Origin of the sequence: Aequorivita sp. 609, assembly GCF_014212065.1 — a bacterium.
GTDB lineage: Bacteria > Bacteroidota > Bacteroidia > Flavobacteriales > Flavobacteriaceae > Aequorivita > Aequorivita sinensis.
This window is the reverse complement of sequence record NZ_JACJVM010000215.1, coordinates 57,672-104,777: the sequence shown is the minus strand read 5'-3', so window position 1 is coordinate 104,777 and position 47,106 is coordinate 57,672. Positions and strand designations below refer to the sequence as shown.

The 47,106-nt window shown below is 34.9% G+C and carries 39 protein-coding genes; 28 read left to right on the top strand and 11 right to left on the bottom strand.

The annotated features are described in order from the left end of the window. The 7 genes from H4O20_RS14955 to H4O20_RS14925 all read left to right on the top strand — a co-directional run. Positions 1-2,573, top strand: a 2,573-nt coding sequence (locus H4O20_RS14955) for a gliding motility-associated C-terminal domain-containing protein (RefSeq protein WP_185099818.1), incomplete at its 5' end; no start/stop codon positions are given. A 52-nt stretch (positions 2,574-2,625) separates the two neighbouring features. Further along, complete coding sequence (locus tag H4O20_RS14950) at positions 2,626-3,573, top strand: type IX secretion system membrane protein PorP/SprF (protein ID WP_185099817.1); 948 nt, start codon at positions 2,626-2,628, stop codon at positions 3,571-3,573. Between the two features lie 12 nt (positions 3,574-3,585). Next, the gene (locus H4O20_RS14945; RefSeq protein ID WP_185099816.1) at positions 3,586-5,526 is read left to right on the top strand and encodes an OmpA family protein; all 1,941 of its coding nucleotides are present in this window, start codon (positions 3,586-3,588) and stop codon (positions 5,524-5,526) included. Positions 5,527-5,633: 107 nt separating this feature from the next. Next, positions 5,634-6,152 carry an isopentenyl-diphosphate Delta-isomerase gene (gene idi, locus H4O20_RS14940; RefSeq protein WP_185099815.1) on the top strand — a complete coding sequence of 173 codons (519 nt, stop codon included), beginning with the start codon at positions 5,634-5,636 and terminating at the stop codon, positions 6,150-6,152. Beyond that, positions 6,149-6,559, top strand: a complete 411-nt coding sequence (locus tag H4O20_RS14935; RefSeq protein WP_139856130.1) for a 6-carboxytetrahydropterin synthase — start codon at positions 6,149-6,151, stop codon at positions 6,557-6,559. Before idi ends, H4O20_RS14935 begins: the two co-directional genes overlap by 4 nt. Beyond that, complete coding sequence (locus H4O20_RS14930; protein WP_185099814.1) at positions 6,559-7,536, top strand: type I phosphomannose isomerase catalytic subunit; 978 nt, start codon at positions 6,559-6,561, stop codon at positions 7,534-7,536. The genes H4O20_RS14935 and H4O20_RS14930 overlap by 1 nt, the downstream gene beginning before the upstream one ends. Positions 7,537-7,601: 65 nt before the next feature. Continuing rightward, positions 7,602-7,868 (top strand): hypothetical protein, encoded by a 267-nt coding sequence (locus H4O20_RS14925; RefSeq protein ID WP_139856126.1) that lies wholly within the window; start codon positions 7,602-7,604, stop codon positions 7,866-7,868. Here the strand turns inward: H4O20_RS14925 and H4O20_RS14920 are convergent. The 3 genes from H4O20_RS14920 to H4O20_RS14910 form a co-directional block, all read right to left on the bottom strand. After that, positions 7,863-8,582: a DUF4369 domain-containing protein gene (locus H4O20_RS14920; RefSeq protein WP_185099813.1), complete on the bottom strand. Its 720-nt coding sequence runs from the start codon at positions 8,580-8,582 to the stop codon at positions 7,863-7,865. The genes H4O20_RS14925 and H4O20_RS14920 overlap by 6 nt on opposite strands. A gap of 189 nt (positions 8,583-8,771) precedes the next feature. Beyond that, a complete protein-coding gene (locus H4O20_RS14915; RefSeq protein WP_185099812.1) occupies positions 8,772-10,109 on the bottom strand; it encodes a DUF819 domain-containing protein in 1,338 nt (445 codons plus the stop codon). A 107-nt stretch (positions 10,110-10,216) separates the two neighbouring features. Beyond that, a complete protein-coding gene (locus H4O20_RS14910) occupies positions 10,217-11,143 on the bottom strand; it encodes an alpha/beta hydrolase (RefSeq protein ID WP_185099811.1) in 927 nt (308 codons plus the stop codon). A gap of 187 nt (positions 11,144-11,330) precedes the next feature. Between H4O20_RS14910 and H4O20_RS14905 the strand changes: the two genes are divergently transcribed. Continuing rightward, entirely contained in the window at positions 11,331-12,110 is a 780-nt protein-coding gene (locus H4O20_RS14905) for a S1/P1 nuclease (protein WP_185099810.1), read from the top strand. 125 nt (positions 12,111-12,235) lie between these two features. Here the strand turns inward: H4O20_RS14905 and H4O20_RS14900 are convergent, their stop codons facing one another. Continuing rightward, positions 12,236-12,586: a MauE/DoxX family redox-associated membrane protein gene (locus tag H4O20_RS14900; RefSeq protein WP_139856116.1), complete on the bottom strand. Its 351-nt coding sequence runs from the start codon at positions 12,584-12,586 to the stop codon at positions 12,236-12,238. A 140-nt stretch (positions 12,587-12,726) separates the two neighbouring features. Further along, positions 12,727-14,619, bottom strand: coding sequence for a molecular chaperone HtpG (htpG, locus tag H4O20_RS14895; protein ID WP_185099809.1), 1,893 nt, complete (start codon positions 14,617-14,619; stop codon positions 12,727-12,729). 217 nt (positions 14,620-14,836) lie between these two features. Between htpG and H4O20_RS14890 the strand changes: the two genes are divergently transcribed. Beyond that, positions 14,837-15,526, top strand: a complete 690-nt coding sequence (locus H4O20_RS14890) for a TetR family transcriptional regulator C-terminal domain-containing protein (protein WP_185099808.1) — start codon at positions 14,837-14,839, stop codon at positions 15,524-15,526. Beyond that, entirely contained in the window at positions 15,526-16,833 is a 1,308-nt protein-coding gene (locus H4O20_RS14885; RefSeq protein WP_185099807.1) for an AarF/ABC1/UbiB kinase family protein, read from the top strand. Before H4O20_RS14890 ends, H4O20_RS14885 begins: the two co-directional genes overlap by 1 nt. Positions 16,834-17,024: 191 nt before the next feature. Here the strand turns inward: H4O20_RS14885 and H4O20_RS14880 are convergent, their stop codons facing one another. Then, positions 17,025-19,454 (bottom strand): S9 family peptidase, encoded by a 2,430-nt coding sequence (locus H4O20_RS14880; protein WP_185099806.1) that lies wholly within the window; start codon positions 19,452-19,454, stop codon positions 17,025-17,027. Positions 19,455-19,658: 204 nt separating this feature from the next. On the opposite strand from H4O20_RS14880, the gene H4O20_RS14875 reads away from it, so the two are divergent. Both H4O20_RS14875 and H4O20_RS14870 read left to right on the top strand, forming a co-directional pair. Beyond that, complete coding sequence (locus H4O20_RS14875) at positions 19,659-20,666, top strand: 3-oxoacyl-ACP synthase III family protein (RefSeq protein WP_139856106.1); 1,008 nt, start codon at positions 19,659-19,661, stop codon at positions 20,664-20,666. Positions 20,667-21,134: 468 nt separating this feature from the next. After that, positions 21,135-21,494, top strand: coding sequence for a CoA-binding protein (locus H4O20_RS14870; protein ID WP_139856104.1), 360 nt, complete (start codon positions 21,135-21,137; stop codon positions 21,492-21,494). On the opposite strand, the gene H4O20_RS14865 is transcribed toward H4O20_RS14870, so the two are convergent. After that, the gene (locus tag H4O20_RS14865) at positions 21,465-22,913 is read right to left on the bottom strand and encodes a sodium:solute symporter (RefSeq protein WP_185099805.1); all 1,449 of its coding nucleotides are present in this window, start codon (positions 22,911-22,913) and stop codon (positions 21,465-21,467) included. The two genes, H4O20_RS14870 and H4O20_RS14865, sit on opposite strands and share 30 nt — an antisense overlap. 132 nt (positions 22,914-23,045) lie before the next feature. Here H4O20_RS14865 and H4O20_RS14860 point away from each other — a divergent pair, with 132 nt between their 5' ends. The 11 genes from H4O20_RS14860 (at position 23,046) to ftsY (ending at position 33,515) form a co-directional block, all read left to right on the top strand. Further along, positions 23,046-25,535, top strand: a complete 2,490-nt coding sequence (locus H4O20_RS14860; RefSeq protein WP_185099804.1) for a T9SS type A sorting domain-containing protein — start codon at positions 23,046-23,048, stop codon at positions 25,533-25,535. Positions 25,536-25,621: 86 nt separating this feature from the next. Then, on the top strand, positions 25,622-26,242 hold the full coding sequence (recR, locus tag H4O20_RS14855; RefSeq protein ID WP_139856098.1) for a recombination mediator RecR: 621 nt from the start codon (positions 25,622-25,624) through the stop codon (positions 26,240-26,242). Between the two features lie 68 nt (positions 26,243-26,310). After that, positions 26,311-27,432 (top strand): glycosyltransferase family 2 protein, encoded by a 1,122-nt coding sequence (locus tag H4O20_RS14850; protein ID WP_185099803.1) that lies wholly within the window; start codon positions 26,311-26,313, stop codon positions 27,430-27,432. Positions 27,433-27,527: 95 nt separating this feature from the next. Next, positions 27,528-28,862, top strand: coding sequence for a dihydrolipoamide acetyltransferase family protein (locus H4O20_RS14845; RefSeq protein ID WP_185099802.1), 1,335 nt, complete (start codon positions 27,528-27,530; stop codon positions 28,860-28,862). A 114-nt stretch (positions 28,863-28,976) separates the two neighbouring features. Further along, a complete protein-coding gene (locus H4O20_RS14840; RefSeq protein WP_185099801.1) occupies positions 28,977-29,750 on the top strand; it encodes a 3'-5' exonuclease in 774 nt (257 codons plus the stop codon). 60 nt (positions 29,751-29,810) lie between these two features. Next, on the top strand, positions 29,811-30,422 hold the full coding sequence (locus H4O20_RS14835; protein ID WP_185099800.1) for a fumarylacetoacetate hydrolase family protein: 612 nt from the start codon (positions 29,811-29,813) through the stop codon (positions 30,420-30,422). Positions 30,423-30,490: 68 nt separating this feature from the next. Continuing rightward, on the top strand, positions 30,491-31,738 hold the full coding sequence (locus H4O20_RS14830; RefSeq protein ID WP_139856088.1) for a competence/damage-inducible protein A: 1,248 nt from the start codon (positions 30,491-30,493) through the stop codon (positions 31,736-31,738). Positions 31,739-31,814: 76 nt separating this feature from the next. Beyond that, positions 31,815-32,054, top strand: coding sequence for a 50S ribosomal protein L28 (rpmB, locus tag H4O20_RS14825; protein ID WP_014782807.1), 240 nt, complete (start codon positions 31,815-31,817; stop codon positions 32,052-32,054). A 27-nt stretch (positions 32,055-32,081) separates the two neighbouring features. Beyond that, positions 32,082-32,264 carry a 50S ribosomal protein L33 gene (gene rpmG, locus H4O20_RS14820; RefSeq protein WP_045081706.1) on the top strand — a complete coding sequence of 61 codons (183 nt, stop codon included), beginning with the start codon at positions 32,082-32,084 and terminating at the stop codon, positions 32,262-32,264. An 8-nt stretch (positions 32,265-32,272) separates the two neighbouring features. After that, positions 32,273-32,425, top strand: coding sequence for a DUF4295 domain-containing protein (locus tag H4O20_RS14815; protein ID WP_139856086.1), 153 nt, complete (start codon positions 32,273-32,275; stop codon positions 32,423-32,425). A gap of 136 nt (positions 32,426-32,561) precedes the next feature. Continuing rightward, positions 32,562-33,515, top strand: a complete 954-nt coding sequence (ftsY, locus tag H4O20_RS14810; RefSeq protein WP_185099799.1) for a signal recognition particle-docking protein FtsY — start codon at positions 32,562-32,564, stop codon at positions 33,513-33,515. 81 nt (positions 33,516-33,596) lie between these two features. On the opposite strand, the gene bshC is transcribed toward ftsY, so the two are convergent. Further along, complete coding sequence (gene bshC, locus H4O20_RS14805; RefSeq protein WP_185099798.1) at positions 33,597-35,213, bottom strand: bacillithiol biosynthesis cysteine-adding enzyme BshC; 1,617 nt, start codon at positions 35,211-35,213, stop codon at positions 33,597-33,599. A gap of 206 nt (positions 35,214-35,419) precedes the next feature. Here bshC and mnmA point away from each other — a divergent pair, with 206 nt between their 5' ends. Genes mnmA through H4O20_RS14790 form a run of 3 tightly spaced genes read left to right on the top strand, consistent with a single transcriptional unit; the run spans position 35,420 to position 39,237 of the window. Further along, positions 35,420-36,622 (top strand): tRNA 2-thiouridine(34) synthase MnmA, encoded by a 1,203-nt coding sequence (gene mnmA, locus H4O20_RS14800; RefSeq protein WP_185099797.1) that lies wholly within the window; start codon positions 35,420-35,422, stop codon positions 36,620-36,622. A 9-nt stretch (positions 36,623-36,631) separates the two neighbouring features. Beyond that, positions 36,632-38,296 (top strand): S8 family peptidase, encoded by a 1,665-nt coding sequence (locus H4O20_RS14795; RefSeq protein ID WP_185099796.1) that lies wholly within the window; start codon positions 36,632-36,634, stop codon positions 38,294-38,296. Then, positions 38,296-39,237, top strand: coding sequence for a nitronate monooxygenase family protein (locus tag H4O20_RS14790; RefSeq protein ID WP_282033094.1), 942 nt, complete (start codon positions 38,296-38,298; stop codon positions 39,235-39,237). The genes H4O20_RS14795 and H4O20_RS14790 overlap by 1 nt, the downstream gene beginning before the upstream one ends. A gap of 80 nt (positions 39,238-39,317) precedes the next feature. Here the strand turns inward: H4O20_RS14790 and H4O20_RS14785 are convergent, their stop codons facing one another. Then, on the bottom strand, positions 39,318-43,226 hold the full coding sequence (locus tag H4O20_RS14785; RefSeq protein ID WP_185099795.1) for a M36 family metallopeptidase: 3,909 nt from the start codon (positions 43,224-43,226) through the stop codon (positions 39,318-39,320). A gap of 159 nt (positions 43,227-43,385) precedes the next feature. Further along, complete coding sequence (locus H4O20_RS14780; RefSeq protein WP_139856072.1) at positions 43,386-43,577, bottom strand: cold-shock protein; 192 nt, start codon at positions 43,575-43,577, stop codon at positions 43,386-43,388. Between the two features lie 345 nt (positions 43,578-43,922). On the opposite strand from H4O20_RS14780, the gene sucC reads away from it, so the two are divergent. Further along, positions 43,923-45,113, top strand: a complete 1,191-nt coding sequence (sucC, locus tag H4O20_RS14775) for an ADP-forming succinate--CoA ligase subunit beta (protein WP_139856070.1) — start codon at positions 43,923-43,925, stop codon at positions 45,111-45,113. 59 nt (positions 45,114-45,172) lie between these two features. Here the strand turns inward: sucC and H4O20_RS14770 are convergent, their stop codons facing one another. Next, a complete protein-coding gene (locus H4O20_RS14770) occupies positions 45,173-46,465 on the bottom strand; it encodes a DUF2254 domain-containing protein (RefSeq protein ID WP_139856068.1) in 1,293 nt (430 codons plus the stop codon). Positions 46,466-46,596: 131 nt separating this feature from the next. Here H4O20_RS14770 and H4O20_RS14765 point away from each other — a divergent pair, with 131 nt between their 5' ends. Next, entirely contained in the window at positions 46,597-47,040 is a 444-nt protein-coding gene (locus H4O20_RS14765) for an Hsp20/alpha crystallin family protein (RefSeq protein ID WP_185099794.1), read from the top strand. The last annotated feature ends 66 nt before the right edge of the window (positions 47,041-47,106 follow it).

Genomic DNA, 47,106 nt, shown 5'->3' with positions numbered 1-47,106 from the left:
AAACAGGAATCTTTAATGACGAGAACGGTGACGATTGTTCAGATGTTGACGAGACTATCACATACACTTTCACAGTAACTAACCAAGGAAATGTAAGTCTGTCTAACATCATAGTAGACGACCCATTATTAGGAGGTCCATTAGCCGGTCCAATAAGTGGAGACACTGATGGTGATGGAGAACTTGATGTAACTGAAACTTGGATATATGAAGCCAGCTACGCAATCACCCAGGCAGATATTGATGCTGGGGAAGTAGTGAACCAAGCGACAGCTACAGGAACAGCTCCAGACCAAAGTACAGTATCTGATTTATCAGGATTGACAATTGGAAACGACGAACCGACAGTTATCGAACTTTGTCAAAACCCTGCAATTGCAATTGTAAAAACAGGAATCTTTAATGACGAGAACGGTGACGCTTGTTCAAATGTTGATGAGACTATCACATACACATTCACAGTAACTAACCAAGGAAATGTAAGTCTGTCTAACATCATAGTAGACGACCCATTATTAGGAGGTCCATTAGCCGGTCCATTAAGTGGAGACACTGATGGGGATGGAGAGCTTGATGTAACAGAAACTTGGATATATGAAGCCAGCTACGCAATCACCCAGGCAGATATTGATGCTGGGGAAGTAGTGAACCAAGCGACAGCTACTGGAACAGCTCCAGACCAAAGTACAGTATCTGATTTATCAGGATCGACAATTGATGATGATGAACCAACAATAATCGACTTATGTCAGAAGCCTGAACTTGTTATAGTGAAAACAGGAGTCTTTAATGATGAGAACGGCGATGCTTGTTCAAATGTTGATGAGACTATTACATACACATTCACAGTAATTAACCAAGGAAATGTAAGTCTGTCTAACATCATAGTAGACGATCCATTATTAGGAGGTCCAATAGCTGGTCCATTAAGTGGAGACACTGATGGGGATGGAGAGCTTGATGTAACAGAAACTTGGATATATGAAGCCAGCTACGCAATCACCCAAGCAGACATTGATGCTGGGGAAGTAGTGAACCAAGCGACAGCAACTGGAACGGCTCCAGATCAGACTGTAGTAAGTGATGATTCAGGAACAGAAATTAATAATGATGATCCAACGATAATCGACTTATGTCAGAAGCCTGAAATTGTGATTGTAAAAGCAGGAGTCTTTAATGACGAGAACGGCGATGGTTGTTCAGATGTTGACGAGACTATTACATACACATTCACAGTAACTAACCAAGGAAATGTAAGTCTGTCTAACATCATAGTAGACGACCCATTATTAGGAGGTCCAATAGCCGGTCCAATAAGTGGAGACACTGATGGGGATGGAGAGCTTGATGTAACAGAAACTTGGATATATGAAGCGAGTTACGCAATCACCCAAGCAGATATTGATGCTGGGGAAGTAGTGAATCAAGCGACAGCTACTGGAACAGCTCCAGATCAGACTATAGTAAGTGATGATTCAGGAACAGCTATTGATAATGACGATCCAATAATCATTACACTTTGTCAGAATGCTTCAATTGCTGTAATTAAAGTTGGTACTCCAGTAGATGAGAACAATGATGGATGTGCAGGAGTAGATGAAACGATTATATATACATTTAGTGTTAAAAACACTGGTAATGTATCGTTAACCAATGTAATTATAACAGATCCATTGGTAACTGTAACTGGTGGTCCGATTGATTTAGCGGCAGGTGAAGAAGATGTGACTACTTTTACTGCAACCTATATTATATCGCAAACTGATGTTGATGCTGGATTTATTGAAAACCAAGCTTTAGCAGAAGGTATTGCGCCAGCAGGAAACATTGTTTCAGACCTTTCAGATCATACTAGCTATTTAGAAGATAATCCTACAATAACTTCACTATGTAATAATCCATCGATTTCATTAGAGAAATCAGGAGTATTTAATGATGAAAACGGAGATGGTGCGTCTGATGTTGGAGAAACCATTAGCTACACATTCGTAGTAACTAACACAGGAGATGTTACACTTTATAACATCACCATATCAGATCCGCTACCAGGAATTGTAATGTCTGGTGGTCCAATAGAGGTATTACAACCAGGTGAAGTGGATAGCACTACATTTACTGCTACATATTCAATAACGCAACAAGATATTGATAATGGAGAGGTTGTAAACCTAGCTACCGTAACTGGTGAAGATAATACGGGAGCCACTGTAGAGGATGAAGCTGAAGCAGTTGTTGTTCTTCCAGATGTATTAGGCGTTGTCTTTGAGATATTCAATGGTATTACACCAAATGGAGATGGTATGAACGACTTCTTCTGGATAAGAGGAATTAACAATTACCCAAATAATAATGTTAAGATATTCAACAGATGGGGTGTATTGGTTTACGAAACAGACGGTTATGGACAGGGAGAAGACGATAGCATAAATACTTTTAGAGGTATTTCAGAAGGTCGAGTTACTGTTCAAAAAGATAAGGAGTTACCAACCGGAACTTACTTCTATATTCTTACTTTCCAAGGAGAGAACCCTGGTAAGGATACTTATACTGGATACTTATATATAAATAGATAGAAAAATCAAATATTCCTGGGAGTATATCTCCCAGGATTAAAAATACATAACTATGAAACACAGTTATCTAACACTAATAATTTTGATTTTACTTGGCACGTTTTCAAGTAATGCTCAGCAGGACCCCCAATACACGCAGTATATGTATAATACGCAGGTGGTTAACCCTGCCTACGCAGGAAATCGTGAAGCTCTAAGTTTTGGTCTTCTGTATAGGACTCAATGGGTTAATTTCGGTGATGGTGCGCCTAATACAGGTACATTTACTGTAAATTCTCCAATGGGTGAAAATATGGGAATAGGACTTTCAGTGGTTAATGATAGAATTGGTCCCGCTGTTGAAACGAATTTCAATATCGACTATTCTTATTCGATTAATACTTCGGAGAGCGCTAAGTTATCATTCGGTCTTAAAGCAGGTTTAGACATTTTAGATGTAGATTTTTCTAAATTGAATTTACCACGCGATGTATATTCTGATCCTTATTTTGAACAAAATAATATAGACAATAAGCTTCAACCACAAATTGGTGCAGGTGTATATTATAATACTGATAAGTTTTATGTAGGATTATCGGTTCCAAACTTTTTAACTACTAAACATTTTGATAAGGGTAACCTAGCAAATACTACAGTTGAAACAACCGCTTCCGAGCGTATGCATTATTTTTTAATTGCGGGTTATGTATTTGATATTAGTGATAATTTAAAGTTTAAACCAGCAACCTTATTTAAGATGGTAAATGGATCGCCTTTACAAGCAGATGTTTCTGCCAACTTCTTATTGTATGACAAGCTTACACTTGGTGCGGCTTATCGATGGAGTGCTGCTATGAGCGCAATGGTAGGTTTTCAAGCTTCAGATGCAATTTTTATAGGCTTTGGATATGATTATCAAACAACAGATATTGAAACATATAGTGATGGTTCCTATGAAGTTATGCTTCGTTTCGATATATTTAATAGACCAGAAAGAGTGTTAACCCCAAGATTCTTCTAAAAAATACTGACTATGAATACAATATTACGTAACATATTTATTTTAGCCTTTATAGTTCTCTCAACGGGAAGCACTTTTGGGCAGGTAAAAGATGTAAAAAGGGCAAATAAAGAATTTGACAAGTATGCTTATATCGATGCGCGACAAATCTATCTTAAAGTAGTTGAAGATGGATACGAATCTGCTCAGATATATGAAAACTTAGGAGACACCTATTATTTTAATGGAGATTATACCAACGCAGCAAAATGGTACGAAAAATTAGTAACTACGTTTCCAGATGACACTGAACCTAAATACTATTATAGAGCTGCCCAATCCTTAAAGAGTCTTGGTAAACACGATAAGAGCCGTGAGCTATTAGAAGCTTATACTGCAAAAGGAGGAACTGGTTTTGTGATAAAAACCTACGATGAGGACATAGACTATTTAAAGAGTACTGTTTTTAAATCACGACAGTTTGTAATTGAGATGTCTCCAATTAGTTCAGGAACTTCAGACTTTGGACCTGCTTTTTATATGAAGGATAAATTGGTTTATGCATCTGCAGCCAATGCAACGGGATTAAATGTAGATCAATGGACTCAAGAGCCTTATTTAGATTTGTTTATTGCTAATAGAGATGAAGAAGGATTGTTAAGTAATCCAAAGCCTTTAGGAGGCGATGTAAATACTCAATATCACGAATCTACTGCAGTTTTTACCAAAGATGGTAAAACCATTTATTTTACTCGAAATAGCTATATAGATGGACAAAAAGAACTGGATAAATCTAAAAAACATAAAACCCTTAGACTAAGCCTTTTTAAAGCTGAGAAGACGGGTGAGAATACTTGGTCTAATGTGGAGGAATTACCATTTAACAACAAGGCCTATTCAGTCGCGCATCCTGCTTTAAGTCCGGATGGCAAAAGATTGTATTTTTCATCTGATATGCCAGGTACTTTAGGTATGTCTGACCTTTGGTATGTAGACATTTTAGAAAATGGTACCTATGGTACACCAATTAACTTAGGCCCTGAAATAAATACAGAAGGAAGAGAATCTTTTCCTTTTGTAAGCGATAAAAACAACCTTTATTTCTCTAGTGATGGTCGGTCGGGTTTAGGAGGTTATGATGTTTTTGTTTCATCAATAGATGAAGAAGGAAAACTAGGAAGTCCAACAAATTTAGGAGCACCTACTAATAGTGCAAAAGACGACTTCGGGTTTATTATAGATGAAGAATCTAGAATAGGATATCTATCTTCTAATAGAGATGGAGATCGCGGAAGTGTTGATGATAATATCTACCTAGTACGGGAAAGTTGTACTATTTTAATAGAAGGAACAGTGTTCGATGCTGAAACAAAAGAGATGTTGGCTGGTGCAAGTGTTTCCTTATTAGATGAGAATAATAAGCTTATAACTCAAACAACTGCTGATGAGAATGGTGTTTATAGTTTTGATGCAGATTGTGGGAAGCAGTTTACAGTTAGAGGAACCATGGAAGGATATAATCCACACGAAGAAATTGTTGAAACTCCTGAACTTACAGGAACTATCAATGTGCCACTTCCATTATTTAGCAAAGGTCCTTGTGCGCCGAATGATTTAGGATGTAGATTAAACTTACAACCAATTTATTTTGACTTTGATAAGTCGTATATACGTCCAGATGCAGAAATAGAGCTAGCTAAAATTCTTGCTGCCTTACGAGAGTATCCAGAGATCGTTATCCATATAGAATCTCATACAGATTCACGAGGAAGTGATGCGTATAACGAAGCCTTATCTGAACGTCGTGCTCAATCTACCCTTAACTGGTTGATTTCAAAAGGAATCGATAGAAGTAGGTTAACAGCCAAAGGCTATGGTGAATCGCAATTGGTTAATGAATGTGAGAATGGAGTACCTTGTAGTGCTGAAAAACATCAATTAAATAGAAGGTCTATGTTTATCATAAAGAATTAACTCGACTAAATTAAATTTCATAAAAGCGTTTAATACTTTGTATTGAACGCTTTTTGCTTTTTATACAGCTACTGTTTTCGTATTTTTGAGCCAAAACTAAGTTTTTAATGGAAGAAGAAAAAGTAATACTTGTCGATGAGAACGATCAGAAGATTGGTTTAATGCCAAAAATGGAAGCCCATGAAAAGGGTTTGCTTCATAGAGCTTTTTCAGTTTTTGTATTTAATTCAAAAAATGAATTAATGCTTCAACAACGTGCATTGCATAAATACCATACCCCTGGACTTTGGGCAAATACTTGCTGTAGTCATCAACGAGACGGGGAATCTTCTATAGATGCTGGAAAAAGAAGACTTTCAGAAGAGATGGGTTTTACCACAGACTTAAAGGAAACCACAACATTTATATATAAAGCTCCTTTTGATAATGGTCTAACCGAACACGAACTTGACCATATTCTAATAGGAAAGTATGAAGGAGAACCCAACATAAATCCTGATGAAGTAGCTGACTGGAAATGGATGAGTTTAGAAGAAGTTAAAAATGATATTCAAGCGAATCCAGATATTTATACAGCTTGGTTTATAATTATTTTCGATAAATTTTATCAACATCTAGTTGTATGAGTTTAACTGTATTTAGAAAAGCACATTTCAATGCTGCTCATCGTCTATTTAAAAAAGAATGGGACGATGCAAAAAACTTTCAGGTTTTTGGAAAATGTAGCAACCCAAACTATCATGGGCATAACTATGAATTGGAGGTTGGCCTAACAGGTGAAATAGATCCTGAAACTGGATTTTTAATAGATCTTAATATTTTGAGAGATCTAATTAAAGAAGAAGTTGAAGACGCTTTAGACCATAAAAATCTAAATTTAGAAGTTCCTGAATTTAAAGATCTTAATCCTACTGTAGAAAATATAGCTATTGTAATTTGGAATAAATTAAGAAAACGTCTAGATTCTAAATTCGATATTACAATAAAATTATACGAAACCCCACGCAACTTTGTTGTTTACAACGGACATTAATGATTACAATTTCTCACCTTTATCCTTTAAAATTTGAACCTATACTTAAAGAAAAAGTATGGGGTGGCAATAAGTTGAAGGAAATATTTAATAAAGATGCCGATGAATATATAGGTGAAAGTTGGGAGATTTCTGGGGTAGAAGAAAGTGTTTCTAAAGTTGTTAATGGAAGTTTAAAAGGAAAAAACTTAAACTGGTTATTAGAGGTTTATAAAGAAAAGTTAGTTGGAGCAAAAGTTTATAAAAACTACCAAAACACTTTCCCTTTATTGTTTAAGTTTATTGATGCTCGTGAAGATCTTTCAGTACAGGTTCATCCAGACGATATACTTGCCAAGGAAAGGCACAATTCATTAGGGAAAACCGAAATGTGGTATATTTTGGATGTTGAGGAAGATTCAAGATTGATTATAGGTTTTAATGGTGAAATTAATGAAGAAAAATATTTAAAAGCCCTTTCAGAAAAGAAAATCACCGAAGTATTAAAAACCGAATCTGTAAAAAAAGGAGATGCTTTTATTTTAAAACCAGGAACTGTTCACGCTATAGGCGCTGGAATACTTTTGGCTGAAATTCAGCAAACCTCAGATAACACTTATAGAATATACGATTGGGATAGGCCGGACATTAACGGAGAAATGCGTGAATTGCATACCGACCTAGCGATAGATGCAATTGACTTTTCATCGGAAGAATCAAAACAGACTTATAAAACCAAGAAAAACACTCCTTCACAAATTGGTGTTACTGAGTTTTTTACTGTTAATAAATTAGATCTATCCAAAAATTACCTTCGAGATTTAAAAAGTATCCCATCTTTCACTGTTTATATGTGTTTAGAAGGTGAAGCCACAATAGAAACTAATGGTTATACTGAAACAATTAGTAAGGGAGAAACCGTCTTAATACCTGCTCAATTACCTGAAATAAAATTTATTACAAATTCAGTAAGCTTTTTAGAAGTGTACATAGCTTAATTGTTCGTATCTTTGCACCCAATTATTTAGAATACAACAAAAACAATTAAAGTAAGAACAATTCAATGGCAAACGTTAGAGATTTAAAAAAAGACATAAACTACGTATTAGGTGATATTATTGGTGCAGTTAGCATTTGGGAATTAACCAATGCAGAGAAAGACAACAAAAAATCACAAGGTATTATAGACGAAGCTATCACAACTTTTGACGAGTTAATCGCGAAAGTAAATCAAAAAGATGTTGACAATAAAAAACAACATTTTACTGCTGTAAAAGCTGAGCTAGAAGAAAGAGGTAGAAAATTAATCGACCAAATTAACGCGCTATAATATAGTATCTGTTTTTTTACGATTTACAATAAATGACTCCAATTCTTTACCGTATTTGGAGTCTTTTACTTTTGGGGTAAGCGCATTGTAAACGGTGTCTAAATACTTGATGTTTGCATCGTAGACTTCACTTAATACAAGATAAGGAGCGAGTTCATATTCCTTATGGTTTAAAGCAAAATTTATAGTTGCGAAATATTTGCTAGAATGCAAAGCTCGCTGTTTATCTTCAATTTTTGCTAAAGACGCTTCACTTGCGTTGTTTTTCAACTTTAATCTTTCTTCGATTAAACTTAAGTTTTTAATTACGTATCTATTTTTCAGTTTTAGATAATCTCTATACGCCTTATCATTTTCTGAACCTGTAACAACTGCAGCACTTCCAAAGTTCTTTAAGTTAGTAGTGATATTAATATCGCTGTTTTCAGCAAAAAAAGTGATACGGTCATCTTTTAATGTTCCGTCTTTAAGTCTAACATATAAATAGTAAACCTCTGGACTCTCAACCTTATCTGAAAACTTAAAGTTAGAATTACCATCTACAATCACCGAATCTATTGTAATTAGAACTGTGTCTTCAAATTTCTGAAACAATATTGTTCCTTTTTTAAGACCTTTTACAGTACCAGTAATATTCATAACTTCTGTATCCTTGGTTTCATTACAGCTAACCAGTGATACAAGTACAATTACAATTAATAGAAAATAGCGCATTTTAATTATTTAAAGATGATATTATGTTAAAGTAGCTTTGTTTTACGAGCCTGCAAATATGACTATTTTTTTTCAAAAATAATCGTTGAAAATAATGGATTCGGTGTTTCTTTATTCACAATTTATTCTTCAATAGATATCCAAAGAATTGTTTACTTCAAAAGAAAAACACAACTTTATGAAATGTATTTAAACAGCTGAAGCTAATTGCATAAGTACAGTACATAAAATTGCGGCTACCGTTCCCACAGCGTATCCAAATACTGCTAATAGAACTCCAACAGTTGCCAGTGAAGGGTGAAAAGCCGAAGCAACAATAGGAGCAGATGCAGCACCTCCAACATTTGCCTGACTACCTACAGCCAGGAAGAAGTAAGGAGCGCGAATTAATTTTGCTGTCAGAATCATTAGTCCCGCGTGTACAGCCATCCAAACTAAGCCGATAACAATTAACCATAAATTATCGAAGATGAGGGTTAAGTCCATTTTCATACCAATACTGGCAACTAATATGTAGATAAATACACTTCCAAATTTACTAGCGCCTGCACCTTCATAAGTTCTGGCTTTTGTAAATGATAGCAGTACACCAATAATAGTAGTTATGGTTATCATCCAAAAGAAACTGGAATCTAAGAAAGTGAAAATGTTTCTTGTTATCCCTTTTGGCATTTCACTCACAACAGAAGTAAAAAATCCACTTAGGAAGTTAGCTCCAAAATGTGCCACACTAACAGTTCCAAATGCGATTGCTGCAAGAACCATTAAATCTGTAAGTGAAGGGTTGCGATCAACTTTTTTAGCGTAATCGGTAACCTTTTCTTTTAAACTTTCAATGGCTGAAGTATCTGCTTTTAACCATTTGTCAATTTTGGCAGATTTTCCAATTCCAAAGAGGATTATTGCCATCCAAATGTTAGCGACTACGATATCAACGAATACCATTCCGCCGTAAAGCTTTTGGTTGTAACCATAAATTTCTAGCATGGCAGTTTGGTTTGCACCACCCCCAATCCAGCTTCCTGCCAGTGTTGAAAGTCCACGCCATACTGCGTCTGCACCTTCGCCACCCACAGCTTCAGGATGAATAGACCCTACAATTAGCACGGCTAAAGGCCCACCAATAACAATTCCGATGGTTCCCGCAAAGAACATAATTAAAGCTTTTGGACCTAAATTAAGAACTCCTTTCAAGTCAATACTTAATGTCATTAATACTAAGGCTGCAGGTAATAAATACCTACTAGACATATAATATAAACTTGATTTTCCGGTAGTAGTTTCTCCGGTTTCAGAAATTGTTGTCCACTCTGGTGATATTACACCTGATGTTGTTAATAAAGCTGGAAGGAAATACGCCATAAAAAGCGCGGGAACTACACCATAGAATTTTTTCCAAAAACCATCTTCGCGTGAAGAAGTATAAAAAATGAAGCCTAGGGCTATCATCAAAATTCCAAAAACGATTGTATCGTTGGTAAAAAAGGGAGTAGTGTCCTTAATAATTTCGGTAGCTGTATCTTGCATTATGGGTAGTTTTGGCGCAAAATACATATTTAATTTAAATTTTTAGAACTCTAATTTCAGAATTATGAGGTGTATGAATCTTATAACAACTTAATTTTTTTAATATTCTACTTATTGATAAATCCACTTATCGTTTCCACCAATTCTGGCATAATAGGCAGGTTATGAATGTTATAGGTTTTGCTGTTTTCCAAATCATTACCTTCAACTTCTTTAAGGATATGATTCATTTTTTCAATAATCTTATATTCAGCGTCCGGTTTTGCTTCTTTGAGCAATTCTGCTTCCGAAACTAATACTTGAATATCTTTTGTTCCGTTAATGATTAATACTGGAATATCTAGTTTTGCAATTTCTTCTTTTGGATCGAAAGGCATCCAACTCCCAATAAATGGCTGAATTTCTTTTCTAAAAATTGAAGCTAATCCTGGGTTGTAATTGTTAGCAACACCATTTACGCGAAGATCATCGAAAGCATTACGAGCACTATCTGCCAATCCTGGAGCTTGTTTGGTTAGTTGAGAAACAATCACATCGTCTATAGGTTGTCCAGCTCCTGCAACAGAAATAAAGCCATCCGCACCATTTTGCGCTGTAACCATTCCCACTAAGGAACCTTGGCTATGGCCAATGATATAAATTTTTGAAAATTCATTTTTGTTTCTAAAATAATTCAGAATAGCATCAGCATCCTTTATAAAATCGCTGAACCGAATGTTTTTTTCATCGATATTGCGCATTTTCATTTGCTTTACAATTCGTTTATCGTATCGAAAAGTAGCAATATCTTGGTCGTAAAGCGCCTCAGCTAGGAATTTCAATGAATTGTTCACCATCATTTGCTGGTTTCCATTTCTATCTGTTGGACCACTTCCTGCAATTATAATTGCCAATGGAATTTTTTCTTCCGAAGCTGGAGTTAATAAAGTGCCATCTATAAGTGGAGTAATCCGTAAATCTTCAGCGTTAAATTTTTTAGTTTGGGCAGAAATCACACTACTAAAAAGCAGGAAAGCAATAAATATATTTTTCATTTTATCTAAAATTATAACGTTGAAATTTAACCTTGCTAAGATAACACAAATTGAATTCTCTTATTCTTTTAACAAGCCGTTTATTGAAATATTGTATAAGCACATTCGCGATTCTGAAACATTTAATAAGTTTTAAGATTATAATTATTTAAGATGCTATCTTTGCATTCCTAAATTTTAAAATATCATGAATAAGCTTATCTTAATTCTTACTTTCTTTTTGTTTTGTTTGTCAACAGTTTTTGCATCTGAAGACTTCGGAAAAACGGGTCATAGAGCAGTAGGTGAAATTGCTCAAAAACATTTGAGTGAAACAGCTAAAAAACAAATTTTTGAGTTGTTAAAAGGTCAATCCTTAGCTTTAGTTTCTAATCATGGTGATGATATTAAAAGCGATAGAGCTTATGATTCTTATGGTCCTTGGCATTATGTAAGCTTTCCATTTGGTGAAAAATATGATGAACACCCAAAAAGCGAAAGCGGGGATTTAATTCAGGCTATTGAAACATGTATCGCTGTATTGAAGAACGACGAAAGCACTAAAGAAGATAAAGTTTTTCATTTAAAATTACTGGTTCATTTTATAGGTGATTTACACCAACCGCTACATATAGGTTTAGCTGAGGATAAGGGAGGAAATGACTTCCAAGTACTTTGGTTTAAAAATGGAACTAACCTACATAAGGTATGGGATAGCAAAATGATAGATTCGTACAAGATGTCTTATACTGAGCTAGCTTCAAATATTGACGTTCTTAGTGAAGAAGAAATTGAAGCAATTAAAAGTGGTTCGGTAAGAGATTGGATGTACGAAAGCCGTGAGCTTTGTGAGGATATCTATGCCAATACTGAAGTTGGACAAAAGCTGAGCTATGGGTATATGTATAAATATATGGAAACTGTACGCTTCCAACTTCAAAAAGGAGGAGTCCGATTAGCTGGATTATTGAATGAGATTTTTGGCTAGTTGAAAGTGTTTTAGTGGTGAGAGGTGAATAGGGAAGGTCGTTGCTTCTCTGTATTTTGGCTTTCTAAAGCGAAACGGATTAGCTCTCTGTTCCCTAATGCATAATGATCTAAAGTTAGTATTAATTAAGTATATAAGTACGCCCAGTAAATCAAGCCTAATTGCAAGGGAATTCTAACAATTAGAGCCCATTTTGGTAGCTTCATAGAAGCTTTTTTATCCTGCAACATATAAATATGTACTGGTATAAATGCAATTAATAATGCTATTATACCCCAGGCCGCCATTTCTTGACTGTTTTTGTTCATTAGCATAAATCCTAAAACCATTTCGGCTACTCCGCTAAGCATAACCATAGTGCTATGTGCAGGAATATATGGTGGCATAATGCGCTCATACAACTTAGGTTTTCTAAAGTGGTTCATTCCAGCGAGTACAAGCAGTACTCCCATTAAATATTGATGCCAAGGTAACATAGTTGTTTTTTTTTAAGTTTTTAAATGTAGGTCTTTTTTAGATTTACAACAATAACGAATTGTTTAAAAAGACAAAAGCCTTTCTAATTTATGTTTAGAAAGGCTTTTAAAATATTTAATCTATTTGTATTGCTTAAATACTATTTAATCATTTCGTAGCTACGCTTTATAAAAGCAGTAAGCTCTTCACCTTTTAGTAAGTTTTTACTCAATCTCGCTAAGTCTAAAGCTTGATTAACTAAACGCTCCTTTTTCTTATCGGTTTTAGTATTTAGTATTTCACTTACCAATTCGTGGTTTGTGTTTACAATTAGATTGTACATTTCTGGGAATCCACCCATTCCAAACATACCACCGCCTCCGGTTTTCTGCATATCTTTCATTCTACGCATAAATTCTGGCTCGGTAATAATAAATGGATTTGCATTGCTATCCATTGCCTCTAATTGAACAGTGAATTTTTCTTTTGGTATAACCCCGTCTAAGAAAGTTTTTAGCGTTTCCTTTTCTTCATTAGAAAGTTTAGAAATCTGCTCGTCGTCTTTCTTAATAAGGTTTTCAACGTGATCACTATCTACTCGTACAAAAGAAACTTTTTCTTCGCTGCCTTCAATTTTTTGAAGTAGATGAGTAACAATAGGAGAATCTAATAGTAAAACTTCGTATCCTTTGTCTTTTGCAGCCTGAATATAACTGTGTTGTTCTTCTTTGTTTGAAGCATAAAGAATTACAAGCTTGTCATCCTTATCAGTCTGTGCGTCTTTTATTTTGTCTTTTAATTCAGAGAACGTATAGAAAGCGTTATCTACAGTTGGGTAAAGAGCAAAGTCTTTTGCTTTATCGAAGAATTTATCTTCAGTAAGCATACCGTATTCAATAACGATTTTAATATCGTTCCATTTCTTCTCAAAACCTTCACGGTCGTTGTTAAATAAGCTCTTAAGCTTGTCTGCAACTTTTCTTGTGATGTAGCTAGATATCTTTTTAACTGCTCCATCTGCTTGTAAGTAGCTTCTAGATACGTTAAGTGGAATATCTGGACTATCAATCACTCCGCGTAACATTGTTAGGAATTCAGGAACAATTCCCTCTACATTATCAGTCACGAAAACCTGATTTTGGTAAAGTTGAATTTTATCCTTCTGAATGCTCATATCATTCGTCATCTTAGGGAAGTAAAGAATTCCTGTAAGATTAAACGGATAGTCTACATTTAGGTGAATATGGAAAAGAGGTTCCTCGAATTGCATTGGGTACATTTCGCGATAGAACTCATTATAATCTTTATCCTCAAGTTCAGTAGGTGCTTTTGTCCAAGCTGGATTAGGATTGTTGATTATATTATCAACTTCCTGAGTTGGAGCTGGATCGTCTTCTTTTGCGTCTTCTGGCTTCGGAAGTGTTTCAGTACGAGTTCCAAATTTAATTGGAATAGGCATAAACTTGTTATACTTCACCAATAGTTCACTGATACGTGACTCCTCTAAAAACTCTGTAGAGTCTTCAGCAATATGAAGAATAATCTCTGTTCCTCTATCTTTTTTATCGGCTTTTTCTAAAGTGAATTCTGGCGAACCGTCGCAAGTCCAATGTACGGCAGGTTCATCTTTAAAACTTTTGGTAATAATCTCAACTTTTTCGGCAACCATAAAAGCTGAATAAAAACCAAGTCCGAAATGCCCGATAATTCCAGCATCCTTCCCATCTTTGTCTTTGTACTTCTCAATAAATTCCTCAGCTCCAGAAAATGCAATTTGGTTGATGTATTTTTCAACTTCTTCCGCAGTCATTCCAATACCTTGGTCTATAATGCGTAGTTGTTTTTTTTCTTTATCAAGCTTTACTTCAATTATTGGATTACCGTATTCAACTCCGTCAGCCTCTCCTATATTAGTAAGGTGTTTGAGTTTTAAAGTTGCATCTGTCGCGTTCGAAATTAATTCACGAAGAAATATCTCGTGGTCGCTGTATAAAAACTTCTTAATTAGCGGAAAAATATTATCCACTGATACATTAATAGTTCCTTTGCTCATTTTTTTATATTTTATATATTTTGTAATTGTATTCAGTATCATTTCATAGTCAAAAAAAATACCAAGGGTTACAATGCTGACACCTTGTCATTCTATTGAAGGAATAAACTTTAACACAATATTTTGTTTAACAGTTAGCTTAAAATGTTAAACAGTAGCTATCTTTGCTTACCTAGGTAGATTTACACCTTTTTCAATATTAAATACGAGACGTACTATGGCGACTGCAAAAACGAATTCCCCTGCTTCAAAAAAATCAAATTCGAATACTAAAATGAGTAAGGAGAAAATTATTTCCTTGTATATGGAATCAGTTCTTACAAATGAAAAAGTTCCGAAAAGCGTTTTTAAATTTTGTAAGGAAAACAATTTTGAAGAAACTCAATTTTACGAGCACTTTGGTTCTTTTGAAGGTTTACAAATGGAAATTTGGAGTTCATTTTATGAACAAACAATTTCATTAGCAAATAATGACGAAGCATTTCAAGGTTACTCAAATCAAGATAAAATGCTAACCTTCTTCTTTACCTTCTTTGAGTTACTTACACTCAATAGGAGTTACGTTCTTTTCTCGCTAAAGGAACATCAAAGTATGTTGAAAAATTTGAGTCAGTTAAAGGGACTTCGAAAAGATGTAAAACACTTTGCGGCCGAATTAATTCGAGATAATAATGAAGACAAAAAGCTAAAAGTTTTAAAACAATCTGTCACAATTTTTTCTGAAGGCGCTTGGTTACAAACCTTGTTTCTGTTGAAATATTGGATGGAGGACAATTCTGCTGGGTTTGAAAATACAGATGTTGCAATTGAAAAGTCGGTAAGAGCCATTTTTGATGTATTCGATACACAGCCGTTAGAAAGTGTTTTAGATTTTGGAAAATTTTTGTGGAAAGAAAAGATGGTATAATGAAGACAATAGATAAAATTCCAACAAACAAAATTCAACGTGCTTCCAAGTTAATGACTACTGGTGCAAAAGTCGGCGGAAATTATTTAAAATATTACAGTAAAAAACTCGTGAACCCACAACATTCAAAAGATGAGTTAAATGAAAGCAATGCTGAAGATATTTATGACAGCCTAAAAAACCTAAAAGGAAGTGCTTTAAAAGTCGCCCAAATGCTGAGTATGGAAAAAAACATTATGCCAAAGGCATATGTTGAAAAATTTTCATTGGCTCAGTTTCAAGTACCTCCAATTTCTGCACCTTTAGTGCGTAAGACTTTTAAAAAGTATTTTGGCGATACTCCAGAGAATATTTACGATTCATTTGATGCCGAATCTGTGGCGGCTGCGAGTATCGGACAAGTCCATAAAGCAACTAAAGATGGAAAAAATTTAGCTGTAAAGATTCAGTATCCTGGAATTGCCGAAAGCATAAGTAGCGATTTAGCAATGGTAAAGCCAGTTGCTATGAAGATGTTTAATATAAAAGGCAAGGACAGCGACAAATACTTTCAAGAAGTGGAAGGGAAGCTTTTGGAAGAAACCAATTATATTTTCGAAGTCGTTCAAAGTAAAGAAATTACACAGGCGTGTAGCAAAATTCCGAATCTGAGGTTTCCAAAATATTATGAAGAGCTTTCTAACGAGCGAATTATAACTATGGATTGGATGGAAGGGCAGCATTTGTCTGAGTTTGTAAAAACAAATTTAAACCCTGAATACTCCAACCAAGTGGGGCAGACGTTGTGGGATTTTTATATGTTCCAAATGCATCAATTAAAACGAGTTCACGCCGATCCCCACCCCGGGAATTTTATGGTAGATTCTGATGCAAATCTAATAGCAATAGATTTTGGTTGTGTCAAAACCGTGCCAGAGGAGTTTTATGCTCCTTACTTTGAGTTGGCTCAACCTGAGAATATCAACAATCCTAGAGTGTTTTCAGAAAAAATGTATGCTTTAGAAATTTTGAAAAAAGAAGATACCCCAGAAGAAACTCGATTCTTTTCAGAACTATTTCACGAGATGCTTAGTTTGTTTACAAAACCATTCCACAGTGAAACTTTCGACTTTTCAGATGAAGAGTTTTTTGGGAAAATCGCCGAGTTAAGTAATAAATACTCTAAAGATACCGAACTAAGAAAGATGAATGGAAATAGAGGTTCCAAACACTTCTTATATATAAACAGAACCTTTTTTGGACTTTATAATTTGATGAATGACTTAGGGGCAGAGGTTCAAATTAACAATTACAAGAAATACGTTTAAACTTTAACAAAACTTTGTTTAATCCTTTAACAATTTCACTAAACAAAGAATGGTATATTTACCATTAAATAATTGGATATAAAATTGCTATGAAAAAGTAAAATGTCAATTATTTAATTGGTTAGGTTGTTTAAAAAGGGCGCATTGTTAATGCGCCCTTTTTTGTTACAATAAATTGTTTTTTGAAGTGATTATTTACCGCTATTCTTTCTGTTTTTTACATATTTTTCAAGCCACTCGTGTTGTTCCCATAAAACGTGAAGAACACTTTCTTTTGCGCTGTAACCGTGGCTTTCCTTTGGAAGCATAACAAGTCGAGCAGTTGCACCTAAACCTTTTAACGCATTGAAGTATCGCTCACTTTGTAGGGGGTATGTTCCTGAGTTATTATCCGCCTCTCCATGGATTAATAACAACGGAGATTTCATTTTATCGGCATTCATAAAAGGAGACATAGTGTTATAGGTTTCAGGAGAATCCCAATAGCTTCTTTCTTCACTTTGAAATCCGAAAGGAGTAAGGGTTCTGTTATAGGCACCACTTCTAGCAATACCTGCAGCAAATAAATTTGAATGACTTAATAAATTTGCTGTCATAAATGCACCATAAGAGTGTCCTCCAACACCAACTCTGTTTCTGTCTATGTATCCCATTTCATCAACTGCATCTATTGCGGCTTTTGCATTTCCAACTAACTGAGCAACAAAAGAGTCGTTAGGCTCTTCATCACCTTCACCAACAATTGGGAATGCTGCATTATCTAAAACTACATACCCTTGAGTAACCCAGTAAATTGGTGATCCGTAATACGGATATATAAACTCGTTAGGGTTTGTTGTGCTTTGTGCAGCACTGCTTTTGTCTTTGTATTCACGCGGATAAGCCCAAAGAATCATCGGCATTTTTTCTTTGCTATTTACATCATATCCGATAGGTAAATACAAGGTGCCTTCAAGCTCTAAACCATCATCGCGTTTGTAACTGATAACTTCTTTATGAACATCTTGGATGCTTTTAAACGGATTTTCAAATGAAGTAACTGCAGTCAAATCATTCTTCTTTTTGATGTTTCTGAAGTAATAATTAGGGTATTCATTCTGTGATTCTATTCGCACTAAAATCTTCCCATTCTTCATATCAATAGCAGAGTTTAAATTTTCTAACTTATCGGTATAAGTAGATTCATAAACACGCTTAGTTTTTTGAGTTTTCAAATCGTATTCATCAATAAAAGGAAATTGTCCTTTTTCTGAAAAACCGTCACCCATTAGATAAGCTGTACCATTGTTGATTTCTAAAACTCTTTCGTCATAATTGTTTCTTGTAGTTACAAAATTTCCCGGATCGCTATATCTATCTTGATAACTTCTATCGAAAATCACTTTTGGTGCTTGTGAAGCATTTGAAGGATTGAAAATATAACTCTTTGTGTTACGGTCGTTCCACCAGTAATCACTTGCAATTGCTAGGTTATCATTCCCCCAAGTAATTCCAGAAAAGCGATTGATGGTTTTAAGAAGCAGTTTCTCTTTCCCATTAAAAGGAGCGGCTAATTCATAAACTGCATCTCTGTGATTTACTTTTACTTCTGGATCACCTTTGTCTTGCGCTTCAGCCCAATATAAGGTAGCTGGTTTGTCTGCGCGCCATCTCATGCTTCTTTTGCCTTCTCTAGTAGCCATAAATCCTTTTGGCTGTACTTCATTTAATGGTACATCGTTTACTTTTTGAATCAGTTTCCCGTTCTTGTCATAAATATTTGTTTCAAATGGAAATCTGTAATAAGGAACTATGTATGAAAATGGTTTTTTTATGATATTCACCATTACATAACTTCCGTCTGGAGAGAAATCGATGTCGTCATACATTGCAGTAGGTAGAAAATCTGAAACTTCTCCGTTAAGTGTAATCTTTTTTATCGTTGAAAGCGCCAATTGCTCAAAATTATATTCGTCATTAGGGCTACTTAATAAATCTTGATAGGTTCTGTTTTGAGCTTTTTCTCCGTCACTTACTGAAATTGTAGGCCCTTCAGGTACAGCTTCTGAAGTGTTTATTAATTCTTTTCTGTTGTTAGGAATAGCATTTACTAACAGTGCACTACTGTCTTTAAACCAATTGATGGGATTCCCCATATTTGCATTTAATTTAAGTGTACTTAGTTTCTTTGCACTACCTTTTTCAATATCTGCAATCCATAATTGAACTCCATCGTCTGAGGTATTTAAGAAAGCAACCATCTTTTCGTTTGGAGAGATAGAGAAATTAGAAATTCTTGCATTCTCAGGTAATCCAGTGATTTGCTTTGCATCCTTTGCTGTAGCTTCTTTTACTTTTATATTGTTGAAATACCTTGTTCTACTTCCGATATTAGTTTTAGGGTTTATACGTAAACCTCCCAAACGAAGTTCGGTTTCAGAAAGTTCGGCGATAGATTTATATGCATCGCGGTAAAATAGCAGAACGTTTTCCCCTTTACTGTCAATCCAAACTGAAGGAGCTAAAGGAGCATCAACAAGTTCTAAAATTTCTTTCGGTGGTTTTTGATACTTTAATTTTTCTTGTCCTAAAAAAGTTGTCGTTACAAATAAAAATGCAACAAATGCAATAATGTTTTTCATATTAAAATTTTTAAAAGCCTAAAGATATTCAAAATAATTATCCTAGGCGTTTTATAAAATAAGGAGTACAGAGAATGTTTTAAAATGTGAGAATTTATTAGTTTCGTCTTTATAATCTATTATGCATGCATACTTTATTACGTCTAAATTACTTCCATAAAAAAAGTATATGTGTATCTTTCACGATTATTTAAAACGCAAAAAATGTATACTTCAAAAATTACTGGTCTTGGATATTATGTTCCTGAAAATGTTGTGACCAATGACGATTTGTCGAAATTAATGGACACCAATGATGCTTGGATTCAGGAGCGCACAGGTATTAAAGAACGAAGACATATTAAAAAGGGCGATGGGAATTCTACTTCTGTTATGGGAGTTAAAGCCGCTACTATAGCGTTAGACCGCGCTAAACTGCTTCCTAACGATATAGATATGATTGTTTTTGCTACGCTTAGTCCAGATATGTATTTCCCTGGAGGTGGAGTAGAAGTACAAGAAATGATGGGTATGAGAACGATTCCAGCACTAGATGTACGAAACCAATGTAGTGGTTTTATCTATGGACTTTCTGTTGCCGATCAGTTTATTAAGACGGGTATGTATAAAAACGTTTTAGTAATCGGTAGTGAAAACCACAGTGGGGGATTAGATTTTACAACTCGTGGAAGAAACGTTTCAGTAATTTTTGGGGATGGTGCAGGAGCTGCTGTATTATCTAGAAATGAGGAGGGTTCCAATGGAATTTTATCTACGCATCTCCATAGTGAAGGGGCACACAAAAATGAACTTGCATTACAAGGGCCTAGCACAGCTCATTGGGTTCCCGAAATTATAGCTGAAAACCCTCAAGAAAATATTCCGTATTATCCTGTGATGAATGGACAATTTGTGTTTAAACACGCTATAGTTCGTTTTGCAGAGGTAATTCAGGAAGGTTTGGATGCAAATAATCTTGAGGTGAAAGATATTGATATGTTAATTCCTCACCAAGCTAATTTACGTATATCGCAATTTATTCAACACAAATTGAAACTAACAGACGATCAAGTTTTTAATAATATTCAGAAATATGGAAATACAACAGCTGCCTCAATTCCAATTGCGCTTACTGAAGCTTGGGAACAAGGTAAAATTAAAGAAGGAGATGTTGTAGTGTTAGCAGCTTTCGGAAGTGGATTTACTTGGGGAAGTGCAATTATAAGATGGTAAATTGATTTTTTAAAATAAAGATGTGATAGCGAAACAAACTATTTTAAAGTTTTGTTTACTCATAGAATAAAATAGCCTTTCAGTATTTCTGAAAGGCTATTTCAATTTCCTAAAATAAGGAATAATTCGTTGAAGGCTAATTCAAATAAATTATAAAAATGAAACTTAGGATTATATGTGTTAGACGAAAAACCATCTTAATTGTTTCATTGTAAAACCTTATTTAACAATACAATAACATTTGAGTTTTAAAACAAACAAACCCGAAGTTTTTGCTTCGGGTTTGAAATATTACTGCAATTATTAACACTAACCATCAACGTAAAACTATTGCAGTAAAATAATATCTTTCTTCTACTTTAATAAAGACGTTCAAAAAGTAATTATGTTTCATTGCTACCTTCTTTTTAACTAACATTTATGATATTTTAAAGCGTTGTATTGTATTTTTCCTAAAAACTAAATCAAATGAAAAAAACATTAGTGCTAGGCGCAAGTTTAAAACCGAACCGATATTCTAATTTGGCAATAAATAGATTAGTGAATCACAATCACATTGTTGAAGCCGTAGGTTTAAAAGAAGGTGAGGTTGCTGGCGTAAATATTGTTACAGAAAAGAAAGATTTTAAAGATATTGATACAGTAACTTTATATCTAAATCCAAAACGACAAGAAGAATACTACAACTATATTATTTCGCTAAAACCACAGCGAGTGATCTTCAATCCAGGTACTGAAAACCCTGAATTCTACACACTTCTTAAAGAAAATAATATTGAAGCTGAGGTTGCTTGTACCTTAGTTCTTTTGGGTACGAATCAGTATTAGACCTAAGAATGTAAGTACTCCATTTAAGATTAATATAAAAAATCCGAATTCAAAGTTTAGGTACAATGAGCTTAGATGGCTTATACCATACCCTATGAATGGAGTTGCAATTGCAACTAATGGAACAAGTTTGTCTTTTACATTCCATTTTGTAAAGAGACCGTAAGCATACAAGCCTAACAGAGGACCGTAGGTATAACCTGCAAAAACAAAGAGTTTGGATATTACAGAATCATCTGCAATAACATATTTAAAGATGATAATTACGAGTATTAATAATAGTGAAAATAAAATGTGAATGAGCTTTCGCATTTTAATTTGTTTCTTTTCATCATATCTCTTTTCAATATCCAGTATATCGATACTAAAGGAGGTGGTTAATGCCGTTAATGCGCTATCTGCACTACTATAAGCTGCAGCTATTAGGCCTAAGATAAACAGTACGGCTACACCCATACCAAATACGCTTTCTTGCGCAGCAAGGGTTGAGAAAAGTTGATCTTTGTGAGCATCTATTCCATTTTGTTCAGCGTAAACAGTAAGTAATAACCCTAAAGTTAAGAACACAAAATTTACAATTGTAAGTACAATAGTAAACCAAAACATATTTTTTTGAGCGTCTTCTAAGTTCCGACAAGTAAGGTTTTTTTGCATCATATCCTGGTCTAGGCCTGTCATTACAATTGCAATAAAAGCACCACTTATAAACTGCTTTACAAAATGATCTCCTGATCTCCAATCGTCAAAAAAGAATATCTGGCTCATTTCACTTTCAGCTACAAATGTAAAAAGACTGCTTCCAGAAAGTCCTAAATCTGTGGCTACATAATAGACAGCAACTCCCACTGCAATTAACATAAATAAGGTTTGAAGAGTATCTGTCCAAACAATGGTTTTTATTCCACTTTTAAAAGTATAGAGCCAAATCAATAAAATTGTAATAGTTACTGTTACCCAAAAAGGAATATTCAAATCGTCAAAGATTAAACTTTGCAACACTACAGCTACTAAATAGAGGCGGAAACTAGCCCCAACAACCCTTGATAATAGAAAAAATGAAGCCCCCGTTTTATAAGAAGCGTTTCCAAACCTTCCTTCTAAGTATGTATAAATTGAAGTGAGGTTTAAACGATAGTAGAGTGGAAGTAAAACGGTTCCAATTACTGCATAACCTACTATATAACCTAAAACAACCTGAAAATAGCTGAATTTCGAAGCTTCAACCCAACCGGGAACTGATATAAAAGTTACTCCGCTTAACGAAGCGCCAATCATACCAAACGCAACCAAGTACCAAGGCGATTGTTTTCCGGCCTTAAAAAAATCAGCATTACTTCCCCCCTTATTAGTTAAGTAGGAAATAAAAATTAAAGCTAAAAAATATCCAATGATTAATAAAAGTATGTGTAAGGGTTGCATATTATATTAGACTATAATAATTAGGAATTCGTCTGCGTAAAAATACAAAGTTTGGTTTCCCTACCCATTTTATTTTTAATACATTTGATGGCTTTACTCAAATTAACTTATAACTACCTAAAAACTAAAAAGATGCGTTTTAAATTACTACTGCTTTTTACCCTTTTATTTAGTTCTTTAGCCATTCAGGCTCAAGAATATTTACGAATGATTGATGCTGGCACCTATAAAGTGCAAGATATTATAGATAGTGCCGAAGCCCATTTCGAAGGAAAGGATAAAGGCCGTGGCACCGGATATAAACAATATAAGAGATGGGAGTATAACGCTCTTAGAATGGTTCAAGACGACGGGTATTTGGCTTCTAATGCTGATCGTTTAAGAGAACTAGAAAATTGGAACGCATATGTAAACAGTACTGCTGAAAATAGAATGGTTCTTCCAGATAGCTGGCAAGAAATGGGACCAGATAATTGGAACGCAACTTCAGGATGGAATCCCGGGGTAGGTAGAATTACTTCGGTAGCGATAGAAGAAGGGAACGAAAACCATATTATTGTTGGTGCTAACACCGGAGGTGTTTGGAAAACTACTGATGGAGCTCAAACTTGGACTCCTTTAAATGACTACTTTTCAAACATGAAGGTTTATGCTGTTGCTATGGATCCAACCGATGCTAACACTTACTTCTTTGGAGCAACTAACGGAGATATTTTTAAATCAACAGATGCTGGAGCAACTTGGAGTTTATTAGCTACAATAGGAAATAGTGTTGTAAATAGAATCTTAATCCACCCAACCAATAGCGATATAATGTTTGCAACTGCCGAAAATGTCGGAATTTATGCTACTATAGATGGGGGAACAACCTGGACAACTGCAGTTTCAGACTCAAGAGGGTACGACTTAGAATTTAAACCAGGAGACCCTTCAGTAGTTTATGCTTCAGGAACTGGATTTCATAAATCAACAGATGGAGGAGCAACCTTTACAACCATCGGCGGATTTAATACGGGCCCAAAAATGATAGGTGTTTCGGCAGCAAATCCAGAGGCAGTTTATGTGGTAGAAGCGTTTCAAAATAGATTTGGTGGATTTTATTCATCTGTAGATGGAGGTAATACATTTACAAAGCTTAATCACGGTAACAAAAACTATTTTGGTTATAGTACAACTGGAAATGACAATAACGGACAAGCTCCTAGAGATATGGCGATTGCTGTAAATCCATCAAATGCTAATGAAGTGCATATTGCAGGTATTCTTTCTTGGAGATCTATGGATGCAGGAGTGACTTTTGAAATTACTTCAGATTGGATTCCTGCAAATGCTGCTACACAAAACATCGGCTACTGTCACGCCGATATTGATGATATGCTATTCCACGGAACTACACTTTATGCGGTTACTGATGGAGGAATTTTTAAAGCTGAAAACACGGCTACAATAAACGCTTCATATTTTGAAGATCTTACAGAAGGGCTAGGGATTCGTCAATTTTATAAAATTGGTATTTCACAAACAGAAGATGTAGTTGTATCTGGTGGGTCGCAGGATAATGGTACTTCTTTCTACACTTCTTCAACTGGATGGAGGGATTGGATTGGTGCTGACGGAATGGAAACTTTTATAGACAAGGACAATACAAACTTTATGTATGGTACTAGTCAATTTGGTCAATTATACCGAACTCAGAATGGAGGAAATAGTCTTATTCAAATTAATGAGCCAGGAACGGGTTCAGGGAATTGGGTAACACCTTTTGAGCAAGATCCAATAGTTCAAAATTCTATATATGTTGGGTACAATCGAGTTTATAAATCAGCTAACTTAGGTGCTTCGTGGACTCCAGTTTCTCAAAATTTTGGAGGTAACTTAAACAATTTAAAAATTTACGAAAGGAACAATCAAATCATGTATGCATCAAGAGGTGCATTAATGTACAGAACTACCGATGGTGGTGCTACAGATTGGGAGCAAGTTGGAATTCCAGGAGGACTAATTAATTCAATTGCAATTCACCCTGTAGATCCTAATAAAATTGCAGTAGCTACCACAAGTGCAAATAAAGTGATGGTATCTGAAGATGGAGGGGATACGTGGAGTAGTTACAATTTAAATCTTCCAAACTTTTCCGCTTTAGCAGTTGTTTGGCAAAACAACAGTAAGGATGGTCTTTATTTAGGTATGGATTATGGTATTTATTATATAGATAACACTTTTACCGAATGGCAACCTTTTAGTAATCTACTACCAAATGTTCAAATTAATGAGCTGGAGATTAACTATGAAAACGGAATGATTTACGCAGGTTCGTATGGTAGAGGTCTTTGGGTTTCTCCAGTAGTTGAAGGTACAATGGGAGTTAATAAAAACACTTTTGAATCTACTGTAAGTGTGTACCCAAACCCAGCGGATTCTCAAATTACTATTGGATTACAAAATCCAATAAATGCAGAAATTAGAATTTTTGATATTTCAGGAAAACTATTAATGTATCAAGCTGATGCATTTATCGCAAACAAATACACTATGGATGTTTCATCATTGAATTCAGGTGTTTACTTTGTGCGTTTAAATACAACTGCAGGTACAGCAATTAAAAAGCTTGTAATTAATTAATACAAATTTAATCCAAGTTAGGAATGCTTCAGGAAAATCATTTTTTTCTGAAGCATTTTTTTTAACTTGTCGGCAGGATTTTAGCTATGGAATTTTCTTCAAAATTACTTGAGAACGCGGTAAACGAAATGTCCCAACTCCCTGGGATTGGAAAACGTACAGCCTTGCGTTTAGTACTTCATTTATTAAAACAACCAAAAGAGCAAACCCAGAAATTAGCTGCTAGTTTGGTAAAAATGCGGGAAGAGATAAACTTTTGCTCAAATTGTCACAATATTAGTGATTCAAAACTATGTGAGATTTGTGCCAACCCTAACCGAAACGAAAAAATTGTTTGTGTGGTAGAAGACATTCGCGATGTAATGGCAATTGAAAATACAAGTCAGTATCGCGGACATTACCACGTTTTAGGAGGTAAAATATCACCTATGGATGGAATTGGTCCTGGTGATCTAACGGTTCCATCACTTGTTGAAAAAGTGAAATCTGGAAATATTACCGAGCTTATTTTTGCTTTAAGTTCTACTATGGAAGGGGATACTACTAACTTTTATATCTTTAAACAAATTGAACCTTATAACATTATTACAACTACTATCGCTCGTGGTATTTCTGTAGGTGATGAGTTGGAATATGCAGATGAGGTAACTTTAGGGCGAAGTATACTTCATCGTATCCCATTTGAATCGTCCTTAAAAAACAATTAGATTTGAATCAATTCCTTCAAAATAATAAAACCATCTTAGCCTTTAATTTTTCAAAATAATCTGTACTGATGAAATTATCTGTAGTTATACTTAATTATAATGTGCGGTACTTTTTAGAGCAGTGCATACTGTCTGTTGAAAAAGCTATTGAGAATATTGAAGCTGAAATTATCGTGATAGATAATGATTCTAAGGACGATAGTTGTGAGATGGTAAAAACTCAGTTTCCAAACGTAATTCTTATTCAAAATAAGGAAAATGTAGGATTCAGTAAAGCAAATAATCAAGCAGTATCCGTAGCAAAAGGGGAGTATGTGTGTATATTAAATCCAGATACTGTTGTAGCTGAAGACGCACTTGTAAATGCAATTAAATATTCTGAAAATGTAAAAAATATTGGCGCTTTAGGTGTTTATTTAATGGACGGTACAGGTAATTTTTTGCCTGAAAGTAAACGAAATTTACCAACACCAAAAGTATCTATGCTTAAGTTGTTAGGTTTTACAAAAAAGTATTATACCTCTCATTTGACAGAAAACTCTAGTGGTGAAGTTGAAATATTGGTTGGTGCATTTATGCTTGTAAAACGAAGTATTTACAATGAAGTTGGTGGATTTGATGAAGATTACTTTATGTATGGTGAGGATATAGACTTGTCTTATAAATTTACTAAAGCAGGATATAAAAACCATTATTTAGGGAAAAGTACTGTTCTTCACTATAAGGGAGAAAGCACTAAAAAGGACAAAGCGTATTTTGAGCGTTTTTATGGTGCAATGCAGATTTTTTACGAAAAACATTTTAATAATAATGCATTGCTTAAAAACTCGGTTTCTCTTGGGGTTGCCCTTGCAAAAAATGCATATAGATTCACCTCAAGTAATAAAAACAAAGAAAATTTACAGCTAGAAAAACATTATATTTTTACTGAAAATGTTGATTTAATTGAAAAGCTTTCAGATAAAATGAAGCTGCATTTTCAAATGGCATCAAAAAATGTTCATGAGCAGGTTGTTTTAAAAAATAGCTTGTTAGTTTTTGATAATGACTATGTTACAAATGGTGAAATCTTTCGGTTGATGAAACAATTGAAAGGAAAAGGCAACCATTTTAGGATAAAACCGCGAGGTTGTAACTTTATAATTGGGAGCGACCAAAGTGATGAAAAAGGTGGTGTAGTAGTTTTTTAAGAAATTTGAAACAGAAGACGAGCAAATTTTGACTAATTTTGCAACGTTTTTAAAATAAGGCTTGCGCCTTCCAAATTCGATATTGAAATTATATTATGGCAAAATTTGAATTGAAACTACCCAAAATGGGCGAAAGTGTTGCAGAAGCAACCTTAACAAACTGGCTAAAAGAAGTAGGTGATACTATTGAAGCTGATGAGGCAGTGCTAGAAATCGCTACCGATAAAGTGGATAGCGAAGTTCCCAGTGAGGTAGATGGTGTGTTAGTTGAAAAACTATTTGATGTAGATGATGTTGTGCAAGTGGGACAAACCATTGCTATTATTGAAACCGAAGGAGGGGCTGATGAAACTCCAAAAACTGAAAATATTTCAAAAGCTACTGCCGATTCAACACCTGAACAAGCTGTAAAAGAAGTTGAAAAGCAATTTGAAGCTGCAAAACAAGAAACTCATACTCCTATTGAAAATACTGGCGATCGTTTTTATTCTCCTTTAGTGAAGAATATTGCTGCTGCTGAAGGTATTTCACAAGCAGAGTTAGATGGTATATCTGGAACTGGTAAAGACGGCCGAGTTACTAAAAATGACATTCTTGCCTACGTAGAAAACCGTTCTTCTGCTAAAACTGTTGCTCCAACACAAGCTGCTGCAACTACAGCTCCTGCAGCTCCTGCGGCAAAAGAAGCTCCAAAAGCTAAAACTCCGATATCGGTAAATGGTGGTGATGAGATAATTGAAATGTCTAGAATGGGTAAATTAATTGCCCATCATATGGTTGAAAGTGTTCAAACATCTGCACACGTACAGTCATTTGTAGAATGTGATGTTACTAATGTTTGGAATTGGAGAAATAAAGTAAAAGCATCATTTGCTAAGCGCGAAGGTGAAAACTTAACTTTTACTCCAATATTTATGGAGGCTGTAGCGAAAGCGCTAAAAGACTTTCCAATGATGAATATTGCCGTAGATGGTGATAAGATTATCAAAAGAAAAAATATAAACTTAGGTATGGCTGCTGCCTTACCTGATGGAAATTTAATTGTTCCTGTAATTAAAAATGCAGATCAGTTAAACTTGCTTGGAATGAGTAAGGCTGTAAACGACCTTGCAGTACGTGCTCGTGAAAACAAGCTTAAACCAGACGACATCCAAGGTGGTACTTATACAGTTACTAACGTTGGAACATTTGGTAGCATTATGGGAACACCAATCCTTAATCAACCACAAGTAGGTATTTTAGCTCTTGGAGCAATTAGAAAAGTACCTGCTGTAATAGAAACTCCAGAAGGTGACTTTATTGGAATACGTTACAAGATGTTCTTGTCGCATAGTTACGACCACAGAGTTGTAAACGGTGCATTAGGAGGGCAATTTGTAAAGCGTGTTGCAGATTACCTAGAAGATTGGGATGTAAATCGTGAGATTTAATTGAGATAAACAATACGGTAAAGGGGGATTTTGTATTCAAAATCCCCCTTTTCTTTTTTATAAATTCTTTCAAAACTTCAATAAGAAGTATCTTTACTTTTTTAAAATAAAAAAATGGAACTGAACCTAAAAAAACCAATCTGTTTTTTCGATCTTGAAACCACAGGTGTAAATGTAGCTAAAGACAGAATTGTTGAAATTGCAATCCTAAAAGTATTTCCAAATGGGAATAAAGAAAGTCATACTTGGCGTGTAAACCCAGGAATGCCTATTCCGCCAGAATCTACCGCTATACACGGAATTGGCGATGAAATGGTTGCTAACGAACCTACATTTAAAGATCTTGCACCAAAAGTTTATGGATTGATAAAAGATAGTGACCTTGGTGGATTTAACTCAAATAGATTCGATATTCCACTGCTTGCTGAAGAGTTGCTTCGTGCAGAAATAGACTTTGATTTGAAAAAAGCCCTTGCAGTTGACGTTCAGACCATCTTCCATAAAATGGAAAAGAGAACATTAGAAGCAGCATATAGATTTTACTGTAACAAAGACCTTCTAGATGCTCATAGTGCCGCTGCCGATACAAATGCCACCTACGAGGTTTTAAAGGCGCAACTAGAGCGTTATCCAGACTTGGAGAATGATATAGCTTCCTTAGCAGATTTTAGTTCTCATAAGGACCATGCAGATTTTGCGGGATATATAAGTTATGATGAGAATGGAGAAGAGGTTTTTTCATTCGGAAAGTATAAAGGTAAGTTAGTAACTGAAATATTAGATAAAGATTCTGGTTATTTCGGTTGGTTGCTTAATGCCGATTTTCCATTGTACACCAAAAAAGTGCTTACACGTATTAGACTTCAGAAATTGAATACAAAACTTTAAGAAAACCATCTCTTTTGATAACTGACAGTATTTCTACTTTCAAATAATAATTTTTAAAATATGAAAATAATCTGCGTAGGAAGAAATTACACAGAACATATTAAGGAACTAGATAATGTTGTTCCTGATGAGCCAATATTGTTTTTAAAACCAGATTCGGCTATACTATTAAAAAAGCAACCATTTTACATTCCTGAATTTACAAATGAAGTTCATCATGAAGTTGAAGTGTTGGTGAAAATCAATAGAATAGGGAAGCATATAGATCGTAAGTTTGCGCATAAATACTACGATGAAATAGGTTTGGGTATTGATTTCACAGCGAGAGATTTACAAAAGAAACTAAAAAGCGATGGTCTTCCTTGGGAAAAAGCGAAGGCATTTGATGGTTCGGCTGTAATTGGAAATTTTATATCAAAAAATGAGATTGAAGATATTGACGATTTACCCTTCAGTTTAAAACGCAATGGAGAGGTTGTTCAACAAGGCAGCACAAAGCAGATGATGTGGAAAATAGATGCCTTAATCGAAAATACTTCAAAATACTTCACTTTAAAAATTGGAGATGTTATTTTCACAGGTACACCATCAGGTGTTGGGCCTGTTTCTGTAGATGATGTTTTACAGGGGTATATCGAAGAAAAAGAAATGTTTTCAATAAAAATAAAGTAAAGGAATATTATTCTGACATAATCTTCAAAATTGTCAAAGGAAGTTGTGCTTTTAAAAAAACAATGTAAATGCTAGCAGAGATTATAACCATAGGAGATGAAATTCTCATTGGTCAAATTGTAGATACAAATTCGGCTTTTATTTCGAAAGAGCTTGATAAGATAGGGGTAAAAGTGTATCAAATTACTTCGGTTCAGGACGATCGAGAGCATATATTGCAAGCTTTTGAAGACGCTAAAAAACACGCCGATTTAATTATTGTTACTGGAGGACTTGGCCCTACTAAAGACGATATTACCAAACGTACTTTTTGTGATTATTTTGATGATACGTTGGTTGAAGATTCAGAGATAGTTGAAAATATTAAGCAATTATTTAAAAACTATCAGCTAGGGGAGCCTTTGCCGTCAAATATTCAACAGGCACTCGTTCCTTCTAAAGCAAAAGTTTTAATGAACTACTATGGAACCGCACCTGGAATGTGGATGGAGAAGGATAAAACTGTTTTTGTTTCATTGCCAGGCGTGCCCTACGAAATGAAAAATTTGTTAAAGGATCAAGTTTTGCCTCTAGTAATAGAACGCTTTAATAGGCCATTTATTTACCACAAAACACTACTTACCTATGGAATGGGTGAAAGTGCTGTTGCAGATAGAATTGCAGATTGGGAAAATAATTTACCTGAAAATATAAGACTAGCGTATTTGCCTTCATTAGGAAAAGTACGTTTACGACTATCATCCAGTGGTACCGACGAAAATGCTTTAAAAGAAAGTATAGATTCCCGAATGGAAGTTTTATCTGATATGCTTTCGGATATTGCTATAGGTTTTGAAGATGAAACGACTATAGTTGGAAAGATTGCACATATTTTAAATGAAAAGCAACGAACATTAAGCTTAGCAGAAAGTTGTACAGGAGGGACGATTGCAAGCCAGATAACTGCGGAGCCTGGAGCTTCATCTTTTTTCTTAGGAAGTATTATTCCGTATAAAACAGAATTAAAGACAAAGGTTTTAGGTGTGCCGGCTTCACTTATTGAAGAATTTTCAGTTGTAAGTGTTGAAGTTGCTGAAAGTATGGCTTTAAATTCGTGTAGGTTATTTGATACAGATTACGCAATTGCCACAACAGGAATTGCAGGACCAACAAAAGGGGATGGAGCAGATGAAGTTGGAACAGTTTGCATTGCAATAGCATCTCGAAACGAAGTTTTTTCAGAAAAATTTAATTTCGGAAATGATCGCTATCGTGTGATTACAAAGGCGGCAAACAAATCTTTTGAGATGTTATTAAAAGAAATTTCAAAAAACTAATTTCCTTTTGTTGTACAACACGAAAGAATTACTTAAATTTGCACCCTGTTTTAAAATAACTAATAAAGTTAAGGAAATGTCAAGAGTTTGTGAACTTACCGGAAAGAAAGCGATGGTTGGAAATAACGTGTCGCACGCGATGAATAAAACCAAACGTAAGTTTGATGTAAATTTGCTTAAAAAGCGTTTTTATATACCAGAAGAAGATAAGTGGGTAACACTTAGAGTTTCAGCTTCTGCTATTAAAGATATCAATAAAAAAGGTATTTCTGCGGTTATGAAAGAAGCGCGTGAAAAAGGCTTTTTAACTAAATAATTGCAATAATCAATAAAGTCTATTACAATGGCTAAAAAAGGAAATAGAGTACAAGTAATTTTGGAGTGCACTGAGCATAAGGAATCTGGTAAGCCAGGAACTTCTCGCTACATCACTACCAAAAACAAAAAGAATACACCGGATAGAATGGAGTTGAAGAAATTCAACCCAATTCTTAAGAAAATGACGGTTCATAAAGAGATTAAATAAGAGATAAAATGGCAAAGAAATCAGTAGCATCGTTACAGACAGGTTCAAAACGTTTAACCAAAGCTATTAAAATGGTTAAATCGGAAAAATCAGGAGCATATACATTTACTGAGGCTATTATGTCTCCAGAAATGGTAAACGACTGGTTAAACAAAAAATAACCAGATTAAAATATTGAGTTAAAGCCACTTTTTTACGAAGGTGGCTTTTCGTATTTTTGTTATTTAAAAAATAGTCAGGTATATAATTGAGCTAATAATGGCATAAATTTATAACCTTTAACCGACCACGGAAACCATGAGTATATTTAAAAGGATATTCTCCAAGGAGAAAAAAGAAACACTTGATAAAGGACTAGAAAAAACTAAAACATCTTTCTTCGATAAGCTTAGTAAAGCTGTAGCCGGAAAAAGCAAGGTTGATGATGAGGTTTTAGATAATCTTGAAGAGGTATTGGTTTCTAGTGATGTTGGTGTAAATACTACCTTAAAAGTAATTGAAAGAATTGAAGAGCGAGTTGCTAAGGATAAATACTTAGGTACGGATGAGCTAAATAAAATTCTTCGCGAAGAAATTGCCGGGCTTTTAAGTGAAATAGATTCTGGTAACGCTTCCGAATTTGAAATACCACAAGATAAAAAACCATACGTTATTATGGTTGTTGGTGTAAACGGTGTAGGTAAAACTACTACCATTGGGAAATTGGCTTATCAATTTAAAAAAGCAGGTAAGAAAGTAGTTTTAGGTGCTGCCGATACTTTTCGTGCTGCAGCGATTGATCAATTACAAATATGGGCTGATAGAACTGATGTGTCTATCGTTAAACAAAGTATGGGCAGTGATCCTGCCAGTGTCGCTTTTGATACCTTGCAAAGTGCAGTAAATCAAAATGCTGATGTTGTAATTATAGATACAGCAGGGCGTCTTCACAATAAAGTAAACTTAATGAACGAGCTTACTAAAGTAAAACGTGTAATGCAGAAGGTTATTCCAGATGCGCCTCACGATGTGCTATTAGTTTTAGATGGTTCTACTGGGCAAAATGCATTTGAACAGGCTAAACAATTTACAGCTGCAACCGAAGTTACCTCTCTAGCGGTTACTAAACTTGACGGTACTGCAAAAGGTGGAGTTGTTATTGGTATAAGCGACCAATTTCAAATTCCAGTAAAATATATTGGAGTGGGTGAAGGGATGGAAGATCTTCAGGTATTTAATAAGATTGAATTTGTGGATTCGTTCTTCAAATAAATCACATAATATAACTTTATTAAAAAAACCCATCTTTATAGATTTAAAGATGGGTTTTTGTGTTTCTTGTGAAGTTGAAACTTAAACTTCAATAATTGTAAAAGATAAATTTAAAGGATCTAAATTCTCTTTAATGATGTCTAATATTTCTTCCCCATTATCTAAATAGAAGTTTGAAAAATTTAGGTTTCTCTCTTGTAAACTTCCTTTTGGGAAAAGAGTATCTTGAATGTTTTTTACAGGGTTTAATTTCTCAGAAAGTTTTCTTTTTTGAGCTTTTAGTAATCTAGATTCAAGTTTATCTAACCCGTTAAGTTGTTTTTTCTCTTGAGCAGCAACAGCACCAAGAAACGACTTGTCCGTTTTTTCAGCTAGCACATATAAATCTTTAAATTGTTGTTTTAAAAATTCTCTTTGTTTAGAAAAATCAATTTCAATATCTGAAATTTTATGAACGTGCTTGGTTATTAACTCTTGTTGTGGAAGAAATAAATCTTTAACAGAAACGTCATATGTTTCTAGCTCTTCCAATAATTTTTTAGGAGTTATTAAAGCTGAATTTCTCAATAAAAGAATAGGAAATGGAACTTTTACTTCATTAAAATAATCTTTCAATTGAAACCAATACGCTAGTTCGCCGCCTCCACCAATATAACAGAGGTTTGGTAAAACGGCTTCTTGATACAATGGTCGTAGTAAGGCGTTTGGTGAAAAGCATTGTGGGTTATCATTTATTTCGGCTAAAATCTCCTCCTTAGAAAATGAGATTTCAGTGTTATTCACGTAAAAATCACCTTCACTTTCAATGATACGTTCTCTAATATTCTTATTTAAGTAAAATAAATTAATCTCTCTAGGATGTACCTGTTCTGAATGACCTAAGTCTGTTAGTTTTTTAGTGGTTTCAGAAACTTTTTTGAAACTTAAGTTTTCATTTATTTCTTTTTCAGCATAAGGAATGAAATGTTTCTTTAAAACTTCATCATTGCCATCAACAATTACTAATCCAGATTCAAAAAACAATGTATTGGCTAAGTGTCGAGTGGCATCAGCTAAATTGTCATTTTTTAAATAAGCGTCAGAAAAATATTTAAGAAGCTCTTTAGCATTTTCACTGTTGCCAAATTGTGTTTTTAATTTTTCAAAAACTTTGTTTAGGCCTTCAGTATTTAATTCTCCAACAGCACCAGAAGAATTTCTATCCCATTTAACCTTTTCTAACCTAGAAGTATTATTGTCTTTGTAAGTATTAAAATAGTTTATCTCTTCAAAGTCGTGATCTTCTGTTGCCATCCAATAAACGGGAACAAAATTAAAATTAGGATAGTGCTCCTTTAGCTTTTCACATAAGTTTATCGTTGAATATATTTTGTAAAGAAAATATAGTGGTCCGGTAAAAAGGTTGAGTTGATGCCCAGTTGTTATGGTAAAAGTAGTGTTTTCTTTAAGCAAGTCTAGGTTGGTTAATGTAGCTTGGGATATAGAGTTATACCCGTATTGCAACATAATCTGTTTAGACAATAACCGTCTTTGACGAATATTAAAACTATTTTGTTTCTCTTCAATTTGAAGTTTGAAGTTCTCCAAGTTTGGAAAACGATTATAAAAAGGAATTAATGATTTTTCTTCTGCTAAATAGTCGCAGATAAGTTTAGAAAAATAACCGGTCTCTTTATAAGGAATAGATTTAATTGGCATGTGCTTTATGAAAGATTTTGAACAAAAATAGCCGATTTATGTGGGCTCAGGTTTTAAAGATACGTTAATTTCAGATTGTAATAAAAGCCTTTTAAAATTGTTTAAAGTCACTGTATTTGCAGTTTGAATTTCGGGCATAGTAATTGTATCTTTGCACATCCAAAAACTATGGCCATTAAAGGTGATAGTTTCTTTCAAAAATACCCATGAAAAAACGTGTTGTAGTAGGATTAAGCGGAGGTGTAGACTCTAGTGTAGCAGCCTATTTATTAAAAGAACAAGGCTATGAAGTTATTGGTCTTTTCATGAAGAATTGGCACGACGATTCTGTAACTATTTCAGATGAGTGTCCTTGGTTAGAAGACAGTAACGATGCCATGCTTGTTGCAGAGAAATTAGGAATACCATTTCAAACTGTAGATTTAAGTGAAGAATACAAAGAGCGAATTGTAGATTATATGTTCCGTGAATACCAAATGGGACGTACTCCAAACCCAGATGTGCTTTGTAATCGCGAAATTAAATTTGATGTGTTTATGAAAATAGCGCTGGGGTTGGGAGCAGATTTTGTCGCAACTGGACATTATTGCAGAAAAACAACTTCAATAAGTGAAGAGAATGGCGTTGAAAAAGAAATTCATCATTTACTAGCAGGGAAAGATCCTAATAAAGATCAGTCTTACTTTTTGTGTCAACTTTCGCAAGAACAACTATCCAAAACATTATTTCCAATTGGTGAATTATTAAAGCCAGAAGTTAGAAAAATTGCAGCCGAACAAAATCTTATCACTGCTGAAAAACGTGATTCTCAGGGCTTGTGTTTTATAGGAAAAGTGAGATTACCAGATTTCCTTCAGCAAAAATTAGCTCCTAAAGATGGAATAATTGTTGAAGTTCCAGCAACATTGCCTGAATATAAAGTAGAAACTCCAGAGTTTACTTCTGAAATGGAAGAACTTGAATTTCTTTCAGCAAAACACAAGTATTCAAAAACTGATGGTAAAGAAGTTGGGGTTCACAATGGAGCGCATTATTTTACTAAAGGGCAACGAAAAGGTTTAGCAGTTGGTGGTACCAAAGAGCCATTATTTGTGATAGACACAGACGTTGAAGAAAATATTATTTATACAGGGCAGGGTAAAAGTCACCCAGGACTTTATAGACGCGGACTTTTTGTAAAGGATGAAGAAGTTCATTGGGTTCGTGAAGATTTAAAGCTTCAAGAAGATGAAAAAATGGAAGTTATGGCTCGTATTCGCTATAGACAGCCATTAGAAAAAGCAACTTTGCACTGTACGCATTCAGGACTTTATATTATCTTTGATAATCCTCAATCTGCTATTACAGAAGGTCAATTTGTGGCTTGGTATAATGGAGCTGAGTTACTTGGCAGTGGTGTTATCTCTTAAAAATATTATATGAAAAAATTATTCCTATTATTAGTATTTGCATTTGTATCAACCCTAAGTTTTGCACAGTTAGAAGATGCCTTAGTTTTTTTAGAACCTAAGGATCCTTCGGTGGTTTCGGCTGCATTGGCAGACCCAGCAACTATTTTAACTACAGCGGCAATAAATAGAAAATTAGCACAAGGTATTGCTATTGATGAACGGGATGTTCCTTTAAATGAAGTGCAAAAAGCACAGATAGAAGCTGCAACAGGTATTACAGTTCTTGCAAAATCAAAATGGTTAAATGCTGTTTATGTTCGAGGAACTTTAACAAATATCAATAATCTTTTAAATCTTTCATTTGTTTCGGACATTGAATATGCTGATAAAAGTATGAACAGACCTGGACCTAGAGAATTTGAAAGACAGTTTAGGTCTTTACAGAATAAAATAGATCAAGAAGAGCAGTTAAGAGTAGTTTATAATTATGGGAATGCTGAGAATCAGTCTGAAATGATTGGTGTTGATGTTTTGCATCAAGAAGATTTTACGGGTCAAAATATTGCTGTAGCATTTATGGATAATGGATATCCTAATGTATTATACAACCCTGCTTATGCTCATATGCGTGATGAAGGAAGATTACTTGGGTATTATGATTTTGTTGCTCGTGTGGAGAGTCCAAATGGAACAGGTGGTCACGGAGCTTTAACCTTAAGTGATGCAGCTGCGGTGGTTACAAATGAATTTGTAGGTACTGCGCCAAATGCTTCTTATTACTTATTTATTACAGAGGATGATAGTGAAGAATCTCCTGCTGAGGAGGCGTATTGGGTTGAAGCATTGGAGCGTTCCGATAGCTTAGGGGTATACGTGAGTAATACTTCTTTAGGTTACCAGGATTATGACAAACCAGCATATACTCATCAATATTCAGATTTAGATGGAGAAACTACTATTGCAGCTCGCGGAGCTAATATAGCTTTTGATAAAGGTATGATTACAGTTACTTCTGCTGGTAACGACGGTTCTGGCTTTGGTTATGTGGGAACTCCTGCAGATGCGCCAGGTTCTTTCACTGTAGGCGCGGTTGATGCAAATGAAAATTATGTTTATTTCAGTTCTTACGGTCCAAATTCAGCCGGACTAGTAAAGCCTGATGTAATGGCTCAAGGAGCTAATACAGCTGTTGTAGATAGATTTGGAGAAACCACGGATTATTGGGGAGATCCATTAACTTCTAATGGAACTTCTTTTAGTTCTCCTATAATTGCTGGAGCTGTGGCATCTTTATGGAGTGCTGTTCCTACTTTAAAAAACGATGTAGTTATGCAAGCAATTCGTGAGTCTGCACATTTGTATAACAATCCTACAGATTTAATGGGTTATGGAATTCCAAATTTTGGAGAAGCATTAAGCACACTATTACTTAAAGTGAACGAACAAGAACTTCAAGAAAATCAATTTGCTTTATATCCAAACCCGGTTACTACTGAAGTAAATATTTCATTTCCTAAAACTGCAGAAAATGCTGTATTTGTATTGTATAATGTTTTAGGTGAAAAAATACTTCAAACTAATATTGCGGCTAGTAATAATCGCATTGACTTATCTAACCTAACTTCAGGGATGTATATTGCATCTATAACTTCAAACAACAAGACAACAAGTTACAAAATCATAAAAAAATAGTGCAGAATAAAATTACAGAGCTTTTCAAAATTGAATATCCAATTATTCAAGGTGGGATGATATGGAATAGTGGTTGGCGTTTGGCTAGTGCTGTTTCTAATGCAGGTGGACTAGGTCTTTTAGGAGCAGGTTCAATGTATCCTGAAGTACTTCGGGAACACATAATAAAATGTCAAAAAGCCACAGACAAACCATTTGGTGTTAATGTGCCAATGCTTTACCCTGATATTGAAAAAATTATTGATATAATAATTGAAGAAGGGGTTAAAATAGTTTTTACATCGGCTGGAAATCCAAAGACATATACTTCTAAACTTAAAGAAAACGGGATTACCGTAGTACACGTTGTTAGTAGTGTAAAGTTTGCCTTAAAAGCACAAGAAGCAGGAGTAGATGCCGTTGTAGCAGAAGGTTTTGAAGCAGGAGGTCATAATGGTCGTGAAGAATCCACTACACTTACTTTAATTCCAATGGTAAAGGAACAATTGCAGATTCCATTAATAGCTGCTGGAGGTATTGCTACAGGTCGCGCTATGCTTGCTACTATGGTTTTAGGTGCAGATGGGGTACAGGTAGGTAGTCGTTTTGTGGCATCGGATGAAGCTTCGTCACATCATGCGTTTAAACAAATGGTTGTAGACGCAAAAGAAGGAGATACCCAACTTACTTTAAAAGAGTTGGCTCCAGTAAGAATGCTTAAGAATGAATTCTTTGAAAGTGTTATGGAGTTGTATAAAACGAATCCTACTAAAGAAGAGCTTGCCAAACATTTGGGTAGGGCTCGTGCAAAACGTGGAATGTTTGAGGGAGATTTAGTTGAAGGTGAATTGGAAATAGGACAGGTTTCTGGACTGATCCACGATATTAAACCAGCTGGAGTAATATTAAAAGAAATGGTTGAAGAATTTCAAACTGCAAAAAAGGAAGTAGCTAGCTTTTAGCCTTCTTATTAAATATTTTAAAAAGCAAAAACCCTTCCGATTTATTTCGGAAGGGTTTTGTTTTTAGGTTAATTATAGACTTATTCTTTAATAAGTCTTTTTATTACTTGACCATCTTTACCTTGTATGATTACAAAATATGTCGCTGAGGCCAATTCAGAAACATCGATAACTTTTTCAGCTCCCATATTTCTAAGATCGATTGTTTTAATTACTCTTCCTCTTAAGTCGAATATCTTCAAGTTTTCAAGAGAAAGACTTGTTGATTTTCCTAAGGTAATAGAGTGCGTAGTCGGGTTAGGATACATTTGTATACTATCCGAATCTAAGTTGTTATCACCAATACCTAAAACTTCATTAACAGTAAGTTCAAACGTACAGGTAGCATCGTTTCCATACTCGTCTTCAGCAGTTAACGTGATTGTGTGAACTCCTTCAGGAAGCTGTGTTCCTGCCGCAGGATTCTGAGAAGTAATAGTAACAGGAGATGTACAATTATCTACAGCTGTTGCTTCTCCAGTTCCAAAGTAATCAGGCAATACGTAAAATTCATTTCCAGGATCAGTATCAACTGTTTGGTTTGAAGGACACGTAATAGTAGGAGGAAGGTCATCGGTAACTGTTACAACGGCTACACATGTACTTGTGTTTCCGCTTGCATCTGTTACGGTTAGTGTAACATTATTTGTACCTATATCTGCGCAAGTAAATGAGCTAGTTGAAATACTTAATGTATCAACAGCACAATTATCACTAGAGCCTCCGTCAACATCTGCAGCTGTAATAGTTGCATTTCCGGAAGCGTCTAATTGTACAGAAATATTCTGACAAACTGCTGTAGGAGCTTCAGTATCATTTATAGTTACAGAAAAAGAACAAGTTTCTATCGGATTGATTCCGTCGTCGTATTCAAAAGTGTTAACGGTAGTTCCTATAGGGAATGTGCTTCCACTTGCTAAACCTGCAGTTTGTGTAATAGTTCCTGAACCACCGCAACCTGCCGGTGAGTCTACTGTATAAGTAACAACTGCGCCACAAACCCCTGGGTCGTTATCTTGTGTGATATCACCTGGGCAAAGAAGTGGACCGCCACCGCCATTACCAATAACATTAACCACTGCAGAACAAGTAGAGCTAGCTCCACTGTCATTTGTTACTTCAACTAAAATTGTATTTAGGCCAACATCTGCACAGCTAAAGCTTACCGTTGGAGCTAATGGGTCTCCAGCAAGTACAGTGTAACTACCACATTCAACAGTAACGTCGTATAATAATGCTTCTGCATTTATAGTAGCATTTCCGGTACCGTCAAGTGTAACATCTAATACAGGAGCGTCTATTTCATAATCGTAATCTATTGCCCAAGTGTTTAGTGTACCAGTAAGACCACCCGCAACATCCGAAACTTTAAGTTCCCATGTTCCTAAAGTGCTTTCACCATCAAAAACTGACAATGGATTGTTTGGTTTAAAAGTTCCATTAATAGTTGGTGTTGAACTCGAACATTCATTTTCTACAGAGGTAGCAGCTTCATCGTCAAGGGTAGCAACAATATCATCTCCAGAGCAACCGTACCCCGAATTTGTTCTTCCTGGTCTATCAACAATTACAGCTGTGGTACCTGCTGGAGATTTTATACTAACAATTAAGTCTCCTACCCAACTATGTGTTATGTTTAAATCTACATCTAAATCGGTTATTGTAACATCTTCAGTTACATCCATTGTTACTGTAACCCCACTTGTATTACCATCAGGGATTGCAACACCAGGTGAGCTAGATTTTGAGCCTGTCATTGGCACTCCACCTGATCCCATGCAAATAATTACAGGAGGTTCATTTGTTACATTAATTTCATCTGTAATTGTAGTTGGGTCTCCAGTACAGAAATCATCTACGGCATAAGTCACCGTTACCAATCCAGGACCTCCAACACTTGGGTCGAATGTAAAGGTTGTTCCGTTTCCGTCATCTGTTACTCCAGGTCCACTATAAACTCCTCCTGCAGGGTTACCACCTGAAAGACCAGTTTGAACTCCGTCTGATAGACATACTTCATCTATTACATTTAAACTTGAAAAGTTTGGTGGTAAATCAAATGCTTCAGTTCCATCTGTTTTACTGCTTGATGAGCCCTGAATAGCGCTATAACCAAGTCCTCTTCTGGCGAACGCATCCCAAATTGCACATTGGTTTTCTCCACCATATAATGCCATATCTGCTGCTAAAATAGCATCGCGACCGTCCACAAAACCAGGATTGCTTGGTTGTAGTTTAAGCGCTTCTGTTACTAAGGCTAAAGAGATATTGTTTCCACCACTTCCATTATAAAAATCTGTATCGAATCCGTGTACAGCAATTAGCTCCCATGTCATTTCCCAAAGCATTGCGGTCCAAACAGAGCCTACTCCGTGTGGTGCAACTTCTGATTTAATATCATCGTAAGTGTGAGGGTTAATTGCAAAATTTGTACTGTAAGGATGGGTTCTAATTCCTGGGCCATTAGGACCTTCACCAATTAACCAAGTTCCAACACCTCTAGAGTCAGGTCCAGAATCTCCGCTTTGCATAGTAAGCATTAATCCATAATAGTCACTCCATCCTTCACCCATTTGTTCTTGTCCGCCTAAGGTGCTTAATCTATTAGAAATACCATGACCATATTCATGAACAATTACCATATTGTCTAAATCCCCATCTCTGTTATCACAAACATACATTTGCATACGAGGTCTGTTTCCGTCTGGGGGAGTCGCGAAGTTTGCGTTACATGTTCCCGATCCATCTTGGGCTTCTGCATTAACGCGGTCATTGCCTATTCCACCTTTTCCATAATTATTGTGTTGGAAATTTCCACTAGCTTCATCAAAACCATATTGATAAGTTACGTCATGGATAATATTGTTCCAATAAAAAAGGTTTGTAATTGCAGCGTTCTCTGATTGGTCACTATTACTGTAGTTGGTATTTAATGGGAAATCAAAAATTAAATTACCACCCGGGCTAAATGCGTATTTGTTGTCTGGCTGGTTGTTTGCATTGTCATCGTCATATGCATCAACGTTATTACCACGAGAATTGGTGTAATCAGCAGTATTATTACCGCTAATGTCATGCCATCCGTAAGGGGATGCAGTTAGGTTTTCTGGGTTTGTAACTAAGGTACGGGTTCCGTGATTTGGACTTTCTACAGGCATAGCAAATACTCTATAGCTTGCTGCTGGAGCCATTGTAGTAGTTGAAGAATTTGTATTGTTGTAATTATAAGGCTCATTCATCGGTCCAACAAAAGGCGCTGAGTTTTCAGCAGCGTGAATGTGGTCTTCGTGATCCCCTAATATATTACAGTATAAAGTCCAATTGTCTTTATCAATAATATTTCCTGTTGAAGCATCAACGCGGAAATTCCACCAGTCTGATGACGTAGTTTCAGATACGGAAAGCTCCCAAACTAATTGAGTACCTATCCCTTGTCTGTAATAATACATCAGTTTAACAGGAATGTCTTCTGAAGAAATATCTGCTTTATTAAAAACTGCAGCCTTATTTTTACCGCCGATGCTTTTTACTTCTTGCAGATTGCCAATTTTGTAGTTCATTTGTCTGGCTACAGAAGTAATTGCTTGTTTTGCAGAAATTCCTTGAGCATTACTTTTTAAGGTAGCTTGAATATCTGCTAAAAACTTATTGTGTGCTACTAAAACCTTTCCATTCTTGTCAATGTGAATGCTAGATTCTGTGCCGTAAACTTCTATTCCGTTTATGGCTTGACGTAAATAGATGTGATGAACACCGCTAATACTACTTACGTGTTGTTTAGTGATTACATAGGTGTCATTTTTTTGTTTGATAAGTTCTTCTAAAGAAATGGAGGACGGCTCATTTAAAATTTTTGCCTCTCTCCGTTCTTCTTCTCGATTTGTGTCTTGTGCATTGAGCTGAAAAGTCAGCAAACACAGTGCTAGTAAAAATAGGGTAGTGTTTTTCATATTGTAATTGAAATTTAATGGAATCTTAAAATTACAATAAAAAAGAATTTATTTGGCAATTGGTAATGTTTATTTCACTTTAAATCAAGTTAGGAAAGTTTTGAGCAAAAAAAACCCCGCTAAAAGCGAGGTTTATTGTCTTAAAAAGTGATAAGTATATTATAGTACTTTTACGTTAACCGCATTTAATCCTTTTCTTCCTTCTTGAAGATCAAATTCTACTTCGTCACCTTCGCGAATCTCGTCGATAAGTCCTGTAACGTGTACAAAATGTTCTTTGTTGTTTCCTTCTTCAGTGATAAAACCGAAACCTTTGGTGTCGTTGAAGAATTTTACTGTTCCTTTGTTCATTGTATTTAAATAAAATAATTAATATAAGATGCAAATATAGATTTATTAATTACAATTTGCGGTTTTTTTAACTATTTTTTTTAAAAACTATAAACTTTTCAATTGTAATAATTATTTATCTTTCATTATTTGAGTCTATTTTTCAACAAATTGCTTTCTGAAATGTTATATATATGGATAGTTTGTAACTGAGGCTAAATATTTGAAAAGTATTAATTTTCAATTTAATTTTACATCAAGAAGGAAAGCCTTAAAAAACATTAGGGCATTCTTGTTACATTTGTTATTTTTGCAAACCATAAATCAAGCCTGCTGATAAAATGCAGTAGGAACAAAATCGCAACTATGAACTTACACGAATACCAAGGAAAAGAAATACTAAACAGTTTTGGCGTTGAAATACAACGCGGAATCGTAGCAACTACTCCAGCAGAAGCTGTTGCAGCTGCAAAAAAACTTACCGAAGACACTGGAACTAGCTGGCATGTAATTAAAGCTCAGGTTCATGCTGGTGGCCGTGGAAAAGGTGGCGGAGTAAAACTTGCAAAAAACCTTCAAGAGGTTGAAGAAATTGCTGGAAGTATAATAGGTATGAACCTTATCACTCCTCAAACTTCTGCAGAAGGAAAAAAGGTGCACCAAGTTTTAATTGCTGAAGATGTTTATTACCCTGGAGATAGTGAGCCCGAAGAATACTATATGAGCGTTCTTTTAAATCGTTCTACAGGTAGAAACATGATTATGTATTCTACAGAAGGTGGAATGGATATTGAAACTGTAGCCGAAGAAACTCCACATTTAATCTTTACTGAAGAAATTGATCCTGCTGTTGGTCTTTTAGGATTCCAAGCAAGAAGAATTGCTTTTAACTTAGGATTGAGTGGAAAAGCTTTTAAAGAAATGACAAAATTCGTTTCTGCACTCTATAGAGCTTATAACGAATCAGATTCATCTCTATTTGAGATTAACCCAGTTTTAAAAACTAGTGATGATAAAATTATTGCTGTTGATGCTAAGGTAAGTCTTGATGATAACGCAATGTATCGTCATAAAGATTATATGGAAATGCGCGATAAGCGTGAAGAAAATCCAGTAGAGGTTGAAGCTCAAGAAAAAGGTCTTAACTACGTAGATCTTGATGGTAATGTTGGATGTATGGTTAACGGTGCTGGTCTTGCAATGGCTACTATGGACTTGATTAAACAAGCTGGTGGTGAGCCTGCTAACTTCTTAGATGTTGGAGGTACTGCAAACGCAGAGCGCGTTGAAGCAGCATTCAAATTAATTTTGAAAGACCCTAACGTAAAAGCAATCTTAGTAAATATATTTGGTGGTATCGTTCGTTGCGACCGTGTAGCCCAAGGTATTGTTGATGCTTATAATAATATGGGAACTATTAATGTGCCAATTATTGTTCGTCTACAAGGGACAAACGCAGATATCGCAAAAGAATTAATAGACAATAGTGGTTTAGATGTTCAGAGTGCTATTGAATTCCAAGAAGCTGCAGATAAAGTTAAGGAAGTATTGTCTTAATTTATTTGCCTAATCTTTAGTTATATAAAACCTTTCATCTTAACAGATGAGAGGTTTTTTTATGATTTTAAATCCAGGTTAGCTAACGAAACCATCTTGTTCCTATCTTTTTCAGAACTAAAATCCATATCGTCAACCAAGGCTTTTAATTCATTTTTTACAACAATGTTGTAGTCCTTATTTCTAATAGATTGTTTGTCTAAATAGGTTAGCATGGTTATTAATTTTTGTACAACTATGGGGTCGTGCTTACAATAAGCTCTTAGCGAAGCCATAACATTGTACAATAGCTCTTCAAAATGAATTATCGCTATTTTTAAATTCATTTTTCCATCAATTATAATAACACCTCTATCATTTTTTCTTAAACGAAGGGCAAAGAGCTCTGTTAGGTAGTCTATGGCATTTATAGCGGTTCCTGGGTCGTTGATTCCTGGTGACATAGCTTTTACCGCAATTTCGGTAATTTGCTTAAAGGCAAGGGTGTAATTATCTTGAATGTATTCTCCTCGAGCAAAGTTTATGTTCGAAAATATTTCTTCCACTAATTTGTCGTCAATTGGTTTGTTGACCTTTAACATGGAGTTGTTTTTCAATACAAATAACCCTTTGGGAATGGTAATATAGATTCTGATATCGTGTTCTAAACATAATGCATTCATATTTTTGATTGAAATATTTTGGAAATATCCACTTTTAGAACAACTGTAGGTGTGCCAATCGGAAGTATCAGGGAATATTTCCGGAAGCATTTTAGAAGAAGCTTCTTCCTTTTCAATAATTTCTTCTAGACGCTTTGTGGCTTTATTATAAATCCCGTCCATAATATTATTTATCTGAATGCTTTGGGAAATATTGTGAATGAAAAATATAAATGAAAATAAACACAGTACGGTAAACATTACGCCTATTAGAATTGATATTCCAGGCAAGGTGTATTTGTCTTCGCTAGGGTCTATGGAAAATAATGTGAAAATACAGTATATAATAGAAGCCAAAAAGACTCCCAAAATAACTTGATGAGTTTTGTTCGAAATTAAACCTGGAAGTAGACGAGGGGAGAAATTGCTAGATGCTTGGCTTAGTAAAAGCATTACCATTGAAAAACTAAAAGTCATCATGGCTATCAATCCGCCAATACAAGTGCTAAGAACATTAAGAGCGGTGTCTCCATCCTCTACCATCAACATCGGAAATATTTTAAGCACTTTTTGAGAAACTCCTTGTTGCTCAATAAATATCATGCTTAGTGCTAAAAAAAATCCTCCTAAGGCAAAAATACTAGGGTAGAAAGCTATTTTACCCTCTAGCATATTAAAGAAAGTTGACAGTCGGTTAATGAAATACTTCATTATTATGTTTTTAAATGACAAAAAGACAGTTAGATTCAGTTAAAACAAGTCAGATTGTCTGGTTTTTATAAATGGAATTGTTATTGACTAATTGTAATTGAAATTAGTAAAAAATAAAACAATATAACGCTATGAAAACAGTTAATAACAATAATATGTGGTTGCCTAACTTATTAGATAATATATTCTTAGAAAACCGTCTGGATAGATTAAATAATTATGAAACTTTTAGCAATCCAGCGGTAAATATTATCGAAAATTTATCGAATTTTGTAATCGAATTGGCTGCACCAGGTTTGCACAAAGAAAACTTCAGTATTGAGGTTGAGGAAGATACCTTAAAGATTGCTTATAAGGAAGTTAAGGAATCTCAAGAACAAGAGCAGAAAAATGATAATGCAGTTCAATATAAAAGAAGAGAATTCAATTTTGGAAGTTTTGAAAAATCATTCAAACTACCTGAAAATGTAAAAGTTGAAGATATTTTGGCAAACTATGAAGATGGAGTATTAAAAGTTACTTTGCCTAAAATGGAAGAAAAGAAAGTTTTAAAGAGAATGGTTGAGATTTCATAATTGAAATTTAATTTGGTTAGTTAGTTAAAATGACCGCGTGCTACTCAATCGGTACGCGGTTTTTTT

Excerpts from the sequence above, each read along its gene's own strand:
- rpmB (WP_014782807.1), top strand. The coding sequence starts at position 31,815 with ATGTCAAGAGTTTGTGAACTTACCGGAAAGAAAGCGATGGTTGGAAAT.
- mnmA (WP_185099797.1), top strand. The coding sequence starts at position 35,420 with ATGAAAAAACGTGTTGTAGTAGGATTAAGCGGAGGTGTAGACTCTAGT.
- H4O20_RS14915 (WP_185099812.1), bottom strand. The coding sequence starts at position 10,109 with ATGCAAGATACAGCTACCGAAATTATTAAGGACACTACTCCCTTTTTT.
- H4O20_RS14905 (WP_185099810.1), top strand. The coding sequence starts at position 11,331 with ATGAATAAGCTTATCTTAATTCTTACTTTCTTTTTGTTTTGTTTGTCA.
- H4O20_RS14935 (WP_139856130.1), top strand. The coding sequence starts at position 6,149 with ATGAGTTTAACTGTATTTAGAAAAGCACATTTCAATGCTGCTCATCGT.
- H4O20_RS14875 (WP_139856106.1), top strand. The coding sequence starts at position 19,659 with ATGTATACTTCAAAAATTACTGGTCTTGGATATTATGTTCCTGAAAAT.
- H4O20_RS14900 (WP_139856116.1), bottom strand. The coding sequence starts at position 12,586 with ATGTTACCTTGGCATCAATATTTAATGGGAGTACTGCTTGTACTCGCT.
- H4O20_RS14925 (WP_139856126.1), top strand. The coding sequence starts at position 7,602 with ATGGCAAACGTTAGAGATTTAAAAAAAGACATAAACTACGTATTAGGT.
- htpG (WP_185099809.1), bottom strand. The coding sequence starts at position 14,619 with ATGAGCAAAGGAACTATTAATGTATCAGTGGATAATATTTTTCCGCTA.
- H4O20_RS14765 (WP_185099794.1), top strand. The coding sequence starts at position 46,597 with ATGAAAACAGTTAATAACAATAATATGTGGTTGCCTAACTTATTAGAT.
- bshC (WP_185099798.1), bottom strand. The coding sequence starts at position 35,213 with ATGCCAATTAAATCTATTCCTTATAAAGAGACCGGTTATTTTTCTAAA.
- idi (WP_185099815.1), top strand. The coding sequence starts at position 5,634 with ATGGAAGAAGAAAAAGTAATACTTGTCGATGAGAACGATCAGAAGATT.
- H4O20_RS14835 (WP_185099800.1), top strand. The coding sequence starts at position 29,811 with ATGAAAATAATCTGCGTAGGAAGAAATTACACAGAACATATTAAGGAA.
- H4O20_RS14950 (WP_185099817.1), top strand. The coding sequence starts at position 2,626 with ATGAAACACAGTTATCTAACACTAATAATTTTGATTTTACTTGGCACG.
- H4O20_RS14945 (WP_185099816.1), top strand. The coding sequence starts at position 3,586 with ATGAATACAATATTACGTAACATATTTATTTTAGCCTTTATAGTTCTC.
- H4O20_RS14830 (WP_139856088.1), top strand. The coding sequence starts at position 30,491 with ATGCTAGCAGAGATTATAACCATAGGAGATGAAATTCTCATTGGTCAA.
- H4O20_RS14840 (WP_185099801.1), top strand. The coding sequence starts at position 28,977 with ATGGAACTGAACCTAAAAAAACCAATCTGTTTTTTCGATCTTGAAACC.
- H4O20_RS14845 (WP_185099802.1), top strand. The coding sequence starts at position 27,528 with ATGGCAAAATTTGAATTGAAACTACCCAAAATGGGCGAAAGTGTTGCA.
- H4O20_RS14890 (WP_185099808.1), top strand. The coding sequence starts at position 14,837 with ATGGCGACTGCAAAAACGAATTCCCCTGCTTCAAAAAAATCAAATTCG.
- H4O20_RS14930 (WP_185099814.1), top strand. The coding sequence starts at position 6,559 with ATGATTACAATTTCTCACCTTTATCCTTTAAAATTTGAACCTATACTT.
- H4O20_RS14920 (WP_185099813.1), bottom strand. The coding sequence starts at position 8,582 with ATGCGCTATTTTCTATTAATTGTAATTGTACTTGTATCACTGGTTAGC.
- H4O20_RS14870 (WP_139856104.1), top strand. The coding sequence starts at position 21,135 with ATGAAAAAAACATTAGTGCTAGGCGCAAGTTTAAAACCGAACCGATAT.
- H4O20_RS14860 (WP_185099804.1), top strand. The coding sequence starts at position 23,046 with ATGCGTTTTAAATTACTACTGCTTTTTACCCTTTTATTTAGTTCTTTA.
- H4O20_RS14795 (WP_185099796.1), top strand. The coding sequence starts at position 36,632 with ATGAAAAAATTATTCCTATTATTAGTATTTGCATTTGTATCAACCCTA.
- sucC (WP_139856070.1), top strand. The coding sequence starts at position 43,923 with ATGAACTTACACGAATACCAAGGAAAAGAAATACTAAACAGTTTTGGC.
- H4O20_RS14850 (WP_185099803.1), top strand. The coding sequence starts at position 26,311 with ATGAAATTATCTGTAGTTATACTTAATTATAATGTGCGGTACTTTTTA.
- rpmG (WP_045081706.1), top strand. The coding sequence starts at position 32,082 with ATGGCTAAAAAAGGAAATAGAGTACAAGTAATTTTGGAGTGCACTGAG.
- H4O20_RS14815 (WP_139856086.1), top strand. The coding sequence starts at position 32,273 with ATGGCAAAGAAATCAGTAGCATCGTTACAGACAGGTTCAAAACGTTTA.
- H4O20_RS14770 (WP_139856068.1), bottom strand. The coding sequence starts at position 46,465 with ATGAAGTATTTCATTAACCGACTGTCAACTTTCTTTAATATGCTAGAG.
- H4O20_RS14880 (WP_185099806.1), bottom strand. The coding sequence starts at position 19,454 with ATGAAAAACATTATTGCATTTGTTGCATTTTTATTTGTAACGACAACT.
- ftsY (WP_185099799.1), top strand. The coding sequence starts at position 32,562 with ATGAGTATATTTAAAAGGATATTCTCCAAGGAGAAAAAAGAAACACTT.
- H4O20_RS14865 (WP_185099805.1), bottom strand. The coding sequence starts at position 22,913 with ATGCAACCCTTACACATACTTTTATTAATCATTGGATATTTTTTAGCT.
- H4O20_RS14785 (WP_185099795.1), bottom strand. The coding sequence starts at position 43,226 with ATGAAAAACACTACCCTATTTTTACTAGCACTGTGTTTGCTGACTTTT.
- recR (WP_139856098.1), top strand. The coding sequence starts at position 25,622 with ATGGAATTTTCTTCAAAATTACTTGAGAACGCGGTAAACGAAATGTCC.
- H4O20_RS14885 (WP_185099807.1), top strand. The coding sequence starts at position 15,526 with ATGAAGACAATAGATAAAATTCCAACAAACAAAATTCAACGTGCTTCC.
- H4O20_RS14910 (WP_185099811.1), bottom strand. The coding sequence starts at position 11,143 with ATGAAAAATATATTTATTGCTTTCCTGCTTTTTAGTAGTGTGATTTCT.
- H4O20_RS14780 (WP_139856072.1), bottom strand. The coding sequence starts at position 43,577 with ATGAACAAAGGAACAGTAAAATTCTTCAACGACACCAAAGGTTTCGGT.